This is a genomic window from Variovorax sp. J22R115 (assembly GCF_030317005.1).
GTDB lineage: Bacteria > Pseudomonadota > Gammaproteobacteria > Burkholderiales > Burkholderiaceae_C > Variovorax.
Window position 1 is genome coordinate 1 of sequence record NZ_JASZYM010000026.1, and the last position, 57,409, is coordinate 57,409.

The 57,409-nt window shown below is 63.6% G+C and carries 44 protein-coding genes and 8 pseudogenes; 24 read left to right on the top strand and 28 right to left on the bottom strand.

The window, feature by feature from the left end:
• Positions 1–235: 235 nt before the first annotated feature.
• Positions 236–1,336: a tachylectin-related carbohydrate-binding protein gene (locus tag QTI04_RS31300; RefSeq protein ID WP_286619088.1), complete on the bottom strand. Its 1,101-nt coding sequence runs from the start codon at positions 1,334–1,336 to the stop codon at positions 236–238.
• Positions 1,337–1,819: 483 nt separating this feature from the next.
• On the opposite strand from QTI04_RS31300, the pseudogene QTI04_RS31305 reads away from it, so the two are divergent.
• From QTI04_RS31305 to QTI04_RS31315, 3 genes and pseudogenes are all read left to right on the top strand, one after another.
• A pseudogene (locus tag QTI04_RS31305) lies at positions 1,820–2,050 on the top strand (IS6 family transposase); the annotation flags it as partial.
• Between the two features lie 47 nt (positions 2,051–2,097).
• Positions 2,098–2,838 carry a transposase family protein gene (locus tag QTI04_RS31310; protein ID WP_286619089.1) on the top strand — a complete coding sequence of 247 codons (741 nt, stop codon included), beginning with the start codon at positions 2,098–2,100 and terminating at the stop codon, positions 2,836–2,838.
• A gap of 51 nt (positions 2,839–2,889) precedes the next feature.
• Positions 2,890–3,081: a hypothetical protein gene (locus QTI04_RS31315; RefSeq protein ID WP_286619091.1), complete on the top strand. Its 192-nt coding sequence runs from the start codon at positions 2,890–2,892 to the stop codon at positions 3,079–3,081.
• Between the two features lie 68 nt (positions 3,082–3,149).
• On the opposite strand, the pseudogene QTI04_RS31320 reads toward QTI04_RS31315, so the two are convergent.
• Positions 3,150–3,251, bottom strand: a pseudogene (locus QTI04_RS31320) (IS6 family transposase); the annotation flags it as partial.
• A 1,156-nt stretch (positions 3,252–4,407) separates the two neighbouring features.
• Positions 4,408–5,874 (bottom strand): toll/interleukin-1 receptor domain-containing protein, encoded by a 1,467-nt coding sequence (locus tag QTI04_RS31325; RefSeq protein ID WP_286619092.1) that lies wholly within the window; start codon positions 5,872–5,874, stop codon positions 4,408–4,410.
• Between the two features lie 372 nt (positions 5,875–6,246).
• Here QTI04_RS31325 and QTI04_RS31330 point away from each other — a divergent pair, with 372 nt between their 5' ends.
• The 4 genes from QTI04_RS31330 (at position 6,247) to QTI04_RS31345 (ending at position 9,235) form a co-directional block, all read left to right on the top strand.
• Positions 6,247–6,636 carry a transposase gene (locus QTI04_RS31330; protein WP_286619093.1) on the top strand — a complete coding sequence of 130 codons (390 nt, stop codon included), beginning with the start codon at positions 6,247–6,249 and terminating at the stop codon, positions 6,634–6,636.
• Positions 6,633–6,965, top strand: a complete 333-nt coding sequence (gene tnpB, locus QTI04_RS31335; RefSeq protein ID WP_286528741.1) for an IS66 family insertion sequence element accessory protein TnpB — start codon at positions 6,633–6,635, stop codon at positions 6,963–6,965. The genes QTI04_RS31330 and tnpB overlap by 4 nt, the downstream gene beginning before the upstream one ends.
• An 85-nt stretch (positions 6,966–7,050) precedes the next feature.
• Entirely contained in the window at positions 7,051–8,550 is a 1,500-nt protein-coding gene (locus tag QTI04_RS31340) for an IS66 family transposase (RefSeq protein WP_286619140.1), read from the top strand.
• Positions 8,531–9,235, top strand: a complete 705-nt coding sequence (locus QTI04_RS31345; protein WP_286619141.1) for an IS6 family transposase — start codon at positions 8,531–8,533, stop codon at positions 9,233–9,235. The genes QTI04_RS31340 and QTI04_RS31345 overlap by 20 nt, the downstream gene beginning before the upstream one ends.
• 401 nt (positions 9,236–9,636) lie before the next feature.
• Here QTI04_RS31345 and QTI04_RS31350 read toward each other — a convergent pair whose 3' ends face one another.
• The 6 genes and pseudogenes from QTI04_RS31350 to QTI04_RS31375 form a co-directional block, all read right to left on the bottom strand.
• On the bottom strand, positions 9,637–10,923 hold the full coding sequence (locus QTI04_RS31350; RefSeq protein WP_286619094.1) for a M48 family metalloprotease: 1,287 nt from the start codon (positions 10,921–10,923) through the stop codon (positions 9,637–9,639).
• Positions 10,923–11,714 (bottom strand): hypothetical protein, encoded by a 792-nt coding sequence (locus tag QTI04_RS31355; RefSeq protein WP_286619095.1) that lies wholly within the window; start codon positions 11,712–11,714, stop codon positions 10,923–10,925. Before QTI04_RS31355 ends, QTI04_RS31350 begins: the two co-directional genes overlap by 1 nt.
• A 2-nt stretch (positions 11,715–11,716) precedes the next feature.
• Positions 11,717–13,243, bottom strand: coding sequence for a CHASE2 domain-containing protein (locus tag QTI04_RS31360; RefSeq protein ID WP_286619097.1), 1,527 nt, complete (start codon positions 13,241–13,243; stop codon positions 11,717–11,719).
• A gap of 375 nt (positions 13,244–13,618) precedes the next feature.
• A pseudogene (locus QTI04_RS31365) lies at positions 13,619–13,903 on the bottom strand (ISKra4 family transposase); the annotation flags it as partial.
• Between the two features lie 138 nt (positions 13,904–14,041).
• The gene (locus QTI04_RS31370) at positions 14,042–14,782 is read right to left on the bottom strand and encodes an IS6 family transposase (protein ID WP_286619098.1); all 741 of its coding nucleotides are present in this window, start codon (positions 14,780–14,782) and stop codon (positions 14,042–14,044) included.
• A gap of 393 nt (positions 14,783–15,175) precedes the next feature.
• Positions 15,176–16,387 carry a serine protease gene (locus QTI04_RS31375; RefSeq protein ID WP_286619099.1) on the bottom strand — a complete coding sequence of 404 codons (1,212 nt, stop codon included), beginning with the start codon at positions 16,385–16,387 and terminating at the stop codon, positions 15,176–15,178.
• Between the two features lie 135 nt (positions 16,388–16,522).
• Between QTI04_RS31375 and QTI04_RS31380 the strand changes: the two genes are divergently transcribed.
• Positions 16,523–18,286, top strand: coding sequence for a DUF1353 domain-containing protein (locus tag QTI04_RS31380; RefSeq protein ID WP_286619100.1), 1,764 nt, complete (start codon positions 16,523–16,525; stop codon positions 18,284–18,286).
• A gap of 18 nt (positions 18,287–18,304) precedes the next feature.
• Here QTI04_RS31380 and QTI04_RS31385 read toward each other — a convergent pair whose 3' ends face one another.
• Together QTI04_RS31385 and QTI04_RS31390 are read right to left on the bottom strand one after the other, a co-directional pair.
• A complete protein-coding gene (locus tag QTI04_RS31385) occupies positions 18,305–18,985 on the bottom strand; it encodes a hypothetical protein (RefSeq protein WP_286619101.1) in 681 nt (226 codons plus the stop codon).
• Between the two features lie 382 nt (positions 18,986–19,367).
• Positions 19,368–21,755 (bottom strand): M6 family metalloprotease domain-containing protein, encoded by a 2,388-nt coding sequence (locus QTI04_RS31390; RefSeq protein ID WP_286619102.1) that lies wholly within the window; start codon positions 21,753–21,755, stop codon positions 19,368–19,370.
• A gap of 82 nt (positions 21,756–21,837) precedes the next feature.
• Between QTI04_RS31390 and QTI04_RS31395 the strand changes: the two genes are divergently transcribed.
• The 3 genes and pseudogenes from QTI04_RS31395 to QTI04_RS31405 form a co-directional block, all read left to right on the top strand.
• Positions 21,838–22,074 (top strand): hypothetical protein, encoded by a 237-nt coding sequence (locus QTI04_RS31395; protein ID WP_286619104.1) that lies wholly within the window; start codon positions 21,838–21,840, stop codon positions 22,072–22,074.
• A 4-nt stretch (positions 22,075–22,078) separates the two neighbouring features.
• On the top strand, positions 22,079–23,176 hold the full coding sequence (locus QTI04_RS31400) for an integrase core domain-containing protein (RefSeq protein WP_286619105.1): 1,098 nt from the start codon (positions 22,079–22,081) through the stop codon (positions 23,174–23,176).
• A gap of 93 nt (positions 23,177–23,269) precedes the next feature.
• Positions 23,270–23,416 (top strand): annotated as a pseudogene (locus QTI04_RS31405) (transposase domain-containing protein); the annotation flags it as partial.
• Between the two features lie 223 nt (positions 23,417–23,639).
• On the opposite strand, the gene QTI04_RS31410 reads toward QTI04_RS31405, so the two are convergent.
• From QTI04_RS31410 to QTI04_RS31420, 3 genes are all read right to left on the bottom strand, one after another.
• Positions 23,640–26,540 carry a toll/interleukin-1 receptor domain-containing protein gene (locus QTI04_RS31410; protein ID WP_286619106.1) on the bottom strand — a complete coding sequence of 967 codons (2,901 nt, stop codon included), beginning with the start codon at positions 26,538–26,540 and terminating at the stop codon, positions 23,640–23,642.
• A gap of 203 nt (positions 26,541–26,743) precedes the next feature.
• Positions 26,744–27,979, bottom strand: coding sequence for an IS256 family transposase (locus QTI04_RS31415; RefSeq protein ID WP_286619107.1), 1,236 nt, complete (start codon positions 27,977–27,979; stop codon positions 26,744–26,746).
• A gap of 19 nt (positions 27,980–27,998) precedes the next feature.
• Positions 27,999–28,178, bottom strand: coding sequence for a hypothetical protein (locus QTI04_RS31420; RefSeq protein ID WP_286619108.1), 180 nt, complete (start codon positions 28,176–28,178; stop codon positions 27,999–28,001).
• 106 nt (positions 28,179–28,284) lie between these two features.
• Here QTI04_RS31420 and QTI04_RS31425 point away from each other — a divergent pair, with 106 nt between their 5' ends.
• Both QTI04_RS31425 and QTI04_RS31430 read left to right on the top strand, forming a co-directional pair.
• Positions 28,285–28,674 (top strand): hypothetical protein, encoded by a 390-nt coding sequence (locus QTI04_RS31425; protein ID WP_286619110.1) that lies wholly within the window; start codon positions 28,285–28,287, stop codon positions 28,672–28,674.
• A gap of 30 nt (positions 28,675–28,704) precedes the next feature.
• Complete coding sequence (locus QTI04_RS31430) at positions 28,705–30,744, top strand: tetratricopeptide repeat-containing protein (protein ID WP_286619112.1); 2,040 nt, start codon at positions 28,705–28,707, stop codon at positions 30,742–30,744.
• Positions 30,745–31,404: 660 nt separating this feature from the next.
• Here the strand turns inward: QTI04_RS31430 and QTI04_RS34370 are convergent.
• Positions 31,405–31,506 (bottom strand): SHOCT domain-containing protein, encoded by a 102-nt coding sequence (locus tag QTI04_RS34370; RefSeq protein WP_369292807.1) that lies wholly within the window; start codon positions 31,504–31,506, stop codon positions 31,405–31,407.
• A gap of 45 nt (positions 31,507–31,551) precedes the next feature.
• Between QTI04_RS34370 and QTI04_RS34375 the strand changes: the two genes are divergently transcribed.
• The gene (locus tag QTI04_RS34375; RefSeq protein ID WP_369292808.1) at positions 31,552–31,800 is read left to right on the top strand and encodes a hypothetical protein; all 249 of its coding nucleotides are present in this window, start codon (positions 31,552–31,554) and stop codon (positions 31,798–31,800) included.
• Between the two features lie 171 nt (positions 31,801–31,971).
• On the opposite strand, the gene QTI04_RS31440 is transcribed toward QTI04_RS34375, so the two are convergent.
• From QTI04_RS31440 to QTI04_RS31455, 4 genes are all read right to left on the bottom strand, one after another.
• The gene (locus QTI04_RS31440; RefSeq protein ID WP_286619116.1) at positions 31,972–32,196 is read right to left on the bottom strand and encodes a hypothetical protein; all 225 of its coding nucleotides are present in this window, start codon (positions 32,194–32,196) and stop codon (positions 31,972–31,974) included.
• 194 nt (positions 32,197–32,390) lie between these two features.
• Positions 32,391–35,165 (bottom strand): Hsp70 family protein, encoded by a 2,775-nt coding sequence (locus QTI04_RS31445; protein ID WP_286619118.1) that lies wholly within the window; start codon positions 35,163–35,165, stop codon positions 32,391–32,393.
• Positions 35,166–35,184: 19 nt separating this feature from the next.
• On the bottom strand, positions 35,185–37,059 hold the full coding sequence (locus QTI04_RS31450) for an Hsp70 family protein (protein ID WP_286619119.1): 1,875 nt from the start codon (positions 37,057–37,059) through the stop codon (positions 35,185–35,187).
• Positions 37,056–37,637, bottom strand: a complete 582-nt coding sequence (locus QTI04_RS31455; RefSeq protein ID WP_286619121.1) for a DUF2760 domain-containing protein — start codon at positions 37,635–37,637, stop codon at positions 37,056–37,058. The genes QTI04_RS31450 and QTI04_RS31455 overlap by 4 nt, the downstream gene beginning before the upstream one ends.
• A gap of 565 nt (positions 37,638–38,202) precedes the next feature.
• Here QTI04_RS31455 and QTI04_RS34380 point away from each other — a divergent pair.
• The 4 genes and pseudogenes from QTI04_RS34380 to QTI04_RS31470 all read left to right on the top strand — a co-directional run.
• A pseudogene (locus tag QTI04_RS34380) lies at positions 38,203–38,352 on the top strand (integrase core domain-containing protein); the annotation flags it as partial.
• 49 nt (positions 38,353–38,401) lie between these two features.
• Complete coding sequence (locus QTI04_RS31460; RefSeq protein WP_286619122.1) at positions 38,402–38,668, top strand: hypothetical protein; 267 nt, start codon at positions 38,402–38,404, stop codon at positions 38,666–38,668.
• 5 nt (positions 38,669–38,673) lie between these two features.
• Positions 38,674–38,871: a hypothetical protein gene (locus QTI04_RS31465; protein ID WP_286619123.1), complete on the top strand. Its 198-nt coding sequence runs from the start codon at positions 38,674–38,676 to the stop codon at positions 38,869–38,871.
• Positions 38,853–39,500, top strand: coding sequence for a DUF2889 domain-containing protein (locus tag QTI04_RS31470; protein WP_286619124.1), 648 nt, complete (start codon positions 38,853–38,855; stop codon positions 39,498–39,500). The genes QTI04_RS31465 and QTI04_RS31470 overlap by 19 nt, the downstream gene beginning before the upstream one ends.
• 260 nt (positions 39,501–39,760) lie before the next feature.
• Here the strand turns inward: QTI04_RS31470 and QTI04_RS31475 are convergent, their stop codons facing one another.
• The gene (locus QTI04_RS31475) at positions 39,761–39,973 is read right to left on the bottom strand and encodes a DUF1289 domain-containing protein (protein ID WP_286619126.1); all 213 of its coding nucleotides are present in this window, start codon (positions 39,971–39,973) and stop codon (positions 39,761–39,763) included.
• A gap of 904 nt (positions 39,974–40,877) precedes the next feature.
• On the opposite strand from QTI04_RS31475, the gene panD reads away from it, so the two are divergent.
• Positions 40,878–41,279, top strand: coding sequence for an aspartate 1-decarboxylase (panD, locus tag QTI04_RS31480; RefSeq protein ID WP_286619127.1), 402 nt, complete (start codon positions 40,878–40,880; stop codon positions 41,277–41,279).
• A gap of 75 nt (positions 41,280–41,354) precedes the next feature.
• Here the strand turns inward: panD and QTI04_RS31485 are convergent, their stop codons facing one another.
• Positions 41,355–41,558 (bottom strand): ABC transporter substrate binding protein, encoded by a 204-nt coding sequence (locus tag QTI04_RS31485; RefSeq protein WP_286619128.1) that lies wholly within the window; start codon positions 41,556–41,558, stop codon positions 41,355–41,357.
• A 488-nt stretch (positions 41,559–42,046) separates the two neighbouring features.
• On the opposite strand from QTI04_RS31485, the gene QTI04_RS31490 reads away from it, so the two are divergent.
• Complete coding sequence (locus QTI04_RS31490) at positions 42,047–42,754, top strand: IS6 family transposase (RefSeq protein WP_286619142.1); 708 nt, start codon at positions 42,047–42,049, stop codon at positions 42,752–42,754.
• A gap of 148 nt (positions 42,755–42,902) precedes the next feature.
• Here the strand turns inward: QTI04_RS31490 and QTI04_RS31495 are convergent, their stop codons facing one another.
• The 7 genes and pseudogenes from QTI04_RS31495 to QTI04_RS34390 form a co-directional block, all read right to left on the bottom strand.
• A complete protein-coding gene (locus tag QTI04_RS31495) occupies positions 42,903–43,052 on the bottom strand; it encodes a hypothetical protein (protein WP_286619129.1) in 150 nt (49 codons plus the stop codon).
• 29 nt (positions 43,053–43,081) lie between these two features.
• Entirely contained in the window at positions 43,082–44,914 is a 1,833-nt protein-coding gene (locus QTI04_RS31500; protein WP_286619130.1) for a hypothetical protein, read from the bottom strand.
• A complete protein-coding gene (locus QTI04_RS31505) occupies positions 44,911–46,224 on the bottom strand; it encodes a toll/interleukin-1 receptor domain-containing protein (RefSeq protein WP_286619131.1) in 1,314 nt (437 codons plus the stop codon). The genes QTI04_RS31500 and QTI04_RS31505 overlap by 4 nt, the downstream gene beginning before the upstream one ends.
• Before the next feature lie 172 nt (positions 46,225–46,396).
• Positions 46,397–46,531, bottom strand: a complete 135-nt coding sequence (locus QTI04_RS31510; RefSeq protein ID WP_336621920.1) for a hypothetical protein — start codon at positions 46,529–46,531, stop codon at positions 46,397–46,399.
• Between the two features lie 43 nt (positions 46,532–46,574).
• Positions 46,575–47,894 (bottom strand): ISKra4 family transposase, encoded by a 1,320-nt coding sequence (locus QTI04_RS31515; protein WP_286619133.1) that lies wholly within the window; start codon positions 47,892–47,894, stop codon positions 46,575–46,577.
• Between the two features lie 326 nt (positions 47,895–48,220).
• Positions 48,221–48,283 (bottom strand): annotated as a pseudogene (locus QTI04_RS34385) (hypothetical protein); the annotation flags it as partial.
• 19 nt (positions 48,284–48,302) lie between these two features.
• Positions 48,303–48,596: pseudogene (locus tag QTI04_RS34390) on the bottom strand (plasmid pRiA4b ORF-3 family protein); the annotation flags it as partial.
• Between the two features lie 52 nt (positions 48,597–48,648).
• On the opposite strand from QTI04_RS34390, the pseudogene QTI04_RS31525 reads away from it, so the two are divergent.
• From QTI04_RS31525 to QTI04_RS31540, 4 genes and pseudogenes are all read left to right on the top strand, one after another.
• A pseudogene (locus tag QTI04_RS31525) lies at positions 48,649–48,981 on the top strand (integrase); the annotation flags it as partial.
• A 508-nt stretch (positions 48,982–49,489) separates the two neighbouring features.
• Entirely contained in the window at positions 49,490–50,935 is a 1,446-nt protein-coding gene (locus tag QTI04_RS31530; RefSeq protein WP_286619136.1) for a toll/interleukin-1 receptor domain-containing protein, read from the top strand.
• Positions 50,935–52,032, top strand: a complete 1,098-nt coding sequence (locus QTI04_RS31535) for a MoxR family ATPase (protein WP_286619138.1) — start codon at positions 50,935–50,937, stop codon at positions 52,030–52,032. The genes QTI04_RS31530 and QTI04_RS31535 overlap by 1 nt, the downstream gene beginning before the upstream one ends.
• A 26-nt stretch (positions 52,033–52,058) precedes the next feature.
• Positions 52,059–57,059 (top strand): M6 family metalloprotease domain-containing protein, encoded by a 5,001-nt coding sequence (locus QTI04_RS31540; protein ID WP_286619139.1) that lies wholly within the window; start codon positions 52,059–52,061, stop codon positions 57,057–57,059.
• The last annotated feature ends 350 nt before the right edge of the window (positions 57,060–57,409 follow it).

Below are 57,409 nucleotides of genomic sequence, written 5' to 3' on the forward strand. Positions count from 1 at the left end.
CGCTCGACGTACAGGGCCAGCTGGCGACGCAGGAAGAGATTCTCGACCCGTACATCTTCTGCGGAACGCATCCGCAGCGCCAGCCACCGCAAGGCGTCTTGGAGCAGCCCGTATGCGATCCGAACGACGAGGACCATGCCCTGATGGTGCCATACCCACGCCTTGCGGGCTCTTCATCGAGTCGGATGGAATTTCTGCGGAGGACACGTGCGCATGCTCGAACAATGCGCTGGCCTCAGAGAATAGCCCTTGCACCGCAGCCGAGGAGCGATTTGTCGCGCTGATCGGCTTCCGAGCGTCGCGCGGCTGGAGATGCGGTCTCGCACCAATCATAGTGACGCCCCAATTGATCGTGCCACCGCCCCGGATCTCGTGTGATCACCCTCGCACACTTCTGCATCTTGCTCCCCTGCGCGAAATCGGATACCGCCGTTTGGGCGTATTTGGCGCAAGTCTTGTTGGACATCGCTTTAGTCGTCGCTTTGGGTGGAGCGCCTGGCAGTGCCGCGGTCGCTGTCGTAGCTACGTCGCCGCCGATCGTGAAGTGCTCGAAGTTCCAGCCGACCCCGATTGATTTTTGCTGCACGGCCCACTTGGGAGACCCGTCGGCCATTCCGGCAAACCTGTAGTACAACAGCTTCCCATCAGCCTGTATCGCATAAATGGCTCCATCACCGCCGGCTGCGAACTGTCTGAAGGCCTGCCAGCCCGAACCTACTGGCTTGCCCTGAACAGCCCATTTGAATGAGCCGTCCGCCATTCCAGCATATCGATAGAAAAGCATTTCGCCATTGGGTCGAATGGCAAAAATTGCACCGTTATAGCCACCAAAGACGTGCCGGAATTCCTGCCATCCGCTTCCAATCGCCTTGCCCTCGACAGCCCAAACGTTCGACCCGTCGGCCATGCCGGCGTAGCGATAGAACAGCATCTGCCCGTCGGGCTTGATGGCATAGACGGCGCCGTTGTCACCGGCGAGGACCTGACTGAAGCCCTGCCACCCAGATCCGATCAACTTTTGCTGGACCGCCCACTTCTGCGATCCGTCGGCAGCTCCAGAGTATCGGTAGAAGAACATCTGGCCGTCGCTCTGTATCGCATAGATCGAACCGTTGTCGCCGGAAATTACATGACTGAAGCCCTGCCAACCGGATCCGATCACGCTCTGCTGAATGGCCCATTTGTCTGATCCGTCTGCCGTTCCCGCGTAGCGATAGAAGAACATCTGACCGTCGGGGCGTATCGCATAGATTGCGTTCGCCGCGGCGATCGAAGAAATGAGCAGGGCGAGGACCGTCAATAGAAGATGCGTCGCTCTTTTTGCAGTTACTTTCATGGTGTCGGACCTCCTGTTAAGTTGATTCAGCAGCCCTCTTGCGGAAAGGGTAGGCTCCGCTCGAATGGTTTGCTACCTCATTTTTGTGGAGTCCATGACGTCAGAATGCACGTACGCTCCCACGCTGTCAGCCGATACCGGAACTCAGATTCAGCACCGCGAGAGCGTTGGATGGACTTCGGCCGAGCAGCCCAAATCCCGCTTCAGTCGCTTCATCGACGAACCCTCGCCCGCGAACTCGCGAACTCTAGGAAATCGAATGCGCGCCATCGTGCCTACGCCAGCGAAGCCCCTTTCTCGAGTGCTTCGCCAATCGCGCCAAACCACCGATGAGGATCTTGGGCGCGCGACTCTACCCCGTTCGCTTCAAGGCAACCAAGGCCAAATACGCAATCAAGAGGCTGCCGCGCGCGCGCAAGCGGTTCTGTCGCGTTGCGGCCGTTCGGTTACGCTGGAGCGAGACGGACTACTGGGACGAAGGCGATGATTGAGGCATTGCGCAAGGTGATCAAGCGGATGCATTACCCACTTGAGGTGATGCTGACCTGCGTGCACTGGTATGCCGCCTATCCGCTGAGCCTGCGCCGCATCGAGGAGATGATGGCCGAGCGCGGCGTGCGCGTCGATCACGCCACGGTTCATTGCTGGGCGATCAAGATCTTGCCGGTGCTGTCCGCGGCATTTCGACGACGCAAGCGACCGGTGGGCATGAGCCTCCACCGGGATTCTTCAAGATCGACATCGTCGAACACTGTGGTGGCGTGAAGAACGAAGGAGAGTTCGTCCACACGCTCACGCTGACCGACATCGCCAGCGGATGGACGGAGTGCGTGGCCATGCGAGTACGGAACCAGGTGCTGGTGATCGAAGCATTCGAGAAGGTCGCTGCCGACCTGCCGTTCGCAATGCTGGGCGTGGACTCGGACAACGACAGCGCCTTCATGAGCCAGAGCGTCTTCGACTACTGCAAGGGACACGGCCTTGAGCAGACCCGCTCGCGGGCCTACAAGAAGAACGAACAGGCCTGGGTGGAGCAGAAGAACGGCGCCGTCGTGCGACGGTTGGTCGGCTATGGCCGCCTCAGCGGTGCCGAGGCCACGAAGGCTCTGGCCCAGCTGTACGCGTCGTCACGGCTGTACATCAACTTCTTCCAGCCCTCGTTCAAGCTGAAGTCAAAGACGCGCGACGGCGCTCGCGTGCGCAAGGTCTACTTCGCTCCGGCGACCCCATGTGAACGGCTTGTCGCCCACAGCGGTGTTGAGCCGGCTGTCAAAGAGAAGCTGACGGCGCAATTCAAACGGCTCGACCCGGTGCGGCTGCTCCAGGAAATCCGCTTGGCCCAGCAGACGCTGAGCGATATTGCCGCCCATGGCGTGCACAACGAAGTGGTGCCCGGGGGCGCATCGGATGTATCCGTGTTCCTTGCCAGCCTGTCCTTGGCGTGGAAGGACGGCGAAGCTCGGCCGACGCAACGCAAGCAGCCCAAGGCCAAGCACTGGTAGAGAAATCGACCAGACCCGTTTGCCGACGCGTGGCCGCTCGTCGAAGGTTGGTTGATTGCCGAGCCGTCGGTGCAGGCCAGCGTATTGATGGATCGGCTGGCAGCGATGATTCCAGACGCGTATGCCGCCAAAGCACAGTTGCGTACCCTGCAACGCCGGGTCAAGGCCTGGCGCAGTGAACGCGTGAAGAAGATGGTCCTGGGCAGCCTCAGCAAGTCCAGGGCTGTGCCGCTCGAAGTCTAAGGCGGCCGCTCAAAGAACATCGAAGCCACGGCGGCCGGGCGCGCGAATCGATTCCATCGCTCCTCGAACTTCGGCACGTCACGTAGGCTCAACTTGAAGCGCAGGTACCAGCGAACGCACAGAACGATGATCTCGCGCTCGAAGTGCCGACCTTTGAACAGTTCGTTCATGGTCTGCAGCCTTTGCGCCATCGACCCGCCCTCAGTACAAAAAGGCCGGTAGCCTCCCGCAAGCCAAACTTTGCACCGGGGCCGCCTACTGGCGGCAGGCCCGACGCCCAGCCGCCTGCGCATTGTCGCTTGCGGCTCGCGCACGCGACTCGGGTATGACGCAGACCACGTCGTTTGGGAACGCTTCCCGCCAGACGAAGCCTCGCATGCAGCCGTTCGGGCCGTAGGGACCGGAACCATCCACGCGCGTCGGCGCCGCGCTGTTCTCTGCCGCCGTCTGGGCGCGGATTTCCGGCGTGACGCAGACGTGGTCGCGCCCGTCGGCTTCTCGCCATACATACCCTCGCACGCAGCTATCTGGACCGTGGGCGCAAGCATCCTGCGCATCGGCCGTAGGCGAATGCGTGCCGACGGCGACGACAAGTGCTACGGTGGCCCAGGGCAGAGATCGGCGTAACGGTATTGAAGGTCGTGTCACCATCATCATCTCCTACGTCCATGGCACTCCAGTCTATGGATGTCGCGGAATTTGCGCATCCACCCGGCGAGGGGCAACCCCCTTACCGGAGGGCAGGCCAACGCCGCCGCGCTGCAGGCACCGACGTAGTGCGCAGTGAAGCGCGAAGCCCAAAAAGCTCCGGCGCTTTGGGCAGTCCTCATCGAATGACTTTCTGGCGTCAGTTCAAAGGCGGCCAAAGCCTTCTTTCGGACGGCGCTGAAGACTCAAGGGCGCCCTCGGTCAGTATCACCTTGGATGATTACGCCGCCTCGCATCGCGCGGTGCGGGAACTGCCAGCGCGGAGCCCACGCTGGGGTGGACGTACTTTCCGTGAAGATCGGTGCGCTTTAGGTCGAAAAATCGTTATGCGACAGGCACTTACGAATCCGAGCCAGGCGTGGAATCGGATTCCACGCAAGTCATTGATTTCCAATGAAAACTCGTGGCTCTGCGCACTCTTTTGCACGGAAAGTGCGACTACCCCTAGAAGTACTCGCAGATTGAAGACATCGAGCCCGGTTCCATCGCAATAATAAGAAAAGTCGGCAGATTCTGCCCCCACCGGTAGCGTCGGGAGCCGACAAATCCACTACCTATAGCGTAGGAGCGGAAGCCCTTGTAGCGACAGCCTTGCCCCGAGCGCTCTCACCAAGGCGCCTACTCCCGCATCTTCTCAGCATATTTTTCGATGCAGAGTTTGAGAAATTCGGCGTTGTCCTCCTTGATAGAGGTCAAAAACTCGACGATTGCGGCTCGAATTTTTTCGCGCGCCTCCGGTTTCAAATCTTCGAAAGTTTCTGGTAGCTCACCATCTAATTTGTTCTTTACCTTGTAATAGTCTGAGTAGAAGCGTTGCACACGCGCCTTGTTTTCTAATCCAAAGGCTGCCACCATTGCGTCTTCGTTATCGGCACCCAATTCAACGCCCTCGTGCTCCATCCACTCCATGTTGTGCTCGAGTTGCGTACACGCGTCCCGGAACTCCTTTTCGGAGCGCGCAGGATCGAATTTCATCAGTGTCTCGTGCCATTTTTCGAAGAATGTGAATCGCCAACGCGAGGCCAAAGTGAGAGCGATCAAGAGCATTGAGGACTGCTGGTCACCGACAAATCTGCGATCGAAGGTCTCGACGAGGAAGACGTAGAATCGGCGCATGCCGTTTTTGAACAGCTTGTGCCGTGTAAGAATTGCGCGATAAATTTTGTCGTCGCTGCCCTTCAGCGTAACGTCGTCCGGTTCCGGCGACAACAGGGCTGCCGCAAGAGCGACATTAATTTCCAATTTATCCATCCAAGGAATGTTCGCACGGTGGGGGCGTAGCAGCTTCTCTTTCAACTCCCCCCAAGAGACACGCGGCGGCTGGCCGCCAGCAATCGATAGAGGCAAACGAAGGCCGAGGATGTCGAACGCCCGGCTTGATCCCATTAAGACGGAGTTTTCCGGAATACGCTTGAATTCCTCATTGGCCGGAGGGTAAATTGTTATCTCCAGTCCTGCCTGAACGGGTGCTTCCCACAGCGGCTCCTCCCGACGAGCAAGTGTGAAAGCGTAACAGATCTCTTTGGCTGCTTTGGCAATATCAGACGCGTATTCGGCTGGATTATCGTTTGCGGTATAAAGGTTCTTGCTATTGCAGACTGTTTGCAGAAATATGCCGACTGGGCTTTCATACCATACCTGGAAATCCTCACCTGCGGGAAACGGATTTTTGGCATCGTAAGTTTCAATCGGGGTAACGAGCGTCGTGTTGTACCCTTCAACTACCCCTGGTAGCTTGTTCTGGTCGATATCGTGAAGGCAGATAACGGGCTTTTTGTCGAGGGGAATCCCATCGTGCGGATTCTCAAAACTGTAGATGCCGATTTCGTAGCCGACATAGACGCTTTGATGATCGGTGAATACCGCAATAAGCCAATCTGTCTGTTTGAGCGCAGCGTCAATAATCGGCTTAAATTTGAAGCCCGGCGGAATGCTCTTGGTGTCGAGAAATGCCGCCAAGAGGGCCCTCCCCTTTCCCTTGCCCGCCAACTCCTTGAACTGCCGTTCAATCTCCTCTGCAATGATGGCGTCCTCGTGGGCGTAGCTGATGAACGTATTGGTGGTGTTGGGATTTGGATTAGTCACCTGATCGCCCTCCAGCCATCGGTTTTATCTTGCACGGTAGGCGTTTCAACCGCATCAACCGCAGGGAAAATGAGTCTGTGGGAACCGATGGAAAGGGTCAACCTCTTGTTTGGGGTTGTGCTGGCTCAGGGGGTGTCCGAATTTCGGCTCTGGTGCAAATCGCACCTCCGGTAGGCTGTGGCCTCTGAACTTAGGTCGATCAATGGCGCAGAGGCTGCAAGGCATGGACGAACTGTTCAAAGGTCGGCACTTCGAGCGGGAGATCATCGTTCTTTGCGTTCGCTGGGTAAGCGTCCGGCCATCCCGTCTTGATTCCCGCCGCTCTGGCTAGGAGCATGGTGTTCACTACTCCACTTATTTCTTGGCGGACACGTGAACACTATCGAGGCAACAGCGGTGAAGGGAGAGCGCCGTCGGAGGCGCCGTCACAGCGATGAATTCAAGGCGAACCTGGTTGCCGCGTGTGCTCGACCCGGTGTATCGATCGCCTCGGTGGCGTTGGCCAATGGCATCAACGCGAACCTGCTGCGTCGCTGGATGATCGAAGGGGGTCAAGGGCTTCCCGGCCCTGAAGCGACCGCCGAGCTATCGCGCGATCAGAGCAACGGAGCCTTCGTAGCTGTGCAGCTTGGCGCTGCGCAGTCCTCTGCGGTGCAGGACCTCCGAATCGAGCTCAAGCGCGGCGCGACCACAGTGGTCGTGCACTGGCCGAGCAGTGCTTGCGCGGCGAGTGCCGCGTGGCTTCGCGAGATCCTGCGTTGATCCGGATCGAATCGATCTGGATGGCGGTCCAGCCGCTGGACATGCGCGCCGGCACCGAGGCGGCGCTGGCCCGCGTCGTGGTGGTGTTCGGCGCAGCGCGCCCACATCACGCCTACCTCTTTGCGAACCGGCGCGCCAACCGCATGAAGGTCCTCGTGCACGACGGTATCGGCGTGTGGCTGGCAGCCCGGCGGCTGAACAGCGGCAAGTTTGCCTGGCCCAAGAACATCGACGGAACGCTCACGTTGAGCCGGCCGCAGTTCGATGCGTTGGTGCTGGGACTACCTTGGCAACTCGTCGGTGAGGCCGGTGTGATCACCACGTTGTAGCGCGTCCATTGCGGTATCTGCGGATGGTGCGTGGGCATGGTTGCCGGCACGATCACTGTCCGTGATCGCCGACGACATCGACACGCTGAACCCGCAAGAGCTTCGCGAGAGGCTGCGCAAGGCCGACGCGCAGTTGACGTTCCAGCAGTCGCTCATCGACAAGCTCACGCACGAGAACGCGGTCCTCAAGCGGCTGAAGTTCGCCGCCAAGAGCGAGGCGTACAACGCCGAACAGAAGAGCCTGATCGAGGAGACGCTGGACACCGATCTGGCCGCCGTCGCCGCGGAGATAGAAGCGCTGCAGGGAACAAGGCTGCGCGCTGAGAGGCAACAGGCCAAGCGCGAGAAGCTGCCGGCAAACCTGCCGCGTCGCGAGATCCACCACGAGCCGGACAACACCACATGCGGATGCGGCGAGCCGCTACAGCGCATCGGTGAGGACGTCGCCGAGAAGCTGGACTACCAGCCAGGCCTGTTCACGGTGGAGCGCCACATCCGCGGCAAGTGGGTGTGCAGGTGCTGCGAGAAGATCACCCAGGCCCCGGTTCCTGCGCATGTGATCGACAAGGGTATGCCAACCACCGGCCTGCTCGCGCAGGTGCTGGTCGCCAAGTACCTTGACCACCTGCCGCTTTACCGACAGGAAGCGATCTTCGAGCGCGCGGGCCACGTCATCGCCCGCTCGACGCTGGCGCAGTGGGTCGGTGAATGCGGCATGCAGCTTCAGCCGCTCGTGGACGCGCTGGCGGCAGAACTCTTGCAACACGACGTGCTGCACGCCGATGAGACCCCAGTGGCGATGCTCAAGCCCGGAATCGGAAGGACCCATCGGGCGTACCTGTGGAGCTACTGCACGACGCAGTTCAACCCGATCCAGGGCGTCGTGTTCGACTTCGCCGACAGCCGGGGCGGCCAGCACGTGCGTGACTTCCTCCAGCTCAGCGGCACGAACGCCAAGCCTGCCTGGCAGCGCAAGCTCGTCACCGACGACTTCAGCGGCTACAAGGCCTGCTTCGAGCTCGGGGTGACCGAGGTTGGTTGCCTGGCACACGCTCGGCGCAAGTTCCACGAGCTATGGGCCAACCATGGCAGCCCGGTCGGCGAGCAGGCGCTGAAGTTCTTCGGCGAGCTGTATGACGTCGAGCGTGAGGTGGCCGGGGCCGACAGTGCCGACAGGCTCGAACTTCGACGACGACGATCAAGGCCAGTGGCCGATGCGTTGCATCAGTGGGTGCGCCAGCAGCGGCAGAAGATCCCCGACGGATCCGCGACCGCCAAGGCAGTCGACTACAACCTCAAACGCTGGGATGCGCTCACGCGCTTCCTGGAAGACGGTGATCTGCCGATCGACAACAATTGGGTTGAGAACCGCATCCGGCCCATCGCACTGGGCAGACAAAACTGGCTGTTCGCCGGATCCCTGCGCGCCGGCAAACGAGCAGCAGCGGTGACGAGCTTGATCCACTCGGCCAAGCTCAATGGGCACGACCCATACGTCTATATCCGCGACGTCCTCACGCGGCTGCCGACGCTGCCTGCCAGCCGCATCGAAGAGCTACTGCCGCATCACTGGCAGCACAGCTAAACCCCGAACTCGCCGTCAAGGCGGGTTCGCCGGACGCTTACTTCGCTGGTACCTGCGCTTCAAGTTGAGCTTGCGCGATCTGGTGGAGATGATGGCCGAGCGCGGCCTGGCGTTGGCCCACACGACGATCATGCGCTGGGTGCAACGCTTCGTGCCGGAGTTCGAGAAGCGCTGGAATCGATTCGCTCGCAAGGCCGGTCGATCGTGGCGCGTCGACGAGACCTACGTGAAGATCCGCGGCAAATGGAACTATCTCTACCGGGCCGTCGATCGAGAAGGAAAGACGGTCGACTTCCGCCTGAGCGCCAATCGCGATGTCAAGGCGGCCAAGGCGTTCTTTCGCAAGGCGCTGGAGACGCAAGGCCGAGCTCCAGTGAGCATCACGCTGGATGGCTATGCCGCCTCGCACCGCGCGGTGCGAGAGTTGCCCGCGCAAAGCTCACGCTGGAAAGACACTCGGCTGCGATCGTCGAAGTACCTCAACAACATGATCGAGCAAGACCATCGGGGCGTGAAGTCACGCATCAACCCGATGCTCGGGTTCAAGGTCTTCGAGCGTGCTGCGGTGACGATCGCCGGCGTCGAACTACTGCACCGAGTTCGCAAGGCTCAATTCAATCTCGGTCGGCTGCATGTTCGGGGCCAAGCTGGGCCCGCGATCTGGAGTGCCGTGCTTTCGGCATAGCCTGGGCGGCCCTCTGGAGACGTCACTCGGCTACCCCGAAACTTTGCACCAGAGCCGCCGCATTCAAGATGGGTTTGCCGTACGCATACGATGCTCGGCTGCGCATCGACCTCCGGCGTCAGAAGCGGCATCGCATCCGACTCGGCAGTGCCGCCGGAAATGGCAAACTGACTTTGATCTGCATGGCCAAGCTCCAAGGGCGCGCAACGTGTCATTTTCCAGCCAGCGAACTCGACCTCGGATCGGCCAATCGCGATCCGCATTCGCATGCCAGCGGCTACCCCCCACCGTTTGAATCGCTCTCCTATCCCTTCACGCGCACGACGTCGTCGGCGTCGCAGGCCGCGTTGAGGCGGCTCTTCTTCCAGAACTCGCAGGTATCGTCGTTTGAAACTCTTTTGTCATTCAGAAGCCTTGTGAGAAGTTGCAGATCCCTTCCTGCTTCCGCTTCTCAACGGAGGCGCCGCGCTATTCAGTGCCTTGGCGCCGCCTTCCGTTACCTTGGGCGCTAGGGGTTGGCTCGCAATCATCGTGCCCTGATATGCCCGCATCCGCTTTTCGATGTTCGCTTCGCGTAGCGCGTCGGGTGGGTGCGTCCTGACGCTTGCGCCCGCCATTCCGACGGCGCCGGTTGCAGGCGCCGTCGCTGCGATTTGAGCAGCATCCTTGCGATACGCCTGGAAAGCTCGAACCGGATTTCCAAGATTCCCGTCCATCATCATCGCGGTCGCGCATGCGTCCGCTTCATATTCCTGATCCAGCCCGTACTTCTCGTGCTGCTTCATCAGGTCCTGCGCCAGATGCGGAATGGCTGCGACGGTCTGGATCCATTCGCCGAATGCCGCAGGCGTGGACGCACCTCCGCCGCCCTGCCCGCGCGTGACGATCTGTCGCATCAGCCTTAGCCCGGAATCACTGTCGACCAGGAGTTGTTGAATCCGCTTGGCGCGGTGACGTTTGGCGATGTGTGCCAGTTCATGCGCCACGATGAAGCGAAGCTTCTCTTGCGCACCATCTGTATCGTCATCAAATACGCTCTTTAGCGTTTCGTTGTCGATAAATATCACGCCACCTGCGAGCGATCCCGGCGTACCCATCTGCAACAGGATCAATCGAATCTTGAACGGATTGGGGGGGCCAGCGTTGGACAGCTCACTCACCATCGCGACAGTCTTTGTCCAGAAGACCTTGTTCGACCCTTCGTTCGAGAGCACAGTCAGTTCCTTGTTCGATACCAAGAGCAACGCAGTGCCTATCGTCTCTTCGACGGGCACCGGAATCCACAGCATTTCCTTCGCGGTGTAAGCGAGGATTTCGCGATCTTCCGGCGTGAGCGAGGCGCTGGCAAAATTCGTGCTCAAGAGCCTTTCGATGCGCGCCTTGCCCTCGGCGCCGAACTTCGCAAAAACGGTCGCGCTGAAATCGTAGTTCTCGGCGGGGGTCTTGCATTGGACTTCTGCGCGGATATTGGTCGCTTCCGGCGAACCGACTCTCGAGTCGCCGACCGTAGTTGCTGCAGTTGATTGTGTCGTGCTTTGAGTCGTCGATATCGTTCGCGTCGAGGGCGCGACCGCGCCCTCTGGTTTCTTGGGCACCACAACGCCTTGGGTTGCGAGGCAGCCAGAAAGCGCCAGTGAGGCACACAACACTGCCAGACGGGTGGACCATGTTCGAACAATGAGCTTCATTACTCACCCCTTTCGATCTCGCCAAACAATAGGAGGGCGTTCCACCGCAAGCCGGTCTCCAGATAAGCACTGGCGAGCGCGAGCTTCCTGTTCGCCGACAAGGAGTTGGGCGGCGCGATGGCGTCTGCCGCTGCAATGGCGCGACGCACAGTACCGTTTCGGGCCACCTTGAAGATGCCTTGCAAACTGCCGCCGGGCGCAGTCCATTGAAAGATGTATGAGCTACCCGGCTGAAAGATTTGCGATGGAACGGCGATGCGTCCATCGACCAGTGGAAAAGGGCCGTAGCGCTTGCCAGCGGCGTCGTCCACGACGAAAGTTGCGCCCGGGGCTGAAGCGACCTTAAACGACAAGCTTTCCGGCGGAACCACGATCTCTTCAAAGGGCAAGCCCGCGGCAATTACCCTCGGGTCGGTCTGGGTCACCGAGTGGTGGCCCATTGGATGGGCGCCGGCGACTTGGCCGCCGCGCACATTGAAAAGACAGGCCGTGAACCCGCATCTTTGATCCCCGTCTGCCACTGCCACGGCAAGCGCTGAAGACTTTGGGACCACTTTCGTCACAGGGATCGAATTGCGCGAGTACCAGACACTGGCGTCGGACAGTGTCCGGCGGTCGCCAGAGTCGCAGCTTGCGATCTTGTAGATACCTTTCGCGGTTGTCTCCATGTCCTTGGCAGGGGCGAGGCAGGCATCCGGGCCTGCGCAAACGACGCGGCACTCCACCGCGGCGCTGCTAATTGAGCTGCCGCAGAACGCGGCGAGCAGAACCAATGCGCTACGCGTGTACATACTTAAGCTCCAGGAAGAAGGAGAATGCGCAGAGCGCTGACAACCGTCAGGAACATGGCCGATTGCATGATTGTCCAAGTGAGAACGTCGGCGCGGACCGCCATCGGGAGGGCACCCAACCGCCTCCATTGGCCCGCAGTGGTGCAGACTCGTCGTTTCCAGTTTTTGGCCATCGCGACAAGCGAATAGGGGCGTTCCGGCTTGACTTTCGGATGCGGAGCAATCTCGACATACAAATGCACTAGCAACCCGATCAACATGGGCAGTGGATTGAGCCAAAGCCCCGCTGCTGCGACGGTGGGTGCAAATGCGAGCAGTGTGATCGCGACTGCAAGCAAGGCAAGAAGCGGCGTCATCCCGCACAGCAGTCCGTTCAAGCTTCTAGCTTCCGGCCAATGGAACTCCACCAGGCCGCGGAAGTCGTGCAACGAGAGGAACAGCAACATGAATGCGTAGCCGGAGGCCACGTCCACCACGAAGGATAGATGCCCCTCGGCCAACGGACGGGCAATGCTCGCCGCGACCAGGGCATGCAGGGTGGCACCGGCGAGCCGACCGAGGGGCGTCACATGCTCGTCGACACCTTCAAAGCTCCTGACGCCGAGCACGATCGCCTTGTCCTTCAAGGCATTGCCGGTGAGTCGAAGCGCGTCGCTCGATTCAATCTCTATCTCCGCCGGGATGTTTCCGAAGTAGTTGATGAAGAGAGTGGGATCGGGTGTCTGCAAAAGCGTTGTTGGGTTTTCGGACGTCTTCTTGCTCGCGGCACAATAGTCGGCAACGCTCTCCAATTTTTTCTGATGCGGACCCGCGATTCCGGCCGCAGCGGACAAGACCATTCCGAGCGGAAGGAGAAGTGAGGCGTCAGCCCGCAACACTTTCGGTGCGTCTTTTGGGTCGTGATATCGGATCACACTCAGACCGCGGCCTTCCACGTCAAGCCATGTCGAGGCCCACCACAGCTTTGCAGGCTTCCTTCCTTCTCTATTTGTCACAAGCCTTGATGACGCCTCGCAAATCAGTTGCCGCCAAGCCCGCCCGCTCGCCTCCTCGTCCGCCGGTCGTGGATAGGAGACAACCACTACCGAGATGCCGTTCTGGAGCAGGGGCGCGATGATCTGGAAGATGGGTTGCAGGAGCACGTCCTTCTCGTCGCTCTCGCGGGGGATTGCGTCGATATCCACTGCGATCACCTTCGGGTCCAGTTCCGCCAAGGCCTCTGTGACTCGTGCGAGCTTCACCTTGTCTATGGGCAGGCGGCGCCCGAGTTCAGTCTCGAACATCTTGCGCGAGATGAGGACTGTGACGAGATCGGGATGAGCCACGTCGGTGCTCGTCGGCCCCTTGATAGATGCCACGACCGCGAGCACACCATCGTCGAAAGTTCTGAAGACATGCCACCTTTCCAGCAACACAGTGAACGATGCCAGGAAGATGATTAGTGGAAGGTAAATAAGGCCGTGCCGAAATAGCGCCCCAATGTAGAGCGCCGTCGTATGCAGCGTTTGGCCTAAGCCTTTCGTTTCCAAACGCGCCTCCTAACTTGATCGACCCATGCCTCACCCGATCGACGGGCTCACTAGTGCGGCAGATTAGGTGAAGCGCGAAGTGGGCGCATCCCCACATTGGCGGAGGAAGCCGCGCAGCGGGCTCAACAAGAGACCACCTCCCGAAGCGCGGACGATGTCCGCTGTATCGCAAGCCGCGCCCCGCGTAAGTTTCTTGATCAAACCAGCCGAGCCCTGAGGGTCGCTCAACGGCCTTACTGATCTAGGCATGATGGTCGCCGCCCAGAGGTAGACGGCCGGTCTCCAACATCGTAGGTTGCACGCCGAGGCGTGTAGAGCTACATGGAGAGCATCACATTCCCGGGGGTGTGCAATGCAGCATCCTTGCTCCACGGCCTACGCCGCGAGCGGCGCCTGATCCTGAGCTCCGAAACCCGGATACCACCTCTCGAAGGACGCGCGTAGCTCGTCATTGAGGACCTGGGTACGAACCTGGAGCAGCAGATGCGCTCCGCGCGGCGTCCGGCGCATCTGCTGCTTTTTCACGAACCGCTTGGAGATCACCTGGTTGACCGCGGACTCGACAAAGCCGGTGGAGATCCGTTCCCCGCACCGGTACCTCTCCCCGTAGTTGACGATGGCGCCGGCATTGTTGTCGACGTAGGTCGCGAATTCATCCAGCGGGCTTTGTCACGTTGGCGATGACGTAAGCTTGATCGATGCAAAAGACGACGAGATCGCTCTATCACGGGCACCGGTTTCCAGGGCTTTGTCACGTTGGCGATGACAGGTCGCAAAGCCGGCAGGGGGATTAAAGGCTCAGAAGGTGGCGGACGGATCTTGGGCGCTGCCGGTGAAAAGGCACCATGCATCAAAGCGTGAGGCCAGTTGTTTGCGGTAGAGCGAGGCGCGCAGCAAATGGCGCTTGAGAGCGAAGTGCTGGCGGATGGGACCGAAGCTCGAGAGGAAAGCCTGCGCGCGCTCGGGCCGGCGAAAGCCTCGCACGCGCCGCTCACGCTCACGGGTGGGTTGATGGCTGTTCTCGGCGCGGTTGTTCACGCGCGCACAGGCCTTCACGAACACGTGCCGCACGGTCGCAAGCTCAGGGATCTCTGCCTTGGCAGCTGGATAGCTGCGCAACTGGTCGGTGACAATCTTGCGCGGCGCCTCTGGGCAGGCGGCGAGCACACGCTTGAAGAAGCGTTTGGCTGCGACCTTGTCGCGGCGCTTCTGCACCAGCACGTCGAGCTCGGCGCCATGCTGATCGACGGCGCGCCACAGTAGGTAGGGTTCACCGCGCAACGTCACGAACATCTCGTCGAGGTGCCAGGTCGATCCCGGCTTGCGGCGTGCGCCCTTGGCGCCATGCGCAAAGCTCGCGCCGAATTTGTCGCACCAGCGCCGGATTGTCTCGTAGCTGACGACCACGCCGCGCTCGAACAGAAGCTCTTCGATGTCGCGCAGACTGAGTTGAAATCGAAAATACCAGCGCACTGCCTGGCTGATCACCACCGCTGGAAACCGGTGCCCGTGATAGAGCGATCTCGTCGTCTTTTGCATCGATCAAGCTTACGTCATCGCCAACGTGACAAAGCCGTTCGCAGGCCTGGATGTAGCGCCGCCCGGTGATGAGGGCGTCCTGCGGCTCCCAGGCCCCGTTGACGTACGACTGCAGTTGGAAGCCAGCCGTCACGAAGGGCGCGGCCGCGACCGACATTCCCGGCCCGGTGAGCCCCGCTTCGTGCAGCCGTAGGAGCAATGCGCGCAGGTGGCCGCCGCCATGGGCCTGCCAAAGTGCCTGCTTAAGGAAATCCTGCGGGTCGGCGCTGACCTCTGCGCGAAGGTAGTAACCGCGCTGGGTGCGGAACTCCTCCCACACCTGCACCACCCTTGGCCAGTCACCCGTGATCTGTAGCGCGAGTGGCGCCATCACGGCGCTGTTCACGACGTCGTTCACAACGTGATGTCGTGCTGCTTAAGTGCCGTGCGCAGGTCGACGCCACCGGTCACCTCCGCATTCGCGCACGCCGCCAACACGTGCGCCCAGTTCGCCCGCTGGCCGGCCCACTGGCCGCCGTAATGCAGGCCCACGGCCTGCAGCGGCGCGGCGCCGTCGATGATGGCGAGAGGGGAGCCGGAATTGCCGTTGATGGTGGTCGCGTCATGCATGGCGCTGCGCGGCCCGGTCGCATTCGCCGTTTCGGCTAGCATGCCGCCGCTCTGCCCTGGCGCGAAGCGCTTGGTGCCCTTCTCGCCCTCGAGTAGCTTGGCGATCAGTTCCCCGTACTCGTTGACGAACTCCGTGGGCACCCACTGGCGCCAGTCCGCAGGGTAGCCGACCGTGGCCACCATCCAGCCTGCGTCCACTTCCGCGACGCTGGGTGCGAATTCGAGACGCCGGTCCCGATGCTCGGAACTCGAAGACGCGTCGACTCCGAGCAGTGCCAAGTCGAGCTTTTCGTGGTCGATCGGCGGGGCGATCAGGCGCTTACCTGCAAAGAGCACCTTGCGCACCGCGCGTCGGTCGTGCGATTCGCGGCCCTGGTGTTCGCGGCCGAAATCCAAGTACACGTCGGATTTCACTGTGATCCCCGATGGCCCGAACTGCGCGATGGCCTGCGCGACGTGGCGGTTGGACAGCGCGAGCGTCGGGGAGATGAGGAAGGCGGTGCCGATGCCGATCTCCCCGACTTCAATGCGACCGACGCAAGCCGCGAACGCGGCGAGTTGCTCCCGGCGCGGCTTCAGCGTGGTTTTCCACGGGCTCGTGCAGTAGGAGGATTCGAAGTCGATGTCGCCGTCGCGAACCAGGAAGGACGGGCGCGTTCCGTCAAACGCGACGATCGCTTCCAACGAGCCGTATTCGGCCGACGTCGGCGCGCGCTGCGCGTCTCTCAGAACATTCATGGCCTGCTCGCTCGTCACCTTCGCCGAGTCGACCGCCGCGAGCAGCGCGGCATCGCCGCCGAAGTGCTCCTGCACGATGCGGCGCATCTCCTCGCGCGCCCGTTTGATGCGGTCTTCGGGCGCACCGGCTGCATCGGCGATCTCCTGGTTCGACTCCAGGGCCGACTCGAACGAAGGGGCACTCGCGCTCATCATCCCGAAGCGTTGACGCCACGCGTCCGCGGCACTCCAGTCTTGGCCACCGATTTCTCGTGTCATGTTTCCTCCTGCCGCCAGGCGGCGAGAGCTTAAAGCTCGCACAGGCGGGAGAAAAGTGCCTCATCCAAAGTAGGGATGCCATGCGCGACGTTCGGCCCCTACCCTTGCTGCTTTTCCATCAGACGGGGACGGACGATGTTGACGCGTGAAGCATGGCGCACGGCCTGCGAAGGCCAACTGGGTAAGCCCTATATCTGGGGCGCGGACGGACCGGACGCATTCGACTGCTCCGGCTTCGCGCAATGGGCCATGTCGCTCCTCAACCTAGACCCGCCGGGCGACCAGCCCGCGGAAGGGCTCTACCGCTTCTTCCGCAAGGGCCGCAGCCAATCCGTGCCGGCGGACACGGCCACGCTGGGAGACATCGTGTTTTTCGGGTCCGAGGAAAGCGTGACTCACGTGGCGCTGGCCTGGGGCGGCGGGCAGATGCTCGAAGCTGGCGGGGGCGGCCGGGGCACCACCACGCCCGCCATCGCCGACAAGCAGGGCGCGAGAGTTCGCATCGCCAACATCTCGCGCCGCAAGGACCTGGTCGAGATCCTGCGGCCCAACGCTCTCCCGTGGGTGGCCGGCGCCGACGGCTTGGAGGCTGCGCTCGAGGCGGCGGCCGGCTGGGGCAGCTACGTGGGCGGCGCCCCCGTCACCGAGTGGCTCCCCGACGGCCGCCACATGCAGCTGAAGCGCCCGTTCGGCTACGTGCAGGAAAGCGGTCGCGAGTGGCCGGTGCCCGAAGGCGCGGTGGTGGACGGCGCGTCGATCCCTCGCGTCTTCTGGTCCCTGATCGGTGGCCCGTTCGAAGGCCCGTACCGCGACGCATCGATCGTGCACGACCACTACTGCGATGTGCAGACGCAGCCCTGGCCGGACACGCACCGCATCTTCTACGAAGGCATGCTGTGCAGCGGCGTCTCGGAGATGAAGGCGAAGGTGATGTACTACGCGGTCTACCGCTTCGGGCCGCGCTGGACCATCGGGCCGGCCGTGGCCGCACCGGGGTTCGAGTCTGCGGCGGTCCCCTCCTCGGTATCGGCGCCCCTGCCGGTCGAGGCCTTCGACGCTGCGAGCTTCGAGGAGGATGCTGAGCTGATCCAGTCGAGCGGCCTCGACGCCGATGCGATCGAGCAGCTCGCCGAAGCGCGCAGCAGTATCGGCAACGTCTCCGCGGAAGCGTCCGCTGCCGCTGTTCGCCAGCCCTTGCTCCAGCGGCTGGTGCAACTGCAGGAAGCGGCAGCAGACGAGAGCGCCGCACAGGCGGCCGGCGCCCTGCTGCGCCGCTACTCGGCGTCCCTGTGCGAGGTGCAACCTGATGGTGCACTGGAGGCCGCGCCGCCCTACGAGCTGCTCAAGCCCGAGTACGAGAAGCTGTTCGCAACCTGCATGGTGCGGCCGGAGCGCAAGGGGGAAGTGGCCTGGCACGTGCAAAAGCTGCTGCAGTACCGCCCCCGCTACGAGAAGGTCGGCGCAGCCACGGAAGTACCGTGGTGGTTCATCGGCGTCGTTCACGCGCTGGAAGCAAGCTTCAATTTTCATGGCCACCTGCATAACGGCGACCCGCTCTCCGGCCGCACGGTGCAAGTTCCAAAGGGGCGACCGCCGGTGTGGAACCCGCCGAACGACTGGGAAACGAGCGCCATCGACGCGATCACCTACGAGAAGCTCGCGAACATCGGTGATTGGAGCGTCTCGCGGGCGCTGTACCGGTGGGAGCGCTACAACGGCTACGGCTATCACGCGCGGAACATCAACTCGCCCTATCTCTGGAGTTTTTCCAACCACTACACCAAGGGCAAGTACGTGAAGGACGGCGTATTCGATGCCAACGCGGTGTCGAAGCAATGCGGCGCGGCGGTGATGCTGCGGGCGCTGCAGGCCGCCGGAGCGGTGAGTCTGGGTCAATGACGGCGCCCGCCGCCGCAGTCACAGGGCGTGTGTGGCGTGGTAGGCCTTCACAAAGCGCACCGGAATGCCGTTGATCTTCGTGAGCTGGCCGCCCCAAGCGGCCTCGTAGAGCCGCTTCAGGTCCTTGCGGTCCTCGTCCGTGAGCACGCTCGCTGCACCGTAGTTCATGATCGTGAACTTGCGGTGCACGCCGAACACTGCCGAGGGTGAATCGGTCTCGCTGATGTTCGCGAAGTAGTGGCGCAGTCCGAAGACGTGGCCCAACTCGTGGACCAGCGTGGCGACCTGCTCCTTCAGAGTCTGGCTCAAGAGGAAGGGATAGATCAGCATCTCCTCGCGCCGCTTCGTGGGGAAGAAGGCGCTGGCCAGGGTGCAGCCCGCTTCGTCGCAGTCATTGCGCTTACGCACGGCCACCGTGAAGTCGTGCACCGCATCGCTCTCCACGATCTGTACGGGTGCTGCGTCGCCCCATTCGCGCATGGCATCGCGCAACAGGCAGCGCACCAAGGTGCGCGTCCCCTTCGGGTCCGGCTGCCGGTCCACCGATGCCTCGTCGAAGCGCCAGCGCAGCTTCGTGCCCTTCTCCCACAGCGGCACGAAGCCGTTGGTGGCGTCCACGACGAGCTCGAAGGCGGAGAGCTTGTCCGTCGCACAGCGGAGCGGCCTCTGGAGCGCGGTCGCGATAGTTTGCAAAGGCATTGGCAACTCCTTCGGAACAACCTTGCCATTGGCCAAGCTCAGACCGAGGGCCTCAATGCTCGGTTGCGAATCGAGTTCCAAGGTGAGCAGCGGCTGCGCATCCGACTCGTCCGTTCCGTTGCAAACCGCCTGACTGAGTTTGATCTTCATAGCCGATCTCCGGGCAAACAGGACGATGATTCTCTGTCGCCGCCGGGGCTGGCCATCGCCAGGCAAGCATGTCAGCGCCCGCTCACCCCACCAAATCAAACGGTCCCTCCCCGGTCCGAATGCGCACCCCGTCCAGTTCGAGCAGGCCACATCGTGGATGCCGAGAAGCTTGACGAGAGTCGTCATCAAGCGGCGTTCGATGCGAAGCCGATCGATTTGCGAGTGAGAGGACTCAGGCCTTCAACGTCAATCGCCAGCCGCTGAGCTTGCCGGCGTCCTGTGCTTCGCGGTCGGCTATCCGCAGCTTCCATGCACCTGCCGCTGGCTGACCAGCCAGGGTGGCCAGCCCCGGCGTGGTGGCCGCCGTGTAGGTGGCGTTGAGATCGTGCGCGGAGCCGCCAGCGCGCGCGTGAAGGGTGACCTGGCTCCCGGCCGGCGACATGAGGCCGACTTCGAGATCGCCGATCCAGCTATGCGCGATCTCCACGGCCACTTCAACACTCTCGAGCGTAAAGGCCTGCGCATTGTTCAGCGTACGCACGATGCCAGCGGCGGAGTTGTCAGGAATCGCGGTGCCGGGGGACTCCTTCAGCACCACCACGTTCGGTAGCGCCGCGGGGGCACCAAGGTCCAGCCCCCAGCGCTGCAGGCGGCCGACATCCCGGGGGCCGAGGTCCTGTACGCGCAGAGTCCAGGTGCCTCGGCTGCTGCGGCCGCGCAGCGTGGCGAGCGCCGGCAACATGGCCTCGTCATAGGTCAAGTCGAGGTTCTGCGCATTCCCGCCCAGCCCTTTCGGGTGCAGCTCGACCGTTGCGCCCCAGGGCGTTTCCAGCGTGACGCGCAGGTCGCCCACGAAGGTATGTGCAACGCGCAAGCCGATCTTGATGGACGCGATGGCCACGTCCTCCTGCACCTGGATCGTGCTGCGGATGCCCGCCGCATCGTTGTCGGGGATAGCCAAGTCGGGCTCCACGACCTGTCGCAGTGGATCGGGCGCTACGCCGGTGCCGAAGAGACTGCGAAAGCTCATCGTGGGCTCCGAGGCGCTGATTTGGTCGATGGTCAAGTTCGAAGCGGCGCCGTTCCACCACCGGCTGGAGGGCGTCGTGTCGTCGGCAAAGCGAGCGGCCGGGCCCTTGTAAAGGTCACCCTGATCGCCCCTGTGACCACGCGAGCGCTCGAGCTGGAAGAGGCCATCGGCTTGTTCGAGCGACAGCTCGTAGTGGCGAGCAGGCGTCATCTGCTCCTGACTGTTGTCTCCGGTTTCATCCACGTGCCAGATTGCCAAGCCGCTGTCGCCCAGGGAACCGTCGCGCCCGCTGCGCTGGCGGTTCTCGACCAGGAAGTATTCGCGACCGCTACGGCTATGGATGGCCATGTCGTTGCTGCCCGCCTTCAACTCGACCACCTGGTCATGCTCGAGCGGGATCACCTGATTCGCCCAGCCCGACAGGCGTTTCAGATACGCGCTGATCGTCGTGGGGTTCTTCTCATCGAAATTGCCGGCGCACATCAGACAATACATACCCACGCCGCTGGACTGCGCGTTCTGTTCGTCGTCGTAGAGATCGGGATAGTCGCAAAGCATGTGGCCGTTCTCGTGGCAAAACGTGCCAAGCGTCAGTTCGCTCGTCATCGCGGTGAATTGGTAGTCGAACGCGCCCTTGCCGGGCATCAGCGGCACCACGCTTTCCAGCCGATGCGCATGCGGCCAGAGTCCTTGTGCCCAGCTGTTGCGCACCTCGCCGGCGTAGAACACGTTCATTGCATAGACGAAACCTTGCGAATCGGCCGTGAGCGGGGTGAAATCGAAGCCCGCAGCCTTGTGATGCGCCAGCGCTTCGCCGATCAACTCCCAGGCTCGGATCGGCATCTCGATGGATTCGTCGGTGTAGTAGCCAATCGGCTTTTTGGCGCGGTAGTACGGCGCCACGACGTTGGTGTACCGACAGCGGCCCACGGAGTTGTCCATGAAGAAATCCCGCACCGAGCCTTGGTTGCCAAAGCCGTTGTAGCCCGGCAAGTTGCAGAAGCGTTCGACCTCCTCGCGTGGGATCGTCGCCGGCTCGTCGACGAAGTCGATTAGCAGGCACAGGCCCACAAAGTCACCCACCGTCTGGCGCTGCGGCGGAGCCAGCAACGGGCCACCCGCCGCGCCCAGCGCGCGCAGCGAGCGCATCTCCTGCTGGCGCTCGGCGCGGCGCTGATCGCAGCGGCGTGCCAGCGGGCTGCTGGGGGGCTCGCGCCGAAGCGGGGACCTCTGCACAAAGAGGCCGGCTTCGGCCAAGGCCGGGCCAGCCGCAGCGGCGAGCCCCGCTGGCTGGGGCACCACCGGCCCGTACCAGCCTGTTTGCGGATTTAGCATCACCGGTTTGCCATCGAGGGTCTCGAATGTGGCGCGGAACTGATTCCCACTGCCGCGCACGGACAGTTTGCTGCCATCAGGTTGGGTCAGTGTGAACGGACGATCCTGAAATTGAACGGACATGGCTGCGTCTCCCATGGCAGTCGCCCAGCGAGCACACGGCGTGCAGGCCGCACCGCGGCACTCAGCATAGGCAATAGAGCAGACTGCAGCATCGCTCGTTTTGATGAGTCGATCGATACGCAGGTCACGCACCGAGAACTCGAAGTGGGGGGAAGGCCGCATGTTCGGATGGCCGATCCGGACCCGGATCCACAACGCGCGCCGAAGGAGTAGATTGGCCGCCCCCATCCCTGCGGAGGATCCTGCCGTGTGGTTTGCCCAACGCTTCATTGGCGCGGAGACGCTTCCCTCCAGGATGTCCGAACTCGATGTCCACCAGTTCTTCAGCCTGAGCAAGGACGACGTTTCCGCGGTATGCGAGCGCTTCCGCGACGACCTGTGGTCCGCAAAAATCCCGGTCGTCGTCTCACCGGTAGATGGTTGGCTCGGACCGAGCACCGTGGCACGATGACGCCATGGCGATGCTCGTGCAGATCGTGCTCCGGCTGATTGAAGACGCGTTGCGGTGGCTGGTGCTGCTGGCGCGCTCGGATGGGTCTGTCCGCGCCGAGAATCTTGTGCTGCGTCGCCAACTGGCCATGTTCGTCGAGCGGGGTATCCAGCCTCGACGCGTGGATCCCGCAACCCGAGTCAGCCTGGCCGTCCTGACGCGTCTGTTCGACTGGCGCAACGCGGTGGTGGTCTTGAAACCGGCCACCATCGTGCGCTGGCATCGTGCTGGATGGAGGCTCTTGTGGCGGAAGAAGTCGCGGCCGGGTCGGCCGCCGATCCCTGGGGAACTATGCCTGCTGATTCGGCGGATGGGACAGGAGAACCCCCTGTGGGGCGAAGAGCGCATTGCCAACGAGTTGCTGCTCAAGCTGGGCGTGCGAGTCTCGCCGCGCACGGTCCGCAAGTACCTGCCCAAGCGACCTCCAGGTCAGCCTCGCGGTGATCAACGCTGGTCGACATTCCTGAGGAACCACGCGAAGGCGATTCTGGCGTGCGACTTCTTCGTGACCGTCACCGCGACGTTTCGACTGCTCTACGTGTTCGTCGTCATCGAGCACAACAGCCGCCGACTGATGCACGTGAACGTCACCGCGCATCCGAGCGCGGCCTGGACGCTGCAGCAGATGAGGGAGGTAGTAGCGCACACTGATGAGCACCGGTATCTGATCCATGATCGGGACAGCATCTTCGCGAGGCACCTGGACGATTCGATGCGGGCGTTGGGTCTCGCCGTCCTGCGCTCGCCTTTCAGAAGCCCGAAGGCGAACGCGATCTGTGAACGGGTCATCGGCACGATTCGCCGCGAGTGCCTGGAATGGATGATCCCGCTATCGGAAGCGCACCTGCGTTCGATCCTTCACGAGTGGGTCGCGCACTACAACGGTAGACGCCCTCACAGCGCGCTGTGCCCGGGCGTGCCGGGCCCTCCTCGTGGCTCGGCGCGGCGACCGAAAGCTGAATCTCGGCATCGATGGATGCCGGGTGTGTTCGTGGGCGCAAGGCCCGTGCTGGGCGGATTGCACCACGAGTATTCGGTGGTGCCGACAACATCGTCCCTGTAGCAGACCTCGGCTGGCCGCCGAGCCGTTCGCTTTTCCTAATCAACCGTTCAAGGTCAGTATCCCGCGTCAGCAGACGAGATTTTGCGGAGCACAGCCATCGTGATGAGCCTGGTCCAGTCGGCCAAGCTCCACGGGCACGACCCGTGGGCTTACCTCAACGAGGTCCTGACCAGGCTGCCCACGCAACTGAACAGCCGCATCGACGAACTGCTTCCCCACTACTGGCAACCCGCACGCTGAGCGCGCGGCCGCGTCCTCGGCCAGCCGTCCGCCGGTCAACTATGGGACGGCCAGCCGCTTACTGCTGTTGCGCGCCGATGTCCTGATTGAGTGAAACCAAGGCCCGCCGTGACGACCGCATCCGACTGTCACTTCGTTCGACACTCGGCCGTGTCCAGTCCCCTACAGTTCGAGAGACCTCAAAAAGCTCGGATCGGTGTCTACGAAGCCGCCAGTAGCCCGCTCAGCCCGACGAAGCCCAGATACGCCGAAACAACGTAACGAGCCCGGTGGGCAAGTAATGCTGGCGCTCTGAAGCGCTGAGTTCCCGCGTCAGCTTGTCTCGGTCCCGCGCTAGTTGCAGGAGGTCACCGCCGGCCACGCACACATTGCATGGATAAAGGCGTGCGACCGTGTCCTCGCTGCTGACGGCGATGCGCAGTCCGCCCGGAGCAAAAGAAACGTGGGAGACGCTGGTCGCCTGCGGCGGCAACGCATGGATAACACGCTGCGTGGCGACGTCCCACACGCGGACGATTCGATCCGCGCTTCCGGTTGCCACGAACGCGCCGCTCTCGTCGAAGGTTGCGCAATTCACCATTTCGTCGTGCCGGAGCGTGCCGATGAGCCGGCCGCTCGCGGCATCCCAGAGCCGCGCCGTCCTGTCGATGCTCGCGGTGACGACGAGCGTTCCGAGTCGATTGAATTCGGCACTGTAGACGGCTTCTTCATGTCCGGCCAGTCGATACAGAATCTGACCGGTCGAGCCATCCCACAAGATGGCAGTCGAATCGCCGCCGCTGCCGCCCGCAGCGGTGACAACTCGCTTTCCATCTGGGCTGAAGGCGGCGCTGTTGAGCTGATCCTGGTGGCCCCGGAGGACAAGCTGTTCAGTGCCGGTGCGCGCATCCCAGACTCTTGCCGTGTGATCGCCGCTGGCCGTCACTATTCGCTGCCCGTTGGGACTGAACGCGGCCGTGGTGAGGAACTTGCTGTGACCGCGCAGCCGGGTCGTCGGCTCACCGGAGTCGGCATCCCACACAAGGGCAGAGTTTTCCCAACTGGCGGTCACGAGTCTTGCGCCATCCGGACTGAAGGCGGCGCTGTTGAGCGGTTCCGAATGGCCATTGAACACCCGCACGCTGCGGCCGCTGCCAGCTTCCCAGGTGCGCGCCGTGCCGTCTTTGCTTGCAGTGGCTACGTAACGCCCATCCTGGCTGAACGCGGCGCTGTTCACCGTATCCGCGTGACCCCTCAGTTCTGCGACGGGCGCGCCAAGATCCCACACCTTGGTCACGGCATCGGTGCCTCCGGTGATGATCCAGCGGCCGTCGGCGCTGGCGCCGAGCGCGCCGATCGGGCTCTTGTGGCCGCGCAGGGTGTAGAGCGGCGTTCCGCTCGACGTCGACCATACGATCACCAGCCCCTCCGCGCCGACGGTGATGACCTGTGCCCCGCCGCCGTTGAACATCGCGCGATTGACCAGGCCCGTGTGTCCCTTCAACGAGGTAACGAGCGCGCCCGAGTCCGCGTTCCAGAGGATGGCCGTCTCGTCGGAGCTGGCCGTCAACACGGCTCGCCCGTCCGGACTGAAGACGGCCTGGTTGACGGCACGCGCGTGTCCGCGGAGGTCCGCGCGAAGCTTCCCGTCGCTCGCGCTCCACACCTTGGCCGCGCGGTCCACACTGCTCGTCAGGATTGACTTGCCGTCCGGACTGAAGCTTGCACTGGTGAGCCAGTCGGTGTGACCCTGCAGCCGTACGAGGGACGCCCCGGTTGACACGTTCCAGATCCGCGCCTCCTTGTCCCTGCCCGCCGTCACGACGAGGCTTCCATCCGGACTGAAGGTGGCACCAGTCACCGCGCCTGTGTGCCCCTCGAAAGTCTGGAGGAGCGCGCCGTTCGTCGCGTCCCACAGCCGGGCCTTTTGGTCTTCTCCGGCCGTCACGAGACGTGTGCCGTCCGGACTGAACCGCGCCACGGTTACCGGCCCGGCATGCGCCTTGATCGTGACCAGGGCCTTGCCGGTTTCGGCATTCCAGATGCGGGCGGTGCCGTCCCTGCCCCATGTCAACACGCTCTTGGCGGATGAATCGAACACTGCGCCGTGGAGTCCGCCGGCGTGCTCGCTGAACTCCGTCACACGGCGGCCGGATGGCACATCCCACACCCGCGCCTTGCCGTCGAGACTGGCGCTGACGGCCAACCTTCCATCGCTACTCAGGGCGGCGCCGGTGACGAATCCTCCATGCGAGGGCAGTGTCCGGTGCACACGAGACTGGGTCAATGCGCGCCGCAGCGTGTCTTCGGTCTGGGGGGATAGGGACAGCCTGGCGGCTTCGATGGCAAGGCGCAGGCCCAGTTCCGGATCTGCCGACAACTGCTCGAGGCCCTGCGCGGCAAGTTCGCGGGCCAACGCCTCGGTGTTGCCAAACCATGCGTACGTGCCGAGTACAACCCCGACAATTCCGGCGGCTGCGGATGCACCAAGTATCCAGCGCCGTTGCTTCTGCTGCCTGTGACGGCTCTCCTTGACAAACTGCATCTGCAGCGGGCTCGGGCGCGGATCCTTCTCGGCAGCGGCCCCGATCCACTGCTCTGCCGCACGGAGGTCTGCTCCACGGAGCAGCAGGCTGGGCTCACGGCCATGGGCCCCCCAGTCGCTTGCGCGCACATCGAGCCGCGTGTGATCCCCGACATGCTTCAGGTCTGTCCGGATCGCATGGACTAGCAACCGCATCGCGTTCGGGAAGTCGTCTGCGGCTCGGAAGGAAACCCAGTGGAGCTTCTTCAACTCCTGCGACACTGCGGATCCCGCTTCGCGATGGATCAGGGGAACCAGGCGCTTGTGGTGTTCGACCGCGTGCGCGAGCTCCATGGCGCAGATCTCCGAAGCTGCCGATTCGGGGGTTATGACGAAGACGAATGAGTGGGCGGATTCGATGGCGGCGCAGATCTCCTTCATGAACTCGGATGTCGGCGGGATGCCCTTCCAGTCGACCCAAGTCTCGTAGCCTTCGCCCCTGAGGGCGTCATCGAGGGTTCGGACGAAGGATTGATCGCATCGCGCATAGGAAATGAAGACCCGCGTCCCGGCAGGGGCTGGCACAGCCGCTGCAACCGCTGCGTTCTGATCTGCCTCCACGACCATCTCGGTTCTTTCAACTGGCTTTAGGGCGAAAGACTACAACCGCGCTTGTCGTGGCGCATGCACGCCAACGGGGGTGTCCGAATTTCTGTGTGTGAGGCGGTTGATTAATTCGGTTTGACGGCTTGACTGATTTGTTCTGTTTTCAAGGCCCCTGCCAGGCCGCCGGAGGCGCCCCCGGTTGAGCCATGTACTCATGCTCAACCTCCTGTCCTGGCGCCGCCGTGGTTGGGCTGCGTGAAGCGCTCTTCGTAGAGTATCGCGAACTGGTTCATTGCGTCGCGCCATTCCTTGGCCGCGCGACCCCAGTCCGCGGTAATGTTGCGCAGTGCCAGCCAGATGAGCTTGGTCGCGGCATCGTCGCTCGGGAAGTGCCCGCGCGTCTTGATGATTTTGCGCAGCCGGCTGTGAACGCTCTCGATGGCATTGGTGGTGTAGACCACGCGACGCACGGCTGGCGGGAACGCGAAGAATGGAATCACGCGGTCCCAGGCGCGGCGCCAAGCCGCCGTGACGGTGGGGAACTTCTGCCCCCAGGAGCTGCGTTCGAATTCGTCCAATGCCTCCTGGGCGGCCTCGGCGCTGGGCGCCGTGTACACCGGGCGCAGCGCTGCGGCAAGCAGCTTGCGATCCTTCCAGCTCGCATAGTCCAGACTGTTGCGGATCAGGTGCACGATGCACGTCTGCAGCGTGGTGGCAGGGAAGACCGCGCCGAGCGCCTCGCCGATGCCCTTGAGGCCGTCGGTGACGGCGATCAGGACATCGCTCACACCGCGCGTCTTCAGATCGTTGAAGACCTTCATCCAGAACTTGGCGCCTTCGGTGTTCTCGATCCACAACCCGAGAATGTCGCGCGTGCCGTCGGGCAGCACGCCCAGGGCCAGGTAGATCGCCTTGTTGCGCACCACCGCCTCTTCTCGAATCTTCACGCGCAGCGCGTCGAAGAAGATCACCGGATACATCGGCTCCAGCGGGCGCGACTGCCAGGCGCCGACCTCGGCCATCACGGCGTCGGTGACCGAGCTGATGAACTCGGGGCTGACCTCGGTGCCGTATTGCTCGGCGAGGAAGCCCTGGATCTCGCGCACCGTCATGCCCCGTGCGTACTTGGCCACGATCTTGTCGTCGAAGTCGGTGAAGCGACGCTCATGCTTGGGGATCAACACCGGCTCGAACGAGCCCTCGCGGTCACGCGGCACTTCGATGCGCAGCGGACCGTCCTCGGTCATCGCTGCGCCCGGCGGATAGCCCAGGTGGTGCGACAGCTCCGCACCCAGGGCGCGTTCGATGAGCGCCTTCTTGAACGCCATAGAGGCGGCCTGAACCGCCTCGGCGCTCATGGGCCCCTTCACGAACTGGTCAATCAGTTCCTTGGGGATCGACGGCAATGCCGCCGCGGCGGCCGCTGCCGCCTTCGTCGTCTGCCTGCTTGGCATAGATGCCCTCGTCGTCATGCTATGCCTCGCACACAAAAATCCGGACAGGCTCCTGGCGCGCCGCAAGCCACGGGTCGTCGGGATCGCTGCGCAGCCTGGCCTCGGCCAGGCGCTCGATCTCGCGCGCCGGCGTCAACGGCAGGGCGGCCGGGCGCCAACATCTCTTGATCGCAACGTGCAGCAGCGCCAGCGCGTTCATTTGGTCCAAGTTCCGGGTAGGTTCCCAATTGGACGCCGGCTCAGCAATTTGTAGGAGGCGCGGCGGACGCAAACTCACTAGACTTTCAACGATCGAGGATGTCCCCATGGGTGAGCGCAAACGCTACCGCCGCCTGCCGGGCCAACCGGTCGTGGCCGTCCAATTGAAACTCGAGTCTGACGACTTTGAGTACCGCAAGTGGGGCGAAGAGCAGCACTGCAAGGCCAATGACTGGGTGGTGGACAACAGCGGCGAGGTGTACACGGTTGATGCCGAGTCCTTTGCACGCACCTACACGGCCGAGGGCCGCGGTACGTACGTGAAAACCGGCAAAGTCTGGGCCGAGCGGGCCAGCTTGGCCGGCCGGGTGGCCACGAAGGAAGGCGACACGAACTACGAGGCGGGCGACTGGCTGGTGTCCAACGACGAGGACGGGTCGGACGCCTATGCGGTCAGTGCGAAGAAGTTCGAAGGCATGTACGAACTGGACGAGTGACAGGGTCAGGCAACGAAAAGGGGAGATGCCATGCGCTGCTTCGTGATTCGGGGTTTTGGCGAGAAGACGGATTCCAGGGGCCAAAGGATCGACTTCGACAAGGTCGACAAGGCGCTGATCGCGCCCGCGCTGCAGGAATGCAAGCTGGACGGGAACACCACGGCCGAGGTGGTGGGGGCTGGCAGCATCCACCAGGACATGTTCCAACTCATCCTGCAGGAAGAGTTCGTTCTGTGCGATATCACGGTGCACAACGCCAACGTGTTCTACGAGCTGGGCGTGCGCCATGCGCTGCGCAAGCAGCGCACGGTCTTGATCAAGGGAAAGCAATCGGCCGACGCGACGCCCTTCGACATTGCCGGCGTGCGCTACATGACGTACGACGTGAACGATCCGGGGGCAGCCCTGGAGGAACTGGTCGGCGTGCTCAAGGCCTCGCTGGCTGACGACAGGGTAACGGACAGCCCCGTCTTCCTGATGATGCCAACACTGCCGGAGGCCGACTTCCGAAGCGTCGCCACAGTGCCCCTTGACTTCGCGGAGGAGGTGCAACTGGCCCAGTCGCGAGCTGACAAAGGCTGGCTTCGGCTGCTGGTCGAAGACGTGCGCGGCGAGCGTTTCCAGCGCGAAGGGCTTCGATTTATCGGCCGAGCGCAGTGGAATTTGAAGGATTTCAAGGTGGCCGCTCAAACCTGGGAAGAGGTGCGCTCGGGTGGCGAGGATCTTGAAGCCAATCTTGCGCTCGCCAATCTCTACGAGCGGTTGTACAAGCAGACGGGCGATCCGGGCCAACTCGAACTCTCCAACCAGGCCATCGATCGCGTTCTGGCCAGCCCGGGCTTGTCTCCGACCCACCAGGCGGAAGCCCAGGCACTCGAGGGGCGCAATCTCAAAACTCTCTGGCGCCTTGACTTCGCAAGCCTCGGAACCCTAGAGGAGCGACGCGAACGGGCCATCGACCCCAAGGCAGTGGAGTCCTATGAAGCTTATCGCGAGGCATACCGAGCCGATCTGAACCACTTCTTCCCTGGGCTCGCAGCCTTGCAGATGGGACGCATCCTGCAGTCGCTCGCGAAGGAGCCAAGCTTCCCGAGCCTTTTTGGGGATGACCCGAAGGTCGCGCAGCGGTATGCGGATGACCTCGGCGCCGAGTTGGACGCGCTGGAACATGTTGTGCGTGCGTCGATCAAGCGGAAAATCTCCAAGGAAAAGGCCGACGAGCTGATCTGGGCCAAGATCGGCGTCGCGGACTTGCAATTCCTGGCACAGTGGAATGCCCCGCCGGCGACCAGCCAAATCTCCGTCGTGCGCGCCTATCGTGGTGTCGTACCCAAGGGCAGCTTCTACTGGGATGCCGCGCGCGGCCAACTTGAACTTTTCAAACAGCTCGGCATTGGGGTAGCCACCGCAACTGCTGTGATGAACGAACTCGACGGCGCGCCGATTCAGTCAGGCAAAAGGAAGCGCCATCTGCTGGTCTTCAGCGGCCACACGGTCGACAAGAGGGGTGCGAGGCAACCCAAGGTTTCCCGCCTCCCTGCCAGCGCATTGGACAAGGCCGGCGTCCTAATCGAGGCTGCGCTCAAGCGGTTCCAGGACGAGGGCGTAGAACTCACCGTGCTGGCCTCGGCGGCTCCGGGGAGCGACATCCTGGCCCTGGAATCATGCAAGACACTTGGCATCAACACGTGGCTGTGCCTGCCGATGCGACGCGAAGCGATCGCCAGCGAAGTGTTCGATCAATACGAAGACGCGTGGCGCAACCGCTTCTTCGATTTGGCCGACGCTCACGCCGGCCCGCCTGCCCGCATTTTTGTCATGAACGACAGGGCAGAGCTGCCTCGCTGGTTGGCCGCGCGCAGGAGCATGACGCCCTGGTCGCGCGGCAACCGGTGGATGCTGCGTCAGGCGCAGGCTTGGGGCGCTGACCGCGTGACGCTGCTGGCGCTTTGGGACGGTAACGAGGACGATCCTTCTGAGGACGGCACAGCCGGCATGGTGCGATTGGCTCGAAGGTCCGGTAGCTTCGCCATCGAGTTCATCGACAGCAGGACTCTGTTAACCGGCTGATCCGTACACATCCGAGTCCGGCCAGAGACCTTTATGCCCAAGTACCGCAGCTTCGAACATCACCCGGAGTTGGGGCTGCCGCGATTTCGCGGACACTTTCCACGCAAGAAGGGGTGATCTCGGTTTCGGTGCATTTTGTGGCGGTTCGCAATGGAGGCATCCGGCTGCTCACTCGAGAACCGGCTTTGCCGCGCGTTGCGCCGCAGTTCTACGAAGCGCCGGCTGTAACTCATTGATTTGCATCCAGCAAGGCTGACCAAGCGCCACAAAATGCACCGAAACCGAGATTCACCCAAGTAGCGCGAAGCCGCCGTAGGCGCCGAGCTGCCAGATGCGTGCCTTGGTCGTCACCTGCGCTCGACCAAACAATTTTTTGCACCCGACGCTGACTCGTGAGCCGAACCATGCGCGTTGGACGTGTGCGTCTTGGCCGGCGCAGTGCACACCCCCAGCTTCTGGACGCTCTTCCAGCGGCGCATCAAGACTTCAAGACTGGCTCCGATTGCCTGATGGCTCCTCCGGCCGAGCTGTTCGAAGCCGCCCGCTCTTGCGTTGGTCGTCGGTGCCGAGATCTCTTTGGCGTCTTGGTCATTGCAACCAGCCCGAAAATGGATCCCCGATCGAACTCGGGCCGTTGGCCGACTGACCTCGCGCCCCGCCTCATATCCGGCCGAGCAACTCCGCCTTCTTGTTGGCGAATTCGTCGTCGCTGATGACGCCCTTGGAGCGCAGGTCGGCGAACCGCTCGATGGTGGCGAACACGTCCGGCTGGTTTCCGGAGGCGCGTTGCTGTGACCGTTGCCATTGTTGACGCTGGCCGGCGGGTTCACCGGCTCATCGAATGCCGGAGCAGGTGGCGCCGCATTTGGCGAGACGCCATCGACCGAGATCACGGGCAGACTGGCAACGTCGATCAAGCCGTACTGGCTGTTGAAGCTCAGGCTGCCGCCGTATGACTGTTGCTGCCCGAAGCCGCCGATCTGGTGGTCCAGCGTGTCGTACACCGTGACGCGTCCATTGACCTCGATGGCCAAGCGCCGCGCCTGGGCGAAGTAGGCATAGCTCACGCCGTTCTGCGCACCCGTGCTGTTCGGAAAGCGCAGGTCGGTTGGCCACCAGTCGTTCGTTGTGCCGGGCACGAACAGACTGGCCGGGCCGAAGTTGCCGTTGCCTTGCTGCTGTCCGCCACCGTCATAGCTGGTCTGTGCTTGCCCGTTGTTGTAGCCACTACCCTGGCTTTGCGACTGGAAGCTGCCGCTGCGCACCAGGCATGATCATGCCGCCGCGCATCCACTGGCCGGAGCCGGAGAATTCCGGGTGGTTGAACTGTGCCTGGCTGCCGTTTCCATTGATCACAGAGTCCAGCATGCTGAGCGTCGCGTCGACGCTGAAGCCGTTGCGCCGCGCGATGTCGTTGATGACCTGCTGGCCGGCAGGAGAGAGTTGTCGCATGGAAGATGTCTTGTCGAAGGATAGGGGCGCGATTGTGAGGCTCGGACAAGACACTGTCGCTGCACGGGCTTTCAGAACTCAAAATGCCGCTGCGGCACCGGCAAGACAGGGGCGGCTCGGCCCTTGGCGGTTGGCTACCAGATCGCCCTGTTGACAGCATCCACGGTGCGCATCTGCGCTCCATGAAAAATCACTCAGCCGATCAGTTTCAAGCCCGGAGGCAAAGCTTCGCCGAACACACCGCGTTCGCCGGCTTCGTCGAGCGCAACGACGTCGCGCGCGCGAGCGATCCACGCCGGCGGAGCCCGATGGGCCTCGAGCCGCGAGATGACTTGTTCGCGCGCTTCGAGTGGCAGGTCACGAGCGCGATCACCGCTCAGGCGAGCGAGGTTTGCGGCGGCGGCAGCAGCCCCTTCGACGCGCTTCCAGTCCAGCGCGAGCAGTGCCTCCAGCCATGCGGCGGCGGAGTCGGTCGGCACCACGCCGTGCGCGCTGCCGTATAGGGGCGCGCGCGCGCCGATGCGACCGATGGCCCACAGCGTCCAGATGTCGCGTGCCTGCGGATCGCCTGCGGCGCCCGGTCGCCGCAGGCGCTCGACCAGCCAGTCGCCGATCTCGACCTTGTGTTCGACCGGGATGCGTTCGAGCGAAGCGCCCAGGCGCACCATGTCGTCCCAGCCTCCCTTGACGATCCGTGGCGGTCGCTCGTGAATGCCCGCCTCTCCGCCGCGCAGGTTGATGGCGAAATCGTCGAGGAGCCGCAACTGGGCTGCTTCGTCCAGCCCGCCGGCGACACGGCGCCATAGCGTCCACCATTCCGCGCTGACCTGGCGCTCGTGGCCGTGCTGCACCCCCAACTCGAAGAGCGGCCACAGTTGCTCGATGCGCCAGGCGTCGAGCGGGTCTCCGAAACCCGGTCGCAGGCACCAGCCGGCCAGGCTCAGCCACAGGCGCTCATGGTCCGCTGAGCGGTGGCGGCCGCGCGCACGCAGCCACAGCGCGTCGAACAGCGGGCGCAGCAGCGCGGTCGACCACCGCTCTCGACTGCCGAGCAGGGCTTCGAGTTGCGTGCGCAACTGCTTGACGGCCTTGGGCCCCACTTGGCGGTCGCGCGCGCCGAAGACACGCTCGATGCACTCGAGCGCCTCGCCAAAGCGCGGTGGCAGTCCGGCCCCTGCGGATGCTGGGGCAGCCGGATTGGCGCGCAATTGGAATTCGAGCTTCCAACGTTGCGCCGGGTCGTTGACGGAGACGCACCGCACTTCGAGCGTACCAACCTCGGTCAGCGCCGCTGCCAGCTGCACCGGGATGCTGCGTCGCGCGGTGCCGCGTCCGGCCCGCACCACGGTGGCCACTGGTGGCAGCGGCTGCACATCGCGTTCGTCGAGGTCGACCAATTCACCGGCCATCGGCGCGGGCTGGCCTGCGGTACTGCCCGTGGTCGATACGAGGTGGAAGCGTACCGGTTCGCCGATGCGCAGCTCGAAGCTGCGGCCTTCGAGGCGAATCTCGCGGCCTTCTTCGCTGCCGCGCGGAAGCACGCAGACGCCTTGCCCGTTGCCGTCGTCGAGCGGCAGAAAGTAGCTGCGCGCCGAACCGCCGCTGATCTTCGGCGCCAAGCCGCGCCGGGCCAGCGCGTAGGCGACCGCGCCGCGGGCGACCGCGACGTCCGGGTCGGCGTTGTGCAGTGCTTGCAGCGGCGCGCCGCGCCACGCGCCAAGCGTCGCGTACAGGCGCGCCGCGATCGCTTCGGCGCGAAACACGCCGCCGTTGAGCAGGAGCGCGTCGGGCCAGCCGGCGCTCGCGTGCTGGTGCAAAAAACCGGCGATGTGGCGCGTCACTGCCGGGTCGCTCGCATAGGGCAGGCCGAACGCGACCAGGCCGCTGGTACGCTCGCGCCGCGGCAGTTCGCCGGAGGTCACCTGCGGGAAAAAGCCATCGACCACAATGCGCTCGACTTCGTCGCGGCCCAGTGCCACCGAACGCGCGCCGCCGATCAGTCGCGAGCCCGCGCCAAGCAGCGTCACCTGCGCGCTGGCCGGGGCATCGGCAGCAAGCAGCCGCTCCTTGGCGGAACGGCAGCGCTCGACCAGTTGCGACAGCTGGCCTGCCGACAGGCGCGCGCCAGCCTCGCCCGCCGCTGCGTCCAGCCTGGATTCGGCCAAGTGCGCGAGCGCCAGGTCCATGTTGTCGCCGCCAAGCATCAGGTGGCGCCCGACCGCGATGCGCTCGAGTCGTGGTTCGGCGCCATCCCTGTCCACGCGCACCAGGCTCAGGTCGGTGGTGCCGCCGCCGACGTCGCAAACCAGCACCAGCCGCGTGCTCGTCAACGCCTTGGCAAGGGCATTGCGGTGGCGGAACAGCCAGTCGTACAGCGCAGCCTGGGGTTCTTCGAGCAAGCGCAACTGGGGCAGTCCGGCGTCGCGCGCGGCTTCAACGGTCAGTGCGCGGGCCGCATCGTCGAACGAGGCCGGCACCGTCAGCACCAGTTCCTGGTGTTCGAGCGGGGCCATGGGATAGCGGTAGTTCCAGGCCGCGCGCAGGTGTGCGAGGTAGCTCGCGCTCGCGGCCACCGGAGAGACCTTCGGTACATCGGCCGCCGCCCCCCAGGGCAGGATCGGCGCCAGCCGGTCAACCGCGCCATGCGACAGCCAGCTCTTCGCGCTGGCCACCAGACGCCCGGGCACCTGGGCGCCGAGCTGGCGCGCCAGGCTGCCGATCACAGCGGTGTCGCCCTCGCCGGCCGGCATCCATGGCAGTACCAGATCACCCGGCGGCAGCTCGCCCGGCGCCGGGTGATAGCGCATCGACGGCAGCAGCGGACGCGCCGCCACCTCGCCGGGCGCGACCAGTTGTTCGACGTCGAACAAGCAGATGGCGTCTTCTGCGATCCGGCCTTTCGCGGCCGCATAGGCAACGACGGTGTGCGTCGTGCCGAGGTCGATGCCGACCGTGTAGGTCGCAGTCATGCGGGTGCCAGAGACCGGCTCAAACCCCTGCGGCGTCTTGCGGGCGTTCGCCGCGCACGTCGAACTCGATCTTCCACCGCTCGCCGCCGCTGGGCGGAACGGCTTCGAGTTCGAGCGTGCCGGCCTCGGTGACCCGGGCGTGCAAGCGCACCGGCACCACTTCGCCGGGATTGCGCCCCTCGGGTGGCAGCGTGGCGGAAATCGATGTGAGTTCCTGCAGCTCGTCGGGGGTCCAGGCGTCGAGCAGCGTGCCCACGCCGTCCTGACGCCGCACCGACGAGGCGAAGAAACGGAAGTGCACCGGCTCGCCGATCACCAGCCCAAGTTCGAGCGCGGGCAGTTCGGCTTCGGTGCCTTCTTCCATGCCGAACGGCGCCACGCACAAGGCCTGCACCGGCGGCTCGATGCCGGGCACCGCGGGCATCGACGATTCGACGCCGACGTAGTAGGCGAACGCGGTGCCGCCGCGAATGCGGACACCATGGCCATGACGCACATAGCCGTAGTAGGCGGCGCCGCGGGCGACTGCGAGGTCGAGGTCCGCGCCGCTGAGCAGCCGCGCCGACCCGCCGCCTTCAGCGCTGAGCCACGCGTTGATCGTCGCCAGCGTGCGATCGGCCAGAAGCGGCGACTTGAGGACGCCGCCATTGAACAACACCGCCGTCGGGTGGAGGAAGCTGGCGCCCTCTACGCGGTGGCCGACGCGGTCGCCGAAGAAACCTTCCAACTCGGCGACGGCGCCGAGCTGACGGCCGAGGAACGCCGCCAGGTGGCGCGTGACGGCCGCGTCTTGCGCGTAAGGCAACCCCAGTTGCGACAGGCCGACACGCACACGACTGACGGGTCGTGCGGAGGCGTCGACCTGGGGAAAGAAGCCGTCGACGATCGTCGCACCGACTTCGTCGCGCGTCAGCTCGGTGCGGATCGAGCCGCCGATCAGCTTGCTGCCGCGGCTCGGTACGACGATGGGTTGCGCAGGTGCTGCGGTATCTCCGAGCAGCTTTTCCTTCGCGCTGCGGCAGGCATAGGTCAGCGCGCGCAGTTGCCACGCGTCCAGCGTGGTGCCGGCCGCGGCCAGCTTGCGCGCGACGACATGCGCGAGCGTCAAGTCCATGTTGTCGCCGCCGAGCAGGATATGGTCGCCCACCGCGACGCGGTGCAGTTCGAGGTTGCCGTCGCGCTCGAGCACGGCGATCAGTGAGAAGTCGCTGGTGCCGCCGCCGACGTCCACCACCAGGATGATGTCGCCCGGCTTGACCTGCTTGCGCCAATCGGCGCCGCTGGCCTCGATCCAGCTGTACAGCGCCGCTTGCGGCTCTTCGAGCAGCGTCAGGGAACTGCAGCCGGCGGCCTTGGCGGCTTCAACCGTCAGCTCGCGCGCGGCTGGGTCGAACGACGCCGGAATCGTCACGGTCACGTCCTGCTCGGCGAACGGCGCTTCAGGGTGCGCATGGTCCCAGGCGTTGCGCAGGTGTTCCAGGTAGCGGATCGAGGCGTCGAGCGGCGACACGCGGGCCACCTCGGGCGGCGCATCCTGCGGCAGGATCGGGGCACGCCGGTCGACGCCGGGGTGGCAAAGCCAGCTCTTCGCACTCGAGACCAGCCGGATCGGCGTCGTCGCGCCGCGACTGCGCGCCAGTTCGCCGACGGCAGGATGGCTGTCCGTCGACCAGGGCAGCGCCAGGTCGCCCGCCGCCATTTCGTCTGTATGCGCCAGGTACAGGAACGACGGCAGCAGCGCCAGCGATTCGACCGCACCGGGAGCAGTCAGCTGCGGAATCGGCAACACGTCGTGAACGGTGGCTTCGCCGTCGCTCTCTGCGATGTCGATGTAGGTGAGAGCGCTGTGCGTGGTGCCGAGGTCGACGCCGATCGCGAAGCGGGGGCCGCTCATAGTTCCACCTCCGCCGGCGCCACCACACGCGTATCGTGGCGCTCGGCCAGTTTGGGCAGCCTCACTTCGGTGACGCGCCAGCCCCGGTGCCTCAGGCTGCCGTTGAATGGGGGCTGACCGACCACGTTGCCGGTCAGGCGTACCGCGGCGGCGTCAAAGCCCGCCTGCAGCGTGACTCGGCCGCCTTCGGCTTCGTCGCGCACCGGCACGATGCTGAAGTGCTCGCGCAGCACCTTGGCGCAGCCTTCATGCACCAAGCGCGCCGCCGCGCCGATCTGGGCGTCGGCATAGCTGCCAAGATCTTCACCGACAAAGTCAATGAGCCGCGCATCCCGTTGCAGCAGCGCGAGCAGTTGCAGCGCGGCGTCGGGACTTGCCTCTTTCAGCACCGGCGGTGTAGACACCGGTGCGGCCGTTGCCGGAACCGATCGCGGTGCAGCGCCATTGCGCAGCGCAGCGTATCGCGCAGCGAGATTGGCATCTGCCAACACACCGAACAAGGCGCCGAGCGCCAGTGGAATGCGGCGCAGCAGCGAGGGCTTCGCGTGGTCGTCTGAGGGGGCTTGCGGGGGGGTCATTGGTTGCTCCAGGTCGGCCAACCGCGCGGACGCAGCCGCGCGCGCCGATTGTCAAGGCCCGGACTTGCTGCGGCAGGGCCGGGCACCGGTGTCACCATGGACACGTGCTGCTATGCAGCATTGTAGAGGGGGCACCGGCGGTGATCGCAGCGCTGCTCTGCGGACGGCGCTGCCTTGGCCGGCAAGTTGAAGGGTCGCGCGGAGGGACTGAGGCGCCTCGTGCTGTCTGCACGCGTGACCGCATGGATGACCGACCACCACCCGGCTTCGCTACGCTGCGCCATGATCGTCAATTTGTCCCGGTCCCCTCCCGTCGCAATTGCGACGTGCGAAAACTCTGCCCACGTACGAAAAGGTCGAATGTCGAAGCCTCCGCGATCGAATCCCCAGGGGCCGGCGCACGCCGGGTCGCTGGACAGATGATGAAGGATCGCAGCTGCGCCAGGGACGGCACTTCGGAACCTTTCTTCGGAGGTGAAGGTTTGCATTCGATGAGTTTCCACACAACCTCTTTCCAGTACGACTACAACCATCACCGACAGCTCACTCGGCCACCTGACCCCGAATGAGTTCGTCGAAAAGAGGTCAGATCAACAAGCCGGAAGCCGCCCGACTCCAGTTTAGAAATGACCGGATAAGGGGGATACGTCAGCAGGATGCGCGTGAGAAGTTGAAGGCTTGGCAGCATGACTACAACCATCACCGACCGCATGGCTCACTCGGCGCGCAACAGGGTCAAGTCCAACTTCAAGGATCATCCAGGCGTGAAGTCGCGCAACAGGCCCATGCTCGGGCTCAAGATCTTCGATCGCGCGACCGTGACGATGGCCGGCGTGGAGTTGCCGCATCGCATCCGCAAAGGCCAGTTCAATCTGAGCCGGCTGCGCATTGCGGCCCAAGCCGCGCCGGCGATCTCAAAAAGCGGTGCTTTCGGCTTGACCGGCGCAACGCGCTCACAAAGTCGTTCGGCCGCGCGGAAAATTTGCACGAGAGCCCACCCACGCACGGAAGGACGATCACCCCGAGAATAGTGGCTATGGACTCGATGAGTGATGAAGAAATGGCGTCAAAAGCTTTCGTGCTTCGTAGACGTGCCGAGCACGGCGACCTTGCCGCGCTGAAGCTGGCTGAAAAGCTGGAAGCTGAACTGCGCGCGCGCCTCGGTCCGACCCCATCGGGACAGATGCCGCTGGCTGAATTGCCGAAGCCTCGGCCATGGTGGCGCTTCTGGTGAACGCTGCGCGTCACCGATGGCCACATCCAGGAGTGCCCGATAACATGCAAACTCTGCCAGAACCCATTCCACGCGAACCCGTACACACCCGCGCCATCACTACTCGGGGATTCCTGCGCGCTGACAATCTCTGGGACCTCGAGGCAGAACTGGTCGACACGAAGGCCTATGCAACGACGACCAGCGGCGACCGTCCACGCGCCGTCGGCGAACCCGTCCACCATATGCAGATTCGCCTGACGATCGACGACACGCTCACGGTGCGAGCGGCGGTGGCGGCAATGCCCAGCACCCCTTTTGCCGAATGCTCGCCGTCAACCGACCCATTCAACGGCTTGGTCGGCGCCAAGATTGGGCCGGGCTGGCGCAAGCAAGTCGACACGGCCATGGGAGGCGTGCGTGGCTGCACCCACCTGCGCGAATTGCTGGGCGTGATGGCTACCGTAGCCTTTCAGACCGTTCCAGGCTATCGCCGCCACCAGCGTGGACTGCGCGGGGAAGTGTCTGCTGCGGCCACCGAGCCCGACCATCAGATGGGCAAATGCCTGAGCTGGGATTTCGACGGTCCCGTCATTGCGCGCAGCGCGCCGCAGTTCATCGGCTATCGACCGAAAACTCCTTCGCGCTAAAGCGCCGCTGCGCGGCGAAGGACACGCTGTACCTGCCTGGACAAGCCCACATCACAAGGACGAACAGTTCAGGTTCCTGTGCTGGCGCTGGGGCGAGCTGTTCGGGGCGAAATTCGAAGCGCTGCTGCCGCAGGTTCAGAGCGCCGATGGAGGTCCTATGGGAGTCGGTGTCGAAGAAAATCCCCGTCTCAGTGGAGGCCGTACTCGCGGCCACGGGGAATTCTTCCCACGAGATAGCGAAATCGGTCTCGCTTCTGACCTCAGTGTTGCGGCGTCAGGGGAAAGGACTGTTGGCTGCGCAGGGGAAGTCGCGTCGCCAGTGACGCCATAACTTCGGCACGCTGGCCTTCGGTCAGCTGGTCCCAGCGTCCCATTTCCAACAGCGTCCTGTCGCAACCCTGGCAGTACCTGCCGGCCAGATCCATGCGACATCTGTTGATGCACGGATTGGCGACGGACAGCGGCGAGATCATGACTTCACTCTTTCTATGGGGCCCCACGCAACGTGGGCGGGTGGGTCTGCCCAAGATGTTGCACCTGGTCGCGCCGCACCGGCCCCTCCTTAGAGAGGGAGCATGACACGGACGACGCGTATGCAGCGCCCTTCGCCTTGCACCGCCGCCCCATCGCGATGCCGAGCGCATCGATCACAAAGCCATTTCCAACGTCTGAGGGAGGTCGCCCAGTTCGCGTTGGGCAATCATTGCGATGCGCTGATCGCGGAGCCTCCGCCGTCGCTCGACCGTGCGGCTTCGTCAACGCGCCGCCCTGACGATGACATTCGTCAGTCCGTTGCACGCGCGATACGCTCGCCATCCCTACAAGATCGTCACTCACCCATTCGACACCGCATGCGGAGAAGGGCGCGATCGAAGCAGTGAGGCAGCCCCTTCTTGACTGGTCTAAATGCACGCAGGCGTAGCGCAATAGTCGGTTATGGTTCGCCCCTTTCGAGTTGTGTACCAAGAGTGACGACCTGTGATTTTTCATGAATTCGATGAGCTCTTCGTCGGCCGCGGTCCAGAGGAATTGAGTACCGTATTGGACCTAGCCGCGCGTGGCGCATGGCCATCACCACCAAGGTGCACTCCATACCGCGGTCAGCAAGTAGGCGCAGGCGGCACTTGCCGCCGTGCTCTGCCGAAGCGGACAGGGAGATCGACGCCATGCAAGTCTTCGACGCGAGCCGCCCCACCTTGGCATGCACCCGAATCGCCGGGTTTCGCGAGTCCGCGTGGCCCTCGTTCGAAGACAGCGCGCTGGATCTCGGGCTCGCTCGGCCCCGGGGCGCTCGCCGCACCCGCAGCACCGACCATCCTCGTGTCAGCCGCAGATTGACACCCAACCATTTGCATTCAAAGAAAGGACCCTCCGATCATGTTTCGCACCCTCCTCAAGTCCAAGATTCACCGTGTCGCGGTCACCGACTGCGAACTGCACTACGAAGGCTCCTGCGCCATCGACGAAGACCTGCTCGACGCCGCGGGCATGGCCGAGAACGAGCAGGTCCATATCTGGAACATCAACAACGGCGAGCGCTTCGTGACCTATGCGATCCGCGGCGAGCGCGGCACCGGCATCATCTCGGTCAACGGGTCGGCCGCGCGGCGCGCCGCTGTCGGCGACCTGATCATCATCGCGGCCTTCGGCCTGGTGCCCGAGGCGCAGGTGGCGGCGCATCGACCGAAGCTGGTCTTCGTCGACGAGGCCAACCGCATTGAGGAAGAGCGCGGCCATATCCCCGTGCAGGCGGCTTCATGCGAGGCCGTCGCCGCCTGATGCCCAGCGCAGCGAACTCGCCACCAGCTGGCCGGCGATGTCGACGCGCCCCGACGACTACGCGGCGTCGCCAAGTCATCGACTAATATCGTCCGCGCGCAAACGCAGCGAAGGCGAAATGGCCAATCCAAAAGCCGCCGCGGTTTTAAGGTTGATGACGAGCTCGAGCTTTGTGGGCTGTTCGACCGGCAAATCGGACGGCTTCGCACACTGCAGAATCTTGTCCACGTAGAGGGCGGCGTGACGCCAGATGTCGTAGATGTCAGCTGTCGTCCGCAAGAATACCGTCCGCGCCAGTGCAATAGGTCGACTGCGGTACGTTCAGAGCGATTTCTACAGGTCGGGCGGACTTGCGAGGCCCTGCTACGCGCTCTCGAGCTTCGGCGCCAGCGAGTATTCGTGGCGTTAACCTGCAGAAGGCTTGAACGGTATTCGGGAATCGGTTGGATGAATCAGCGCACGCCGAAAGATGCGGCGGCTTAGATAGCTACAAGGACTTCCACGACTGTCAATCACGCTGTTTCGGCTTCTGCCTGTTGACCTTCATTGCGCGGTCGGTCGGATGCTCCACAAGGAACAGACTGCACATCTACAAGCGGCCTTGTTGCACATCTCGTGATTTCCGGATGTGCGGGCCCAGATACGAACCGCTCAGCAGGACTCCATTCACCATGCGTCGTTGTCCCGAGGGACACGGGCTCTGGTGCAAATCCCGCGCCGGGTAGGCTGTGGCCTTTGAGCTGAAGGCAGGACCGATGGCGCAGAGGCTGCAAAGCATGGACGAGCTTTTCAAGGGCCGGCACTTCGAGCGTGAGGTCATCGTCCTGTGCGTTCGCTGGTACCTGCGTTTCAAGCTGAGCCTTCGCGACCTCTTGGAGATGATGGCCGAGCGTGGCCTGGCCTTGGCCCACACGACGATCATGCGCTGGGTCCAGCGTTTTGTGCCCGAGTTCGAGAAACGCTGGAATCGCTTCGCCCGCAAGGCCGGTCGATCCTGGCGCGTCGACGAGACCTATGTGAAGATCCGGGGCAAGTGGACGTATCTCTATCGTGCTGTCGATCGAGAAGGCCAGACAGTTGACTTTCGCCTGAGCGCCAACCGCGATGTGAAGGCGGCCAAGGCGTTCTTCCGCAAGGCGCTGAAGACTCAAGGTCGACCTCCGGTGAGCATCACGCTCGACGGCTACGCCGCGTCGCATCGCGCGGTGCGGGAGTTGCCCGAGCAGAGCTCCCGCTGGAAAGACACTGGGCTGCGATCGTCGCGCTACTTGAACAACATGGTCGAGCAGGACCATCGAGGCGTGAAGTCGCGCATCAAGCCCATGCTTGGCTTCAAGGTCTTCGATCGCGCGGCCGTGACGATCGCCGGCGTCGAGCTGCTGCATCGCATCCGCAAAGGCCAGTTCAATCTGGGTCGGCTGCATACTGCGGGCCAAGCCGCGCCCGCGATCTGGAACGCGGTGCTTTCAGCTTGACCGTGCAACACGCTCACGAAACCACTCGGGCGTGCGGAAATTTTGCACCAGAGCCGTCGGGGCCATGCGCCAGGCACCGCACGATGCGGCGCGGGTGCGGGCGATCGGCGGCGGCCTGCCCGGGGGCTGAGCTCCAGACGCGGCAGTCCTAGCGTCGCCGCCAAGTGCCGTCGGGCTGACAGATGAAGTCGCCGACAATCGTTCCCGTCGGATAGGCCCTGCCGTCTCGATAGCAGACAGCGTGCGCCATCGACGCGCACAACAGCCCGGCGATCAACCACAGTGTTTTGCTGACCATGTCTTCTCCTGAAGGGGAACACCCGGTTGCTATCGACACTCCGGGGGCAAGCCGCCGCGCTTGGCGAACCACTCCACCGCCCGATCCTCGGGCAGCAGCAGCCCCTGGGCACACGACTGCCCGGCCGCGGCGCGCAGCTTCTGCACCAACGAGGCGAATTCGTCGGGGGGGTAGCGACCCCGGTCGATCTTCAGTTGCAAGTAGTCCACCGAGAAGGCGCGCAGGCGCCGCGCGTTGCCTTCGCCCGCCGAGTTGCTGACCCGCAGTGCCCAGTCGTACAGTTGCTCCAGCCGCCGCGCGCTCTCGCCGCGATCTGCTGTGGCGTCGACCGCGGCGATCAGCTCGACCATTTTCGTCCTCAACCGCTCCGGGTCCACCGAGTCTTCGGTCAGCGGCACGTAGGCCACCAGCAGCTCTTCGGCGATGTTTTCGCGCTGGTCGGCCTCTGCGGCCAGCCGCGCCTGCATCAGCGTCCACGCCACCACCCCGCCGGCAACGAGCAGCACGGCCGACACCCCGAGCAACACGCGTCGCTGATCCCGGGTGCGGCCGGCTTGCTGCCGGTTCGACTCGATCGCCCGCCGGATCGGCCGCAGCAGCAGGTCGTGGCTTATCTCCAAGCGCTGCTCGCCGGCAAACCATTCCTTGCGAACGATGCCCTGTTCGAGCAGCGAACTCACCTCCCGAACCAGCACCGGCCCATGCTCTTCGAGCGCACGCATCGGATACAGCACCCGCTCGCCGCCCTGGGTGACCAGGCTCGACTCGACGAAGTCGCGCGTTCCGGTGCTGACCTTCGCGACGCTGCTGCGGTAGTAGTCGTCGAAGATGTCTTCCGCCGTCTTGGCCTTCACCAGCCCGACATCGATGGTCGATTGCCCGCGCTGCTGGCGCTCGGAATTGAGATGGAAGCACACCACCGACAGGATCGACGGCTCGACCTCGACGTTAATCACCTCGCCGCCGGACGTAACGCCGGCTTCCGGATCGAGCAGCCGCTGGAGCAGCCCCGCCGGCCGGCCCACGCTCTTGACCAGCAGCGTCGCGGCGTCGCGGTCGATCAGGTCGCGGCCCGCGCCTTCGACCACTTCCAGCGCCTGCTTGCCCGACATCGGTTCGAGGCGCACGTGGTTCTCGATCACCGACGGCACGATCGCGCGCAGTTTGCGCACCTGCGGCAAGTAGTCCTCGCGGAACGACAGCACGACGCGATAGTCCTTCGCGGTGGTGTCGAAGCGCGCACCCTCGGCGGGCTCGGCACCGGCCAGCCGGCGGTTCTCCACCAGTTCGGCGATTGCGTCGAGCAGCGCACGCACGCGCGGCGCGGCGGCCGGGTCGTCATCGATGATCTGGAAGATCTCTTCGAACTGGTCGAACACCAGTACCGGGCTCACCAGCCGGTTGCGCGCGTCCCACAGGTCGAAGGCCTCGCGGTGGAACAGCTCCCACAGACTGGGCGCGTCGAAGTCGGCGGTGGCTTCCAGAGCGCCGGCGCGCGCCGCGGCCTCGACCGCGCGAATGGCTTCGGCGACGGCGTCGCGCCCACCATCGAGCAGCCCGCGCGGCCGCAGGTACACCGGCAGGTAGCCGCGCTCGACCAGCCGCGGCGCCAACCCGGCGCGCACCAGCGAAGTCTTGCCCAGGCCGCCACGCGCGTACAGCAGCGTCAGCAGCGAACGTTCGGTGCGTGCAAGCAGGTCCTCGACGTCGGCGCCGCGGCCGAAATAGAAGCCGGCGTCCTGCTCGCGGTACGGCCGCATGCCCGGCCATGGGCACTCGGCGGAGAGCGCGACTTCGGTTTCTATTCCCGCAGGCGCCGCCACGGGCGGAGCCTCGAGGTGGTGTGCCGGCTCGGGCTTCAACGCGCTTCCTTGCGCAGCCGGCGCTGCTCCGCGCGCAACTCGTCTGCCGTCGCGCGCATGCGGGCCTCGTCGTTCAACATAGTCGACTGCCAGTCGCTGAACATCCCCGGCAGTTTGGCGTCGTTCTCGAACACCACTGGAAATATGTAGCGGGCGGTCGGATTCATCCGCCGCCTAAGCTCGGCCGCGTAGTTCCACTCCTCCCAGAAGTACGACACCCGTGTATCGACTGCCCGCTTCGAGACCAGCGGCACGAAGCAGGCGCACTCGGCAATCTCGCTCCGAATCTCGGCGTTCCAGTTCGCGCCGCCCTTGAGGTCGCGGTCGTCCTTCCATACGTCGATGCCTTGGGCAACCAGAAACTCGCACAACTTCGTCGCCGCAACGCTATCGAAGTGCGCATAGCTGAGGAACACCTTGCCCGCAGGCGGAGGCGGAGGCGGAGGCGGAGGCGATGGTCCATCTTCCAGCGCTGCCGGGGGCGCGTTGCCGACGCGCACCTGCCAGCGGCGGTAAAGGTCGTCAACGAAGCGCACCGGATCGTCAGGCACGACCAGCGCCTTCTTGCCGGACTGCAGCAGGAAACGCTCGAACCCCGCGTCGGCGTCGAGCAAGTCCTCTACCAGCAGGCTCGAGCCCTTCTGCTCCCACAGCGGTCCGCTGCGCAGCGTGCGCAGGAAGAAGCGGCCCATCCAGTCGGGTATCTGACAGCCGATGGCAAGCAGGTGCTTGTCCTTCAGTGCCGCAAACAGCTGCTCCGGCCGGTACTTCTCGCTGTGAAGGTCGAGAACAAATTCGACCTGTTCCTCCACCGACACCGCCCATCTGGGGCAGGTGTCGAGGCCGCCGAGCAAGTTATAGACGCACACCTCGCCTCGCTGTGCGATCGGCTGCTGCGGGCTTAGGCTGCCGGGCGCAAAGGTGTAGACAGACACGCTTTCGCCGCGTGCGCCGCGCACCTCGCGCACAGCGCGGCCGAGGAAGCCATCGAGTGCTGTACTCAGAAAGAGGCGAAAGTGCCCAATCTCGACCAGCCTGCGCAACGTCTCCAGATGGGGCGCTGCGACCAGAAGCGCGCGCTTCAGTTTGAAGTGAAAGGTGTCGGGTTCAAAGTCGTCCCGACTCGCCATAGAGCGGTGCAAGTCTGCCAAGCCTGCGCCTTCGGGCAGCGGATCGGCCTTCAGCTCTTTGGCCAGCCGCTCGGTAAGCAACGGGTAGAGCCGCGCTGGCTGCTCGGCGCCTGTGTCGATCATGGACAACCGACGGCCCACGATCGGCACCACTTTGCCCATCTCGATCCAGTCGAGCAACCGCTCCCATTTCTCGTCGGTGATTTCAGAAGCAGCCATGCGGCACCCCCTTCGGTGGAGCAGATTACTCTCGGTAACCGCGCCCGGCAATCGCTAGGTCATCAACACGGTGGACGATGCAGCGCGCAATCGACGCGCATCGGCGCGCTCCTCGGAGCGCCGACGCTGGCCGTTAGGGCGCCCGCATGCGCTGCAGGATCGCCTGCGACCCCGCCGCTAGCAGGCGCGCATCGGACGACACGGTAACGAAGCGGAAGCCCATGTCGGCACGCGCGCGCGACTTCCGGCGCGCCGTTGTGGAGAGCATCACAATCCTGGGGGTGTGCAGTGCAGCATCCTTGCTCCACGGCCTACGCCGCGAGCGGAACCTGGTCCCGAGCTCCGAAGCCCGCATACCACCTCTCGAAGGACCCGCGCAGCTCGTCATTGAGGACCTGGGTGCGAACCTGGAGCAGCAGATGCGCGCCGCGCGGCGTCCAGCGCATCTGCTGCTTTTTCACGAACCGCTTGGAGATCACCTGGTTGACCGCGGACTCGACAAAGCCGGTGGAGATCCGTTCCCCGCATCGGTACCTCTCCCCGTAGTTGACGATGGCGCCGGCATTGTTGTCGACGTAGGTCGCGAATTCATCCAGCGCCCGATCAAGTTTCCTCAGCACGACCGAAGGCGGCCGCCCGGCGTGCCTGTCCTGCTCGCGCACGCCGTTGATTTCTTCGAGCAGGTCGTACAAGGTTTCGTCGGCGCGGATCACGTTTCCATGCCACAGGAACCATTTGACTCGCTTGATGCCCTTGAGGAGGTGTTCCTTTTCCGAGCCTTGCCACCCGCGTGCTGTTTGCAAGAGCTGCTCGATGCGCATGGCGACATGGAACCAATCCAGAATGTGTTCGGATCGCGGGTGCACAAACGCGCCGAGCTCACGAACTGTGTCCCCGCCGTCACACAGGAACGTGATGTGCTGTCGAGGGAGGATGCCTTGCGACTCGAGCACGGAGCGCAGCCTCCGCTTCGGTTTGCGGTCTATCCGATGAACGAAGGCGAAGACCTTGGCTGCACCTTCCTCCGGGATGCTCTTTCCGGCGATGACCTCGAAGCATCCGTTGGCACCCGGCAGGCGATCGCGGCCTCGGATGTAGCCGCCGTCCAGCCCCACCGTGGTTGGAGCGGCAGGCTCCGGCGAGGCTTCGATCTCGCGCTGAGAGCCGCCGTCGTAGGCGAACTGCTCTGGGCCGAGTTGCGCTTCGAGTCGCTCCGCGGTGTCCAGAACGTGCCGACGAATGGTTTCCGGACGCAGCCCCTGGTCGACGGGCAACACATCATGCAACAGCGCACCGACCGCCGCGAAGGAGACTTGCGCGGCCCACTTGGCCTGCAGGTAGGTCAGTTCCGGGGCCGTGTGCACCGTCAGCAGTTCGCTGAGCGGGCAGAACGTAGCCTCCCGGGTTTGCTCGCAGCGGCAGCGGCGCCAACGGGGGCTGCGAAAGTCGATATCCCCGAACGCGGTGCGAAAGCGCAGAGGGTGGTGGCCCTTGAAGGCTCGCGGCCTGCCGCAGTGCGGACAGGCCCTGCGGTCGGATAGGTAGCCATCCACCTGCTTTTGGACAAGCGCTTGTTGGAGCTTGCCAAGGACGGCCTTCGCGTCGCCGAAAACGAGTCCGACGTCCTGCACCTGGTCACATGCCCGATGATATGACGCGGCACGATGACCGGCCGCGCCGCGGCGACCTCGATACGAATCTGAATGGTGACTTTCATGGACCCACCTTTCCTTAGATGGAGGAGCCAACGCGGCAAGCCTGCGGTTAACTGCGCGCCGATCGAAGCGATCGGGGTGGTAGTCAAGATTTCCCATACCTCGTCTTCCACCTCGTCGAGAAGATCATCGAATTCGTGCCGGGACCTGCTCTCACCGATCAAGGTGTACTCGAACCGAGTGGCCATGAACGCTTGCGGACCGCCGCAGTCCTCTGGAGGAGCGCCGCGCTGGCCTGCGATGCACACCGGATACACCCGCTTCGGGTCCAAAGGCAAGGTGGCGTCGATGCGCACGTCGTGCACCCACAAAACCGAAGTCGTACTGGTATATGAATCGTTCGAGGCGCCGCAGCTTCAGTTCTCCGATTAAGGCTTCGTGTGCGTCCGTGTCGAAGACGATGCTGCCCTCCTGATGGACTCCGTACTCGCGACCCCGAATCTCGAAGCGGTGAAGGTGCATGTCCTGCCAGTCGAACGCGACCTGCAGGATCTGGTGAAGCCGGGCGACGCTGGTATCGCCGCGCACCAGAAGGCGCCGCCAGATCAGCGGGCTGATGCTGCGCAGCACTGCGCGCAGCTGCAGGACCTCCTGTCCAGAAGATGCTCCGGCTTCCATCCCCGAAGCTTAATTTGCTGCACTGCACACCCCCAGGAATGTGATGCTCTCCAAGGCGAGCGGAATCGCCTCGGGTCCCCTCTTCCGGCGGATCCTCAAGAACGGAAAGCTGGGCACGGATGGGCTCTCGGGGACGGCGGTGCGAGACATCGTGAAGGCGCGGTGTGCGCTGGCCGGCGTGGGGGATGATTTCTCGGCGCACTTGCTGCGCTCCGGTTTCGTCACCAAGGCGGGTCGACAGAACATGCCGCTGCAGGAGACGATGGCGATGACCGGGCATCGCAGCACGGACACTGTGGCCGGTTACTTCCGCGCAGGTGCGGCACAAGTCCGCGCGGTTGCCCGGATGATGGACTCGGGAAAGCAGAGTTCCGACAAAGCCTGAACTGGCCGTAAACGCGCTTGTTGAACTGCGATTTCGACTGTGTTCGACTCGTCCACCAAGCTGACAGCCGCGAGCGCCTCTCTGACTGCTGTTGTATTGCGGCGTGGCAAACGAATCGAGTGAACCTATCTACAGTCGAAAAATCTCGTTGCTTGGCCCCGAGCGGCCGGTGAAATCGCTACATGACCTGTGGGGTGCCCCTCCCGCATTGTTGGACAGCACGAGGAAAGCTGAACCGCTCGCAGGGCGTCCGTCTTAACTCTCCCCCGGCTTGGGGATGCGGACCGTCGTTGACAGGAGCAGCCTGCTGGCAAATCCGTCCTGAAGCCTGCTGTGTTCCTGCTGCCCATTTGGCGCGCCATGCACCTGCCCACGCAAACGCAGAGGAACGCATCCCGCTTCTTGGGGATAGCCCGCGACGCCGGCATCTCGCTCCGCGTTAAGCTCGCCCTTACCGGTGGTGCCGACGTCGCAGACTGTGCTTCACCGGCGCGGCGAAAGGAGCGACGTGGCGCGCGATGTCTTCATCAGCTACCGGCGTGGCAGTGACGGCTATTCGGCCGATGCTGGTCGTGTTTCCGACCTCATGCGGGCCCAGGGAGTCAGCCACTACTACGACCTCGACCCGAAGGCCAATCAGACGGGCGAGCCCTTTCCAGAGACCATCGCTTCCGCCCTGAAGGCTTGCCGGGTGGTTGTGGCGGTCATCGACAGGCCGTGGCTCGCACAAGCCGTTCGGCTGCAAGATCCAAGGGACTGGGTGCGCCAGGAACTGCTGGCTGCCGCACCTGGGAGCGGGCGAGTGCTGCTTCCCATCTACTTGAACACTAGCCCGAGAGAGGTGTCCACCGCGCTGCCTCCAGCGTTGGCTTTTGTCGGCCAAGTCAACTCGCACTTTCTTTGGCAGCGATTCGAGGGCGATCAGCAGCGCCTGCTTGTCGATCGACTGCGCGAACTGCTGCCTGATTCGCCCGTCCCCGAGCAGTCGGTGAGCGATGTCGCGCGGTTGGAGCTGTTGTGCGATCGCTCTCGGGCCGAGGCCGAGTTCGAGCGCCTCGTCATGCGCACAGGCAGCGACGCTCGGGGCTGGTTGTTGCTGGGCGAATCGGACCAGGGACATGCACAGCTATTCGAGCGCATCATGATCTATACCTTGAAGGAAAGCTGGAGCGGGGAGTTCGGCCGGCGCCCCCATGGCTTGGCGGTGCACCTAAACGATTTCGCCAACGAAGCGCTGGACACCATCGAGCAACATATATTGACTGCGCTGATGAACTCGCTGGGCGCCTCATGGACATCCGAATGGCCGACTGCGTTGCTCACGCTCGCCCGCCGACCCGCACCGACGTCGCTGAGCTTGTTGTTCATTCACGGTTCTGTGAAACTCACGCGAGCACAGCAGGTACTGGCCTGGGTGGAACACCACGAGAAGCTGGTTCGTCGACTGCGAGCGGCATACAGCGTTCACCAGCATGACAGCGCTGCCCGCGAAGCCACCTCAGCGCAATCTCAAAGTCCGTTGCCATGCATCGTGCTCGCGCTTTCGCTCGAGTACGAACGCACGCGCGGCGCATGGGCGCAGCTTCTGTCGTCGAAGGCAGCGCAGCGCCTGCTTGGCACGCGGCCGAGCAGGCTGCTCCCGGCGAACGCACCGCAGCGCGAACTTGCGCGCCTCTTTCCACACCTCTTTCAGAATGACGACGAAGAGCCTGTGACCTCGCCGGAGGCAGAAGCCGATGACGTGTTGTGCCGGCGGCTGCTATCCGCTCGCGCCGATCACATCCGCGACTGGTGCCAGCACGCCAAGGTGCGTGCCCACATTCGCGGGCGCGAAGCGATGGCCAAGGAACTTTTCGGCGACGGCGTACGCACGCTGCCGATGGAACACGTGCTCGACCACCTGGGTCGCGTGCTCGAGCCGAACGCCCTAACTCGTTCCACAGGAGCAACGTGATGATTGTCCCCTACTACCTCGGGAACGAGACCACGCCGCCATCCGAACCGTGCGCTATAGAAGCCACGTTTGCAGATGAGAGTCCCGAGAATTACCTGGCGGACCCTGGCCTGGCTGCCGCCGTCAACGTCGCGCTGATACTGGGCAAGCCACTGCTGCTGACGGGTGAGCCCGGCACTGGCAAGACTCGTCTGGCTGGTCACGTCGCGATGGCGCTGGGACTGGACGAGCCCGAGCGCTTCGACACCCGCTCCACCAGCTTGGCCGCCGAACTGTTCTACCAGTTCGATAGCCTTGGGCGCTTCCACTCCGCGCATGCGCAGGAAAAGGGCAAGCGCGCACTGGACTTCATCACGTTCGGCCCGCTGGGCCTGGCCATCCTTCGCTCGCTGCGTCCGGATGCCGCCTTGTTCCAGGCCCTGGCGCTGGACTATCCTTCCGCCCGGCGTGCTGGTGCGGCGCCGATTACGTACCCGTGCCGCTCGGTCGTACTGATCGACGAGATCGACAAGGCGCCGCGCGACTTCCCGAACGACCTGTTGGAGGCCATTGCGCAGCGCCGCTTCCAGATCCGCGAGCTGGAGCGCGAGGCGAACGATCGCCTGCGGCAGGCCACCGGCACGGTGCAGATTACGGCAGACCGCGCACTGCAGCCCGTGGTCATCATCACCAGCAATTCCGAGAAGAACTTGCCAGCACCTTTCCTCCGCCGCTGCGTCTACTACCATGTGCCCTTTCCCACGCCCGAGCAGCTGCGCGCGATTGTGGCGCGACGAGCCGGCGCGGCGGGATTGCTGGCCCGCCTTGCAAAGGAAGAACTGCAGCAGCGCCGCGAGTTGAAGAAGGACGAGACCGCGCCGCTGCTGAACTCAGCTGTCGAGTTCTTTATGCAACTGCGTGACCGGCAACCCAGCAAGAAGCCGTCTACTGCGGAACTGATCGACTGGGTGAACTACCTAGGCCGCTGCGGCTTGAACGCGCAGCAGACGTTGACTGACGCCAAAGCCATCGTTGTGCGTTCACTAGGCATTCTGGCGAAGTCCGAAGACGACCTCGGCCTTGCGCGGCAGCTTGCGCACGAGCGCCTGCAGGCTTAATCGGGTCCCGCCGCTCGATCCAGCCAATGGAAATCACCGGCCAGCATATCGGGCTGCTCGGGCAGCGCCTGCGCGCCGCACGCTGGAAGGTGGGAACCGCGCACGAGATTGATGCCGAAAGGCTGCTGCAGCAGTTGCGCGCGATGGGTGCGTTACCCGACGATGTCCGTCGCCTCGCCGAGTACCTCGGACCGATCTTCTGTTCGGAACCCGATCATCAGGCTGCCTTCGAAGGACACTTGCGAGAGGTACTCGCAATCGACGCCGAAGTCCAGCCCGACAGGATCAATCCCATTGGCGCCAAGATTGCAAGTGCAGGGCCCTGGCTGGGCTGGCTGCTCAGCTTGGCGTTGCTGGTTGTTGTCGGAATGATCGCATGGGGCCTGGTTCATCGATACGACCGGCATGTCGTGACGGTAAAGGTCCTACACAACAAAACCCTGGTGAACGGCGCGCAGGTGACGCTGTCCAGCCCGCCGCAGAAGGCCGTAACCCATGACGGGAAAGCCCAAGTACGTCTGTCGCGCGCCGACCTTGACCATGGTACACAGGGCACCTCCCTTCTCGTGGAGAAGTCAGGTCTACTACCGTCGACACGGCAGCTTGCGACGCTCCCCGAAGGCGAAATTGAAGTTGAGCTGGCACAGGAGACACCGCCCCCCCCGCCAGCAGCGCCGCCTACGACCGAAGCGCAACGCAACTGGTCACATAGTCCGCCCGCGCGACAGGATGATCCGAAGTGGCATAAGGAACAGACGTGGCGCCTGTCGCAGGCGGGCTTGGTTGCGACGGCTACACCACTCCTGCTGGCGGTTGCCTGGGCGATGTTCTGGTGGCTGCACCGTCGCGCATGGCTGCAGCGCTTGCCGCGCCAGACTCCGCAGAGCATCACGGAGCTGTCTTCGCGCACGCGCCGCACATTGGCCATGTATCTCGACACAGGCGCGGCGGGTCACGAACTGAGACGCCGCCGCTGGCAGCACTCGCCGGAGCTGAACCTAGAGGCGACTCTGCAAGGCACGCTGGAAAAAGCCGGCCAGCCGCGATTGGTGTTTGGTTCGCGCGTGGAGCCAGAGTACCTGGCGCTGATCGACGAAGGCTCCAGCCTCGATCACATGGCCCGACTCGCCGACGAGCTGATGCTCTCCCTCGAAGCACGGGATGTCGCCATTGAACGGTACTTCTTCCGAGGCGATCCGACGCTGCTGAGCGGCCCGGCGCCCGATCGCAAGCCGCGCGGGCCGTCGCTGCCTCTGCTGACGCTGGAACAACTGGCGATCACCCACCGGGATCGTCGGCTCATCATTGTCAGCGACGGGGGCGCGTTGTTTGACCCCGGCACTGGCTACAGCCTGCCCTGCGCCGACACGCTGCTGCTATGGGCCGACGTGGTACTGCTCACGCCTACTCGCAACGCGCAGTGGGGACGCCGAGAGTGGGCGTTGTCGCGTCTGGGCTTTACCGTGCTACCGCTCAACGGCGAAGGCCTGATGGCCATGGGCGAGTTGCACGCCAGTGGCAAGGCGGCAGAGCCACCCGAGGCTGCGGCAGCGCACCGTGCGCCGCCACGCTGGGTGCGCGAGCCGTTGGCAATGCTGCTGCCTAGTGCGCCGCAAGGCACTTCGACCGATCGCCTGTGCAGCGAACTGCGCGACTACCTGGGACCCGATGCTTACCTCTGGCTGCAGGCGTGCGCGGTGTATCCCGAAATGCACTGGGGCATGACCTTGCGCCTCGGGGCCGGATTGCTGGATCCGGGACCGCGCTACACGCGGGCTCTTTCGCTACTGGTCCGGCTGCCCTGGTTGCGCGAAAGCTATATGCCAAATTGGTTGCGTGAGGCGCTGCGGGAGCGCCTCGGTCGCAAAGACTGGGTACGGGTCAGCGACGTGATCCGCCAGATCTTGGAGCAGGCGCACCTTGGACGTGGCGGCGACCTTGAACTGCGGGTAGGTGCTCCTCCACGGGAGTCGTTGTGGCGGACTAGGCGAGACGCCCCGGCTTCGAAGCCTCCGTCATCATCGCCTCTACCGCCGCCGGGCCCGCGTCGTATCCACAGGGACGCCGTATTCCTGCGCTTCATGCAGGGGCCTCCGCAGCTTGCAGTACCAGCCGTCGATTGGCTACGGCGGCTGTTCTTTCGGGATGGGCTGTGGTCGATCGGAATGCGTGGCTTGCCTATCGTCGTAGTGGCTGCCATTGCGGCCGCGGTGGCTGGCTTCTACGTGCCCCCCTACAGCATCGATTCCCGCGTAGTCCTGGACAAAGCCGACAAGCCAGCCACGGTGACAGCTTTGACGGTGGCAGAAGGGGGCGAGCAGCCAACTGTCATGGTGGGCTATAGCAACGGAGAGATCTGGCGAGTTACGCGCGTCAAGCTCGACCGGTGGTCAAAGGCCGATGGGGCGGTCACCGGGTTTCTGCACGCTGCACCCGAACGCGGCGCATTCAGGGTGCAATCCGGTGCGACGATGTCCTGGGGGGCCGAACCAGCGGCATCGGCCGCGCGCGCAGACCTGCCTGCGGGTGGACGACCATTGTTCGACCGCGAGGGTCGTCTACAAGCTCTTCTGTCTATGGATGGAACGAACCTGCGCTGGCCTGATGCCAATGGCCGGACCGATGATGCGCAGGTCTCCGTCCCGATCGCCCAGCCAGCGGGCACGCTGCGCTGTGCCGCCATCGCTTTCGATGGCTCGGTGGTGGCGGTTTTTGATGGCAAGCTTCACATCGTGCGACGCGGGAGCCCGCCAGCACCGCCGGTGTCGATGCCGATCGTCACAGGCTGCGATTTGCGGCCCGGTGGCCGGGTCGTTGTGGGGTGGGAACCTGATGCGGCCACAGGCGGTGTAACCCTGTGGCGCTACAACCTTCACGCGCAACGCCTTGAGCGCGCCGTGCCAATGAAGGACACCCAGGCCATCGACGAATTCTTGGCTGCGGCCGATGGCAACAGGGTCTGGGTGCGGCAGGGAACGCAAGTGCGCGCGTTCGACCTCGCTGACAGCCGGATGCATCAGACGCTGCCGACGCCAGCGTCGCGCATAGCGGTCACAGCGGACGCAAACGCCGTGGCGATTGCCACTCCGGACGGTCGGGTGGAACTGTGGCATTCCGAGGCCGTGCGTGTCGATCCTCGTGGTGCCCGCCCGCTGGGCGTCTTATTCGTTTTGCTGTCTGTCTCTAAGAACATGGCTCCGCCCTTCAGCAGGAGCGACTTCGAAGAACGGCTTGTCAACGGCCCGCTGAAGGCCTACTTCTCCGAGAATTCGGGGGGACGATTGAGTATGGCGACCACGGTCACCGATTGGATCAAGATCGACGCCTCAGACTCGGCGTATCTTCGATCGCCAGCTCCGTGGATGGATCAGTTCAGGAAGGCCCTTACGCAGGCGGAGCTCTCCTTGGACCTCGCCGCCCTCGACAAGAACAATGATGGCAAGGTGGACGCAGTCGTCTTTGTGCACGACACGATCGGAGCGGAGATGTCCGCCCCATCCGAAAAGGGAATCTGGTCTTCGAGTTGGCGCTTGAGCGCCGATGGAAGCAAGTTCTCCTCCAGCGGGTCAAAGAATGCAAGCGGCCAGGCAATTGAGATCGACGAGTTCAGTATCGTGTCGGGCGTGAATGCGAAGGGCTCCATGACGACGATCGGTACCATCGCGCACGAACTCGGTCACCGTCTAGGTCTGCATGACCAGTTCGACGACCAGAAGCAAATGAAGCCGGTACCGGCTGCCGGAGACTGGTCATTGATGGCAAGCGGACGCTGGATAGGTGACGGCGCCCGACCGACGCACATTTCCGGCCCTGAGAAGTTGTTGCTCGGTTGGGTTGAGCCGATCGAGAGTGCTACCGGCGACGTGGTTCTGCGGCCCGTACAGACCTCGCGTACCGTCGTGAAACTGATGCTCGAAAAATCTGACTATCTCGTCCTCGAAAACCGACAACAGGAGGGATTCGATGCAGGCATCCCGGCCTCCGGACTGCTTGTGTGGAGGGTGAGTGAGCCAACGATTTCCCTGGTGTCGGCAGACGGAAGGAACGACATCGTCGAAGGCCGTAACTCAGGTAGTCCCGGGAATCCATTCCCTGGCATAGAACTTGGCCAAGACGAAGCGACCGTGGAGAAGTACCAAATTCGAAAAATCCGCAGGCAGCCAGATGGTTCCATTTCGATGCGAATCGATGAAGTCTCAACCAACGGATCACCCACGGCGCAGCTCCCTGCTGCCTCTCAACCATCGGCATCCACATCGAGTGTTGCAAGCGATCACGTACGAGTTCCCGAGCCTTTGCCTCCCCCTCCCGTGCCGCCGATAGCTTCGGGGCTGATAGGCAAGGTCAAGTTCGAAATATTCAGCTGTCCCACGATCGATGACAGGTCGGATCGGCGAGCAGAGAATGCCAAAAGTGCCGTGGCTAGCACGGGCTTCCCGCCGGCTGACATCGTTGGTCCATTGCAGCTCACCAAGCAGCAACTGGACCAGTACTTCAAGCCGGCCATCGGGAGCCAAATTCGCCTCCGGCAGGACAACGCCGATCAACGGGAAGCAGTTAAGCGTTTGCTGGACCAGTCTTACTTGTCGAACGTCGCCTCATGGAAGCTCGTCCCGGTTGCCCGTGAAGGCCAGGATGCCGTTCGTCTTGTCGTTTGCGATCCGCCTCGAAAGGGAAAGCCTTTGTCCGGCACCGTCGTGGTCGAGCGAATCTGCAGTCCGAGACTCCGCAAGGAGGACAACATGCCACCTAAATACTGGGAGTCGGTAAAAAGCTTCACTTCGCGTCTAAAGCAAGGCGTCGAGGAACTCGGCGGCACCTTGAATTCCTCCTATTTGGACCAATGGCCAACCGGCATACGGATCTTCGTCGCTGGAAACCATCCTCGTGACTTGCTCGGTGCCCGATCGCTGACCGCCGCTCCAATTCTTCGCAACGATCGCCTGGAAGTTGAAGCCGAAGCGATGACGGTATGGTACCGCGCCCTCGATGGCATTCACATTGAGAACTGTCCACCGCCTCGCTGAGGCTTGAGGTCGCGGTCGAGTAGCAACCATTCGGCTTCGCCCTCACAGATCCGAGCATGCGGCTTTCCCGCACAAGATGGGGTCGACTGCGGATCTCATCGAGGCCGCGGGCATTTTTCGACAAGCCCTGTGCTCCGCAAAATCTCGTCTCTATCATGCTTGGGGCGCGACAATCGTAAGCCGTCATTCAACCGCGCCCTTGCGTTCGGCATGACGAGGTGTTTGGGCTGTCTAGTACGTCAACACGTAAATAACGGAACGTAATGCGTTCCAAGTTTTTGGTCTGCATCTTGACGAGTGAACTTCCACTGGATAGTTCGGCGGGCAGCGTTGCGAGCGCATTGCCACTT

Excerpts from the sequence above, each read along its gene's own strand:
- QTI04_RS31300 (WP_286619088.1), bottom strand. The coding sequence starts at position 1,336 with ATGAAAGTAACTGCAAAAAGAGCGACGCATCTTCTATTGACGGTCCTC.
- QTI04_RS31350 (WP_286619094.1), bottom strand. The coding sequence starts at position 10,923 with ATGAAGCTCATTGTTCGAACATGGTCCACCCGTCTGGCAGTGTTGTGT.
- QTI04_RS31355 (WP_286619095.1), bottom strand. The coding sequence starts at position 11,714 with ATGTACACGCGTAGCGCATTGGTTCTGCTCGCCGCGTTCTGCGGCAGC.
- QTI04_RS31370 (WP_286619098.1), bottom strand. The coding sequence starts at position 14,782 with ATGCAAAAGACGACGAGATCGCTCTATCACGGGCACCGGTTTCCAGCG.
- QTI04_RS31375 (WP_286619099.1), bottom strand. The coding sequence starts at position 16,387 with ATGACACGAGAAATCGGTGGCCAAGACTGGAGTGCCGCGGACGCGTGG.
- QTI04_RS31380 (WP_286619100.1), top strand. The coding sequence starts at position 16,523 with ATGTTGACGCGTGAAGCATGGCGCACGGCCTGCGAAGGCCAACTGGGT.
- QTI04_RS31385 (WP_286619101.1), bottom strand. The coding sequence starts at position 18,985 with ATGCCTTTGCAAACTATCGCGACCGCGCTCCAGAGGCCGCTCCGCTGT.
- QTI04_RS31400 (WP_286619105.1), top strand. The coding sequence starts at position 22,079 with ATGGCGATGCTCGTGCAGATCGTGCTCCGGCTGATTGAAGACGCGTTG.
- QTI04_RS31415 (WP_286619107.1), bottom strand. The coding sequence starts at position 27,979 with ATGCCAAGCAGGCAGACGACGAAGGCGGCAGCGGCCGCCGCGGCGGCA.
- QTI04_RS31420 (WP_286619108.1), bottom strand. The coding sequence starts at position 28,178 with ATGAACGCGCTGGCGCTGCTGCACGTTGCGATCAAGAGATGTTGGCGC.
- QTI04_RS31425 (WP_286619110.1), top strand. The coding sequence starts at position 28,285 with ATGGGTGAGCGCAAACGCTACCGCCGCCTGCCGGGCCAACCGGTCGTG.
- QTI04_RS31430 (WP_286619112.1), top strand. The coding sequence starts at position 28,705 with ATGCGCTGCTTCGTGATTCGGGGTTTTGGCGAGAAGACGGATTCCAGG.
- QTI04_RS31440 (WP_286619116.1), bottom strand. The coding sequence starts at position 32,196 with ATGCGACAACTCTCTCCTGCCGGCCAGCAGGTCATCAACGACATCGCG.
- QTI04_RS31445 (WP_286619118.1), bottom strand. The coding sequence starts at position 35,165 with ATGACTGCGACCTACACGGTCGGCATCGACCTCGGCACGACGCACACC.
- QTI04_RS31450 (WP_286619119.1), bottom strand. The coding sequence starts at position 37,059 with ATGAGCGGCCCCCGCTTCGCGATCGGCGTCGACCTCGGCACCACGCAC.
- QTI04_RS31455 (WP_286619121.1), bottom strand. The coding sequence starts at position 37,637 with ATGACCCCCCCGCAAGCCCCCTCAGACGACCACGCGAAGCCCTCGCTG.
- QTI04_RS31465 (WP_286619123.1), top strand. The coding sequence starts at position 38,674 with ATGGACTCGATGAGTGATGAAGAAATGGCGTCAAAAGCTTTCGTGCTT.
- QTI04_RS31470 (WP_286619124.1), top strand. The coding sequence starts at position 38,853 with ATGGTGGCGCTTCTGGTGAACGCTGCGCGTCACCGATGGCCACATCCA.
- QTI04_RS31475 (WP_286619126.1), bottom strand. The coding sequence starts at position 39,973 with ATGATCTCGCCGCTGTCCGTCGCCAATCCGTGCATCAACAGATGTCGC.
- panD (WP_286619127.1), top strand. The coding sequence starts at position 40,878 with ATGTTTCGCACCCTCCTCAAGTCCAAGATTCACCGTGTCGCGGTCACC.
- QTI04_RS31495 (WP_286619129.1), bottom strand. The coding sequence starts at position 43,052 with ATGGTCAGCAAAACACTGTGGTTGATCGCCGGGCTGTTGTGCGCGTCG.
- QTI04_RS31510 (WP_336621920.1), bottom strand. The coding sequence starts at position 46,531 with ATGCTCTCCACAACGGCGCGCCGGAAGTCGCGCGCGCGTGCCGACATG.
- QTI04_RS31535 (WP_286619138.1), top strand. The coding sequence starts at position 50,935 with ATGATTGTCCCCTACTACCTCGGGAACGAGACCACGCCGCCATCCGAA.
- QTI04_RS31540 (WP_286619139.1), top strand. The coding sequence starts at position 52,059 with ATGGAAATCACCGGCCAGCATATCGGGCTGCTCGGGCAGCGCCTGCGC.